The sequence below is a fragment of the Bradyrhizobium sp. 18BD genome (assembly GCF_054185225.1).
Window position 1 is genome coordinate 284,034 of the sequence record NZ_JAVAYL010000007.1, and the last position, 56,443, is coordinate 340,476.

At 64.2% G+C, this 56,443-nt stretch carries 53 protein-coding genes (2 of these 53 only partly in view); 30 read left to right on the top strand and 23 right to left on the bottom strand.

Annotated features, from left to right (window positions below):
- Positions 1-313 carry the 3' portion of a MarR family winged helix-turn-helix transcriptional regulator gene (locus RAD16_RS15680; protein WP_057747431.1) on the top strand. Its footprint begins 122 nt before the window's first position, so only the last 313 of its 435 coding nucleotides appear in the window; its start codon lies off the left edge, out of view; it ends in the stop codon at positions 311-313.
- Positions 314-653: 340 nt separating this feature from the next.
- Here RAD16_RS15680 and secA read toward each other — a convergent pair whose 3' ends face one another.
- The gene (gene secA / locus RAD16_RS15685; RefSeq protein ID WP_458158779.1) at positions 654-3,494 is read right to left on the bottom strand and encodes a preprotein translocase subunit SecA; all 2,841 of its coding nucleotides are present in this window, start codon (positions 3,492-3,494) and stop codon (positions 654-656) included.
- Between the two features lie 353 nt (positions 3,495-3,847).
- Between secA and RAD16_RS15690 the strand changes: the two genes are divergently transcribed.
- Positions 3,848-4,762: a peptidylprolyl isomerase gene (locus RAD16_RS15690; protein WP_458158780.1), complete on the top strand. Its 915-nt coding sequence runs from the start codon at positions 3,848-3,850 to the stop codon at positions 4,760-4,762.
- Positions 4,763-4,881: 119 nt separating this feature from the next.
- The gene (argJ, locus tag RAD16_RS15695) at positions 4,882-6,123 is read left to right on the top strand and encodes a bifunctional glutamate N-acetyltransferase/amino-acid acetyltransferase ArgJ (RefSeq protein ID WP_458158781.1); all 1,242 of its coding nucleotides are present in this window, start codon (positions 4,882-4,884) and stop codon (positions 6,121-6,123) included.
- Positions 6,124-6,304: 181 nt separating this feature from the next.
- On the opposite strand, the gene RAD16_RS15700 is transcribed toward argJ, so the two are convergent.
- Positions 6,305-7,636: a TadE/TadG family type IV pilus assembly protein gene (locus tag RAD16_RS15700; RefSeq protein WP_458158782.1), complete on the bottom strand. Its 1,332-nt coding sequence runs from the start codon at positions 7,634-7,636 to the stop codon at positions 6,305-6,307.
- Between the two features lie 139 nt (positions 7,637-7,775).
- Here RAD16_RS15700 and RAD16_RS15705 point away from each other — a divergent pair, with 139 nt between their 5' ends.
- Entirely contained in the window at positions 7,776-8,186 is a 411-nt protein-coding gene (locus RAD16_RS15705; protein ID WP_262049006.1) for a (deoxy)nucleoside triphosphate pyrophosphohydrolase, read from the top strand.
- A 25-nt stretch (positions 8,187-8,211) separates the two neighbouring features.
- On the opposite strand, the gene RAD16_RS15710 is transcribed toward RAD16_RS15705, so the two are convergent.
- Entirely contained in the window at positions 8,212-9,060 is an 849-nt protein-coding gene (locus RAD16_RS15710; RefSeq protein ID WP_458158783.1) for a methyltransferase domain-containing protein, read from the bottom strand.
- A gap of 64 nt (positions 9,061-9,124) precedes the next feature.
- On the opposite strand from RAD16_RS15710, the gene RAD16_RS15715 reads away from it, so the two are divergent.
- The 4 genes from RAD16_RS15715 to RAD16_RS15730 are packed head-to-tail and all read left to right on the top strand — an operon-like array spanning position 9,125 to position 11,605.
- A complete protein-coding gene (locus tag RAD16_RS15715) occupies positions 9,125-9,922 on the top strand; it encodes a ComF family protein (protein ID WP_458158784.1) in 798 nt (265 codons plus the stop codon).
- Between the two features lie 47 nt (positions 9,923-9,969).
- On the top strand, positions 9,970-10,245 hold the full coding sequence (gene grxC, locus RAD16_RS15720; protein ID WP_458158838.1) for a glutaredoxin 3: 276 nt from the start codon (positions 9,970-9,972) through the stop codon (positions 10,243-10,245).
- The gene (locus RAD16_RS15725) at positions 10,242-11,120 is read left to right on the top strand and encodes a carbon-nitrogen hydrolase family protein (RefSeq protein ID WP_458158785.1); all 879 of its coding nucleotides are present in this window, start codon (positions 10,242-10,244) and stop codon (positions 11,118-11,120) included. The genes grxC and RAD16_RS15725 overlap by 4 nt, the downstream gene beginning before the upstream one ends.
- Positions 11,117-11,605 (top strand): DUF1178 family protein, encoded by a 489-nt coding sequence (locus RAD16_RS15730; RefSeq protein WP_458158786.1) that lies wholly within the window; start codon positions 11,117-11,119, stop codon positions 11,603-11,605. Before RAD16_RS15725 ends, RAD16_RS15730 begins: the two co-directional genes overlap by 4 nt.
- On the opposite strand, the gene RAD16_RS15735 is transcribed toward RAD16_RS15730, so the two are convergent.
- The 3 genes from RAD16_RS15735 to RAD16_RS15745 form a co-directional block, all read right to left on the bottom strand.
- Positions 11,602-12,501 carry an EamA family transporter gene (locus tag RAD16_RS15735; RefSeq protein ID WP_458158787.1) on the bottom strand — a complete coding sequence of 300 codons (900 nt, stop codon included), beginning with the start codon at positions 12,499-12,501 and terminating at the stop codon, positions 11,602-11,604. The two genes, RAD16_RS15730 and RAD16_RS15735, sit on opposite strands and share 4 nt — an antisense overlap.
- Before the next feature lie 110 nt (positions 12,502-12,611).
- A complete protein-coding gene (gene ubiG / locus RAD16_RS15740; protein WP_458158788.1) occupies positions 12,612-13,385 on the bottom strand; it encodes a bifunctional 2-polyprenyl-6-hydroxyphenol methylase/3-demethylubiquinol 3-O-methyltransferase UbiG in 774 nt (257 codons plus the stop codon).
- A gap of 14 nt (positions 13,386-13,399) precedes the next feature.
- On the bottom strand, positions 13,400-13,867 hold the full coding sequence (locus tag RAD16_RS15745) for a PH domain-containing protein (RefSeq protein WP_458158789.1): 468 nt from the start codon (positions 13,865-13,867) through the stop codon (positions 13,400-13,402).
- A 150-nt stretch (positions 13,868-14,017) separates the two neighbouring features.
- On the opposite strand from RAD16_RS15745, the gene RAD16_RS15750 reads away from it, so the two are divergent.
- The 5 genes from RAD16_RS15750 to RAD16_RS15770 all read left to right on the top strand — a co-directional run bounded on the left by RAD16_RS15750 (position 14,018) and on the right by RAD16_RS15770 (position 21,153).
- On the top strand, positions 14,018-15,274 hold the full coding sequence (locus RAD16_RS15750; RefSeq protein WP_458158790.1) for an aspartate kinase: 1,257 nt from the start codon (positions 14,018-14,020) through the stop codon (positions 15,272-15,274).
- A gap of 339 nt (positions 15,275-15,613) precedes the next feature.
- A complete protein-coding gene (gene ptsP, locus RAD16_RS15755; RefSeq protein ID WP_458158791.1) occupies positions 15,614-17,881 on the top strand; it encodes a phosphoenolpyruvate--protein phosphotransferase in 2,268 nt (755 codons plus the stop codon).
- Positions 17,882-17,938: 57 nt separating this feature from the next.
- A complete protein-coding gene (prfA, locus tag RAD16_RS15760; RefSeq protein WP_458158792.1) occupies positions 17,939-19,024 on the top strand; it encodes a peptide chain release factor 1 in 1,086 nt (361 codons plus the stop codon).
- Positions 19,025-19,031: 7 nt separating this feature from the next.
- Positions 19,032-19,913, top strand: a complete 882-nt coding sequence (gene prmC / locus RAD16_RS15765; RefSeq protein ID WP_458158793.1) for a peptide chain release factor N(5)-glutamine methyltransferase — start codon at positions 19,032-19,034, stop codon at positions 19,911-19,913.
- 460 nt (positions 19,914-20,373) lie between these two features.
- A complete protein-coding gene (locus tag RAD16_RS15770; RefSeq protein WP_458158794.1) occupies positions 20,374-21,153 on the top strand; it encodes a DUF4167 domain-containing protein in 780 nt (259 codons plus the stop codon).
- Between the two features lie 72 nt (positions 21,154-21,225).
- Here the strand turns inward: RAD16_RS15770 and RAD16_RS15775 are convergent, their stop codons facing one another.
- Positions 21,226-21,972 (bottom strand): methyltransferase domain-containing protein, encoded by a 747-nt coding sequence (locus tag RAD16_RS15775; RefSeq protein ID WP_326896475.1) that lies wholly within the window; start codon positions 21,970-21,972, stop codon positions 21,226-21,228.
- Between the two features lie 108 nt (positions 21,973-22,080).
- Between RAD16_RS15775 and gloB the strand changes: the two genes are divergently transcribed.
- A complete protein-coding gene (gloB, locus tag RAD16_RS15780) occupies positions 22,081-22,848 on the top strand; it encodes a hydroxyacylglutathione hydrolase (protein WP_458158795.1) in 768 nt (255 codons plus the stop codon).
- Between the two features lie 23 nt (positions 22,849-22,871).
- Positions 22,872-23,294, top strand: a complete 423-nt coding sequence (locus RAD16_RS15785; protein WP_458158796.1) for a cupin domain-containing protein — start codon at positions 22,872-22,874, stop codon at positions 23,292-23,294.
- A 49-nt stretch (positions 23,295-23,343) separates the two neighbouring features.
- Here RAD16_RS15785 and yddG read toward each other — a convergent pair whose 3' ends face one another.
- The 3 genes from yddG to RAD16_RS15800 all read right to left on the bottom strand — a co-directional run bounded on the left by yddG (position 23,344) and on the right by RAD16_RS15800 (position 26,486).
- Entirely contained in the window at positions 23,344-24,213 is an 870-nt protein-coding gene (yddG, locus tag RAD16_RS15790) for an aromatic amino acid exporter YddG (RefSeq protein ID WP_458158797.1), read from the bottom strand.
- Between the two features lie 116 nt (positions 24,214-24,329).
- Positions 24,330-25,055, bottom strand: a complete 726-nt coding sequence (gene phbB / locus RAD16_RS15795) for an acetoacetyl-CoA reductase (protein WP_458158798.1) — start codon at positions 25,053-25,055, stop codon at positions 24,330-24,332.
- Between the two features lie 252 nt (positions 25,056-25,307).
- The gene (locus RAD16_RS15800; RefSeq protein ID WP_458158799.1) at positions 25,308-26,486 is read right to left on the bottom strand and encodes an acetyl-CoA C-acetyltransferase; all 1,179 of its coding nucleotides are present in this window, start codon (positions 26,484-26,486) and stop codon (positions 25,308-25,310) included.
- Positions 26,487-26,800: 314 nt separating this feature from the next.
- Between RAD16_RS15800 and phaR the strand changes: the two genes are divergently transcribed.
- A complete protein-coding gene (gene phaR / locus RAD16_RS15805; protein WP_458158800.1) occupies positions 26,801-27,391 on the top strand; it encodes a polyhydroxyalkanoate synthesis repressor PhaR in 591 nt (196 codons plus the stop codon).
- A 159-nt stretch (positions 27,392-27,550) separates the two neighbouring features.
- Positions 27,551-28,171 (top strand): class I SAM-dependent methyltransferase, encoded by a 621-nt coding sequence (locus tag RAD16_RS15810; protein ID WP_458158801.1) that lies wholly within the window; start codon positions 27,551-27,553, stop codon positions 28,169-28,171.
- A gap of 85 nt (positions 28,172-28,256) precedes the next feature.
- On the opposite strand, the gene RAD16_RS15815 is transcribed toward RAD16_RS15810, so the two are convergent.
- The gene (locus RAD16_RS15815; protein WP_458158802.1) at positions 28,257-29,144 is read right to left on the bottom strand and encodes a branched-chain amino acid aminotransferase; all 888 of its coding nucleotides are present in this window, start codon (positions 29,142-29,144) and stop codon (positions 28,257-28,259) included.
- A 141-nt stretch (positions 29,145-29,285) separates the two neighbouring features.
- Between RAD16_RS15815 and RAD16_RS15820 the strand changes: the two genes are divergently transcribed.
- Positions 29,286-30,221 (top strand): alpha/beta hydrolase, encoded by a 936-nt coding sequence (locus RAD16_RS15820; protein WP_458158803.1) that lies wholly within the window; start codon positions 29,286-29,288, stop codon positions 30,219-30,221.
- A 9-nt stretch (positions 30,222-30,230) separates the two neighbouring features.
- On the opposite strand, the gene RAD16_RS15825 is transcribed toward RAD16_RS15820, so the two are convergent.
- Entirely contained in the window at positions 30,231-30,479 is a 249-nt protein-coding gene (locus RAD16_RS15825; RefSeq protein WP_458158804.1) for a hypothetical protein, read from the bottom strand.
- Positions 30,480-30,694: 215 nt separating this feature from the next.
- On the opposite strand from RAD16_RS15825, the gene RAD16_RS15830 reads away from it, so the two are divergent.
- Positions 30,695-31,567 carry a hypothetical protein gene (locus RAD16_RS15830; protein ID WP_458158839.1) on the top strand — a complete coding sequence of 291 codons (873 nt, stop codon included), beginning with the start codon at positions 30,695-30,697 and terminating at the stop codon, positions 31,565-31,567.
- Between the two features lie 63 nt (positions 31,568-31,630).
- On the opposite strand, the gene RAD16_RS15835 is transcribed toward RAD16_RS15830, so the two are convergent.
- The 3 genes from RAD16_RS15835 to RAD16_RS15845 form a co-directional block, all read right to left on the bottom strand.
- Positions 31,631-32,191: a carboxymuconolactone decarboxylase family protein gene (locus RAD16_RS15835; protein ID WP_458158805.1), complete on the bottom strand. Its 561-nt coding sequence runs from the start codon at positions 32,189-32,191 to the stop codon at positions 31,631-31,633.
- A 109-nt stretch (positions 32,192-32,300) separates the two neighbouring features.
- A complete protein-coding gene (locus RAD16_RS15840) occupies positions 32,301-33,464 on the bottom strand; it encodes a PLP-dependent cysteine synthase family protein (RefSeq protein WP_458158806.1) in 1,164 nt (387 codons plus the stop codon).
- 107 nt (positions 33,465-33,571) lie between these two features.
- Positions 33,572-34,036: an Lrp/AsnC family transcriptional regulator gene (locus RAD16_RS15845; protein WP_326896488.1), complete on the bottom strand. Its 465-nt coding sequence runs from the start codon at positions 34,034-34,036 to the stop codon at positions 33,572-33,574.
- Positions 34,037-34,198: 162 nt separating this feature from the next.
- On the opposite strand from RAD16_RS15845, the gene RAD16_RS15850 reads away from it, so the two are divergent.
- Positions 34,199-35,212, top strand: a complete 1,014-nt coding sequence (locus RAD16_RS15850; RefSeq protein ID WP_458158807.1) for a 1-aminocyclopropane-1-carboxylate deaminase — start codon at positions 34,199-34,201, stop codon at positions 35,210-35,212.
- Positions 35,213-35,325: 113 nt separating this feature from the next.
- Here RAD16_RS15850 and recQ read toward each other — a convergent pair whose 3' ends face one another.
- The 4 genes from recQ to RAD16_RS15870 all read right to left on the bottom strand — a co-directional run bounded on the left by recQ (position 35,326) and on the right by RAD16_RS15870 (position 40,453).
- The gene (recQ, locus tag RAD16_RS15855) at positions 35,326-37,191 is read right to left on the bottom strand and encodes a DNA helicase RecQ (protein WP_458158808.1); all 1,866 of its coding nucleotides are present in this window, start codon (positions 37,189-37,191) and stop codon (positions 35,326-35,328) included.
- 116 nt (positions 37,192-37,307) lie between these two features.
- Positions 37,308-38,051, bottom strand: a complete 744-nt coding sequence (locus tag RAD16_RS15860) for a polysaccharide deacetylase family protein (RefSeq protein WP_458158809.1) — start codon at positions 38,049-38,051, stop codon at positions 37,308-37,310.
- Positions 38,052-38,142: 91 nt separating this feature from the next.
- The gene (metA, locus tag RAD16_RS15865; RefSeq protein ID WP_458158810.1) at positions 38,143-39,138 is read right to left on the bottom strand and encodes a homoserine O-succinyltransferase MetA; all 996 of its coding nucleotides are present in this window, start codon (positions 39,136-39,138) and stop codon (positions 38,143-38,145) included.
- 13 nt (positions 39,139-39,151) lie between these two features.
- On the bottom strand, positions 39,152-40,453 hold the full coding sequence (locus tag RAD16_RS15870) for an O-acetylhomoserine aminocarboxypropyltransferase/cysteine synthase family protein (RefSeq protein ID WP_458158811.1): 1,302 nt from the start codon (positions 40,451-40,453) through the stop codon (positions 39,152-39,154).
- A gap of 769 nt (positions 40,454-41,222) precedes the next feature.
- Between RAD16_RS15870 and RAD16_RS15875 the strand changes: the two genes are divergently transcribed.
- Positions 41,223-42,527 carry a TadE/TadG family type IV pilus assembly protein gene (locus tag RAD16_RS15875; RefSeq protein WP_458158812.1) on the top strand — a complete coding sequence of 435 codons (1,305 nt, stop codon included), beginning with the start codon at positions 41,223-41,225 and terminating at the stop codon, positions 42,525-42,527.
- Between the two features lie 54 nt (positions 42,528-42,581).
- Here RAD16_RS15875 and RAD16_RS15880 read toward each other — a convergent pair whose 3' ends face one another.
- Positions 42,582-44,144 carry an amidase family protein gene (locus tag RAD16_RS15880; RefSeq protein ID WP_458158813.1) on the bottom strand — a complete coding sequence of 521 codons (1,563 nt, stop codon included), beginning with the start codon at positions 44,142-44,144 and terminating at the stop codon, positions 42,582-42,584.
- Positions 44,145-44,393: 249 nt separating this feature from the next.
- Between RAD16_RS15880 and RAD16_RS15885 the strand changes: the two genes are divergently transcribed.
- Together RAD16_RS15885 and RAD16_RS15890 are read left to right on the top strand one after the other, a co-directional pair.
- Positions 44,394-45,212, top strand: a complete 819-nt coding sequence (locus RAD16_RS15885; RefSeq protein ID WP_458158814.1) for a uracil-DNA glycosylase family protein — start codon at positions 44,394-44,396, stop codon at positions 45,210-45,212.
- Complete coding sequence (locus RAD16_RS15890) at positions 45,209-46,822, top strand: amidohydrolase family protein (RefSeq protein ID WP_458158815.1); 1,614 nt, start codon at positions 45,209-45,211, stop codon at positions 46,820-46,822. Before RAD16_RS15885 ends, RAD16_RS15890 begins: the two co-directional genes overlap by 4 nt.
- A 6-nt stretch (positions 46,823-46,828) precedes the next feature.
- Here the strand turns inward: RAD16_RS15890 and RAD16_RS15895 are convergent, their stop codons facing one another.
- Positions 46,829-47,863 carry an aldo/keto reductase gene (locus RAD16_RS15895; RefSeq protein ID WP_458158816.1) on the bottom strand — a complete coding sequence of 345 codons (1,035 nt, stop codon included), beginning with the start codon at positions 47,861-47,863 and terminating at the stop codon, positions 46,829-46,831.
- 12 nt (positions 47,864-47,875) lie between these two features.
- Complete coding sequence (locus tag RAD16_RS15900; protein WP_458158817.1) at positions 47,876-49,057, bottom strand: MFS transporter; 1,182 nt, start codon at positions 49,055-49,057, stop codon at positions 47,876-47,878.
- A gap of 98 nt (positions 49,058-49,155) precedes the next feature.
- Here RAD16_RS15900 and RAD16_RS15905 point away from each other — a divergent pair, with 98 nt between their 5' ends.
- Positions 49,156-50,112 carry a LysR family transcriptional regulator gene (locus RAD16_RS15905; RefSeq protein WP_458158818.1) on the top strand — a complete coding sequence of 319 codons (957 nt, stop codon included), beginning with the start codon at positions 49,156-49,158 and terminating at the stop codon, positions 50,110-50,112.
- Between the two features lie 43 nt (positions 50,113-50,155).
- Here RAD16_RS15905 and RAD16_RS15910 read toward each other — a convergent pair whose 3' ends face one another.
- Positions 50,156-51,079 (bottom strand): LysR family transcriptional regulator, encoded by a 924-nt coding sequence (locus RAD16_RS15910; RefSeq protein WP_458158819.1) that lies wholly within the window; start codon positions 51,077-51,079, stop codon positions 50,156-50,158.
- A 74-nt stretch (positions 51,080-51,153) separates the two neighbouring features.
- Here RAD16_RS15910 and RAD16_RS15915 point away from each other — a divergent pair, with 74 nt between their 5' ends.
- From RAD16_RS15915 to RAD16_RS15940, 6 genes are all read left to right on the top strand, one after another.
- Positions 51,154-51,951, top strand: a complete 798-nt coding sequence (locus RAD16_RS15915) for an alpha/beta fold hydrolase (RefSeq protein WP_458158820.1) — start codon at positions 51,154-51,156, stop codon at positions 51,949-51,951.
- A gap of 238 nt (positions 51,952-52,189) precedes the next feature.
- Positions 52,190-53,149, top strand: a complete 960-nt coding sequence (locus RAD16_RS15920) for a fatty acid desaturase (RefSeq protein WP_458158821.1) — start codon at positions 52,190-52,192, stop codon at positions 53,147-53,149.
- Positions 53,150-53,165: 16 nt separating this feature from the next.
- Positions 53,166-54,383 (top strand): ABC transporter substrate-binding protein, encoded by a 1,218-nt coding sequence (locus RAD16_RS15925; RefSeq protein WP_458158822.1) that lies wholly within the window; start codon positions 53,166-53,168, stop codon positions 54,381-54,383.
- The gene (locus RAD16_RS15930) at positions 54,380-55,159 is read left to right on the top strand and encodes an ABC transporter permease (RefSeq protein WP_458158823.1); all 780 of its coding nucleotides are present in this window, start codon (positions 54,380-54,382) and stop codon (positions 55,157-55,159) included. Before RAD16_RS15925 ends, RAD16_RS15930 begins: the two co-directional genes overlap by 4 nt.
- Before the next feature lie 95 nt (positions 55,160-55,254).
- Positions 55,255-56,022, top strand: coding sequence for an ABC transporter ATP-binding protein (locus RAD16_RS15935; protein WP_458158824.1), 768 nt, complete (start codon positions 55,255-55,257; stop codon positions 56,020-56,022).
- 68 nt (positions 56,023-56,090) lie between these two features.
- Positions 56,091-56,443: the 5' portion of a Crp/Fnr family transcriptional regulator gene (locus RAD16_RS15940; RefSeq protein WP_458158825.1), read on the top strand. The gene runs 373 nt beyond the window's last position; 353 of the gene's 726 nt are visible here — the first part of the coding sequence; its start codon is at positions 56,091-56,093; its stop codon lies beyond the right edge, outside the window.

The following is a 56,443-nucleotide window of genomic DNA, read 5'->3' on the forward strand; positions in this document are numbered from 1 at the left end:
GCGCATCCTGAAAGTGCTGTCGGACGGCGACGGCCATTCGATGGGCGAGCTTGCAGACGCCGTGCTGCTCAACCATCCGACGCTGACCAAGATGATCGACCGCATGGTCTCCGACACGCTGGTCTATCGCGTGCAGGATCCGAACGACCGCCGCAAGGTGCTGATGTTCATCTCCGACCGCGGCAAGGTGCTGTGCAAGAAGCTCAACTCGCTCGCGGTGGATCAGGAAGAGCACATCCTGGAGAGCTACGGCGACAAGTCGACGAGCGAGCTCAAGCGGCTGCTGGAGAGCTTGATCGACAGTTCGAATTGAGTGGCATGGTCGCGCGTCTCGCTACACAGCCGTAGCCCGGATGGAGCGAAGCGCAATCCGGGTCTTTCACGCACGCGGAACAGAACTCCCGGATTACGCTTCGCTCCATCCGGGCTACGAATTCCCGCGAGTGACGGTTTTCTCAGAACTGTGCCGTGGCGGCTGTTGCGCACCACATACTCAACTGTCATCGCCCGACTTGAATCGAGCGATCCAGTATTCCAGAGACTGATGTGACTGAGCCGAGAAGCCGCGGCGTACTGGGTCGCCCGGTCGAGCCGGGCGACGACAGTGGAGAGTGAGGCGCCGTTGTCACGCCTCACGCCGACGTAGCCAGCTATTACGCGTACCGCCCGTGGCAGTGCTTGTACTTCTTGCCGCTACCGCACGGGCAGTCTTCGTTGCGGCCGACCTTGCCCCAGCTTGCGGGGTTCTTCGGGTCGCGCAGCGCTGCGTCGGTCGCCTGCGGTGCGAGGGTGACGCTGGCGAGGGCCATCTCGTCTTCGCCGGTGTTCGGGTCGAACTTGTGCGCTTCCATCGCCGGCAGGACGGGCGCTTCCTGCTCCGGCGGGACGATCTCGACGCGCATCAGCTGCGCCGTGACGGCCTCTCGCAGGTGTGCACTCATCTCCTGGAAGAGATTGAAGGCTTCGGTCTTGTACTCCTGCAGCGGATCGCGCTGGCCGTAACCACGCAGGCCGATGACCTGGCGCAGATGGTCGAGCATGATCAGGTGCTCGCGCCAGAGATGGTCGAGCGTCTGGAGCAGAATGGTCTTCTCGACGTAACGCATCACGTCGGGGCCCCATTGCGCGACCTTGGCCGCCATGTGCTCGTCGGCCTTGGTCTCGATGCGGTTGAGCAGCTCCTCGTCGGCGATGCCCTCTTCCTTGGCCCAGTCGTCGACCGGCAGGTCGAGATCGAGCACGCGCTTGAGCTCGTCCTTCAGGCCGGCGACGTCCCACTGCTCGGCATAGGCATGCTCGGGCACGTGCTTGGCAACGAGGTCGTCGATGAAGGCGTGGCGCATGTCGGTGACGGTCTCGGCGACGCTGTCGTCCTTCATCAGGTCGACGCGCTGGTCGAAGATCACCTTGCGCTGGTCATTCTGGACGTTGTCGAACTTGAGCAGGTTCTTGCGGATGTCGAAGTTGCGCGCCTCGACCTTCTGCTGCGCCTTCTCGAGTGCCTTGTTGATCCAGGGATGGATGATCGCCTCGCCCTCCTGCAGGCCGAGACGCTGCAGCATGCTGTCCAGACGGTCCGAGCCGAAGATGCGCATCAGATCGTCTTCCAGCGACAGGAAGAACTTCGAGCGGCCGGGGTCGCCCTGACGGCCGGAACGGCCGCGCAGCTGGTTGTCGATGCGGCGGGATTCGTGACGCTCGGAGCCGATGATGTAGAGGCCGCCGGGCTTCTTCACGGTCTTGGCGGGCTTGGAGCCCTTCGCCGGCTCGATCTCGACGGTCTCCTCGGCCTTCAGCACGATGTCGCGGAAGTGCTCGATGTCGGCCTTGATCTGCTCGATCTTCCTGGCCTTCTCAGCCTCGTCCTCGATGCCCGCGGTCTCCTGCTGGATGCGCATTTCGAGCGAGCCGCCGAGCTTGATGTCGGTACCACGGCCGGCCATGTTGGTCGCGATCGTGATCGCGCCGGGAACGCCCGCTTCGGCGACGATGTAGGCTTCCTGCTCGTGGAAGCGCGCGTTCAGCACCGCAAACAGCTTTGCCGGCTTGCCGGCGCGCGCCGCGGCGTACAACTTCTGCATCGAATTCTCATTGCCGAAATCGATCTGCCGGTAGCCGTGCTTCTTGAGATATTCGGCAATCACTTCCGACTTTTCGATCGAGGCGGTGCCGACCAGCACCGGCTGCAGCCGCGCATTGGCGCGCTCGATCTCGGCCAGGATCGCGGCGTACTTCTCGTTCTGGGTGCGATAGACCTCGTCGTCCTCGTCCAGACGGGCTACCGACAGATTGGTCGGGATCTCCACGACCTCGAGCTTGTAGATGTCGAACAACTCGTCGGCTTCCGTCAGCGCCGTGCCGGTCATGCCGGCGAGCTTTTCGTACATCCGGAAATAGTTCTGGAAGGTGATCGAGGCGAGCGTCTGGTTCTCGGGCTGGACCTGAACGTGTTCTTTGGCTTCCAGCGCCTGGTGCAGACCTTCGGAATAGCGGCGGCCCTGCATCATGCGGCCGGTGAACTCGTCGATGATCACGACCTCGTCGTCGCGAACGATGTAATCCTTGTCGCGGGTGAACAGAGTGTGCGCGCGCAGCGCCTGGTTGATGTGGTGCACGACGGAGACGTTCTCGACGTCGTAGAGCGAGTCACCCTTGAGCTGGCCGGCATCGCGCAGCAGCGTCTCGATCTTCTCCATGCCGCCTTCGGTGAGCGTCACCGTGCGCTGCTTCTCGTCGACGTCGTAGTCGCTCTTGTCGAGCTTGGGCAGGAATGAGTCGATGGTGTTGTAGAAGTCGGAACGGTCGTCGAGCGGGCCGGAGATGATCAGCGGCGTCCGCGCCTCGTCGATCAGGATCGAGTCGACCTCGTCGACGATGGCGTAGAAGTGCGGCCGCTGGACCATGTCCTCGAGCCGGTACTTCATGTTGTCGCGCAGATAGTCGAAGCCGTATTCGTTGTTGGTGCCATAGGTGATGTCGCAGGCATAGGCCGCCTTGCGCTCGGCATCGTCGAGGCCGTGGACGATAACGCCGGTGGTCAGACCGAGGAAGCCGTAGATCTGGCCCATCCAGCCGGAGTCGCGGCGGGCTAGGTAATCGTTGACGGTGACGACGTGGACGCCCTTGCCGGCGAGCGCATTGAGATAGACCGCGAGCGTTGCCACCAGCGTCTTGCCTTCGCCGGTCTTCATCTCGGCGATGTCGCCCTCGTGCAGCACCATGCCGCCGATCAGCTGGACGTCGAAATGGCGCTGGCCGAGCGTACGCTTGGCCGCCTCGCGCACCGTGGCGAAGGCGGGGACCAGGAGGTCGTCCAGCGTCTTGCCCTCAGCAAGCAGTTTCTTGAAGTCGGCGGTGCGGGCCTTGAGTTCGTCGTCGGAGAGCTTGACGAGCTCCGGCTCCAGCGCGTTGATCGCGTTGACGCGGGACTGATATCCCTTCACCCGCCGGTCGTTGGCGGAGCCGAAAAACTTGCGGGCGAGCGCGCCGATCATGCCTAGTTCCTGTGTTCGCGATTCAACCGCGTTGCAGCCAAGAAGTTGTCACCCGCCTGCCTATCAACTCACCGTGACGCCTGATGGCGCCAGAGCCCGGACTGCGGGGGTCATCCGCCATATGGGTGGGAATTGGGCAAGCCTGGGTTCAACGGCCAAAAACGCAGCAAAATAAACGCCATCGCCATGGACGCGACCGGGCAGAGATATGGCCCGGTCAGGGCCTTGTCAACGGCGGCCGCATTGCGGCTAATTCATCAAATTGACAAGCTTTTCGCGTTGCCAAGCCCCCCTGAATTGGGCGAGTGTCCGCCCCGCTCGAGCAGCCCCCTGCTTCAACAAAAGGATTTTCCATGACCACCTCGTTCCCGGTAACCACCGGCCAGCGTTTCCGCCATGCGTCGGCCCTGGCTGGCAGCCTCGCTCTGGCGCTGACCCTGGCGTTCGCGGGCCCGCTCCGGGCCGCCGACGATCCGGTGCTGGCGAAGGTCAATGGCGCGGAAATCAAGAAGAGCGACGTCGCCATGGCCGAGGAGGAACTCGGACCCAGCCTCGCCCAGATGGACCCGGCGACCAAGGACGAGAACGTCCTGTCCTTCCTGATCGACATGAAGATCGTCAGCAAGGCTGCCGAAGACAAGAAGGTCGCCGACAGCGAGGAGTTCAAGAAGCGCCTGGCGTTCGCCCGCAATCGCCTGCTGATGGACAGCCTGCTCGCCCAGGAAGGCAAGGCCGCCACCACCCCCGACTCCATGAAGAAGGTCTACGAGGAGGCCTCCAAGCAGATCACCGGCGAGCAGGAAGTGCGCGCCCGCCACATCCTGGTCGAGACCGAGGATGAGGCCAAGGCGGTGAAGGCCGAGATCGACAAGGGCGCCGATTTCGCCGAGCTGGCCAAGAAGAAGTCCAAGGACCCCGGCTCGGCCGATGGCGGCGATCTCGGCTTCTTCACCAAGGAGCAGATGGTTCCGGAATTCTCGGCCGTGGCATTCGCGCTCGAGCCGGGCAAGATCTCCGACCCCGTGAAGTCGCAGTTCGGCTGGCACATCATCAAGGTCGAGGAAAAGCGTAACCGCAAGGCGCCGGACTTCGAGCAGGTGAAGGCCCAGATCGAGAACTACGTCACCCGCAAGGCCCAGGCCGACTACGTCGCCAAGCTGCGCACGGAGGCCAAGGTCGAGCGGCTGGACCAGCCGGCGGCGGACGCCAAGCCGGCCGATGCGGCGAAGCCCTCCGACAGCAAGATGGCTCCGCCCGCAAAGAAGTAAGACCGCGAAGAAGTCAGAATTCGCTGTCACTTCACGGACGCCAATAGTATCTAACGTCGCAATGGCCGGGCATCGCCCGGCCATCTGCATGTCCAGACCTCATCAAGGCGCGCCCAACGATGTCCTCAGCCGTCTCTCCCCTCGCCCCGAAAAACGTTCCCGCCATGCCCACCATCGCGGGCGTCCGTCTCGCGACGGCCGAGGCCGGCATCCGCTACAAGAACCGCACCGACGTGCTGCTGGCGGTGATGGACAAGGGCACTGCGGTGGCCGGCGTCTTCACCAAGTCAAAATGCCCCTCCGCGCCCGTGGAATGGTGCCGCGCCAAGCTGAAGGGCGGCAAGGCGCGCGCGCTGGTCGTCAATTCCGGTAACGCCAATGCCTTCACCGGCAAGACCGGCCGTGCCTCCACCGCGCTGACCGTAAAGATCGCGGCCAAGGCCGTCGGGTGCAGCGAGGGCGAAATCTTCCTGGCCTCGACCGGGGTGATCGGTGAGCCGCTGGACGCGACCAAGTTCGACGGCGTGCTCGGCCGTCTCGCCGAGACCGCGGAAGCAGGCGATTATCTCGCCGCGGCCAAGGCGATCATGACCACCGACACCTTCCCGAAGGTCGCAACCGCGACCGTGAAGCTCGGCAAGGCCAAGGTCACCATCAACGGCATGGCCAAGGGTGCCGGCATGATCGCGCCCGATATGGCGACGATGCTGTCCTTCATCTTCACCGACGCCCCGATCGCGTCTGCCGCGCTGCAGGCCCTGCTCAAGGCCGGCGTTGAGGACACCTTTAACGCGGTGACGATCGACGGCGACACCTCGACCTCGGACACGCTGCTGGCGTTCGCAACCGGCGCCGCCGCCGAGCACGGTGCACCGAAGATCAGCCGCGCCAGCGATCCGCGCCTGAAGGCCTTCGTCAGGGCTTTCAATCAGATCCTCGCCAACCTGTCCGAGCAGGTCGCCCGCGACGGCGAAGGCGCGCGCAAGCTGGTCGATATCACCGTCGAGGGCGCCAAGACCAAGGCCTCGGCGCGCAAGATCGCGATGTCGATCGCCAACTCGCCGCTGGTCAAGACCGCGATCGCCGGCGAGGACGCCAATTGGGGCCGCGTGGTGATGGCCGTCGGCAAGGCCGGCGAGCCGGCCGATCGCGACAAGCTGTCGATCTCCTTCAACGGCATCCGCGTCGCCAAGAGCGGCGCGCGCGATCCGTCCTATGACGAGGCTCAGGTGTCGGAAGCGATGAAGGCGCCGGAGATCGCGATCAAGGTCTCGCTCCGCCTCGGCAAGGGCCGCGACCGCGTGCTGACCTGCGACCTCACGAAGGAATATGTGGCGATCAACGGGGATTACAGGTCGTAGTCTTTACGACTCCCACCCCGTCATCCTGAGGTGCGAGACGCGCGGCGCAACGCGCCGCGTGGGGAGCCTCGAAGGATGCATGGCCACGCTACAACCGCTCGGAAAGAGCCGGGCCGTCGCCCTTCGAGGGCCGCTAAGAAGCGGCCACCTCAGGGTGACGGTCGGAGAATTTTGCTTCAATTCACCCCGAGATCCGCGCGTCGGCGACGGCCTTCCTGAACAGCGCGGCCATCGCATCCGAGATGCCCTGCGTCGGGCTCACCTCGAAATACAGGCCCGGCGAAGCGCAGCTCTGCATGTTCTGGGCGATCTCGCTGTTCGGCGACGGACCGAACGGTCCCTTGTTGAAGGGATCGATGTACGTCATGTACCAGGTGTTGGTCGGCAGCTGCAGATAGGTGGTGTAGAGCACCGCGATCTTGATGCCGCGGTTCTTGATGGTGGTGCAGAGCGAGACGTCGATCGGCGATTGGCAGCGTCCGCCGCTCACCGTCGGCTTGGAGCAGCCGGTATTGTATTCGTCGGCGACGCCGTCCGAGACAAAGAACAGATATTTCATCGGCGACGCTGACGTACCGGGGCCTGGCGCGGCGATCGCATTGTTGATGGCGGGAATGACCGTGCTGAACTGCGTGTCTTTGTCGGCCGTGTAGGAATCGTTGTTGCCGTAAACGCCCATCAGATCGATGCCGCCGGCGGCGGTCTTGGCGCTCGACAGGCTGGCCGACAGTGAGTACAGCGCACGCAGGCCGATCGTCTTCGACGAAGCGCCGAAATCGTAGATCGCCATGCGGAACTGGTTCGAATAGGTTTCGGTGGCGCCGGCCGTGTCCATCAGCGACTGGGTCGCGCTGCGTAGCACGTCGATCCGCGTCGTCACGCCGAGCGTCTTGGCCAGATTGTAGTAGTTGTTGGCGTCATTGTAGTCGTGGCAGGCGAAGGCGCATTTGTCCGGCGTATTGTTCACCATCTTGGTGACGTCCGCCGGCGTTGCCGCAACGCCCATCGACGGCGAATTGTCCAGCAGCAGGTAGAAGTCGACATAGAGCGGCATGGTGGCCGTCGCCGTCGACGTCCCGCTCATGCCCAGCGCGGTCTTGCCGATCACGCCGAGGAACATGGTGTTGATGGTGGCGCTGAACGTCACGGTCGAGGTGACAGTCGAGCCGCTCTTGACCACGGTCGGCGTGATGCTGCTCAGCGTGTAGCCGGTCAGGTTGGAGACGTTGGCATTGAAGATATTCGTGGCGTCGGTAACGCCGGCCGGGATCGCACCGTCCGAGGTCATCGAGCCGGCGGCGGCAAAGGCGGGCGAGGCCTTGGCGACCGAGCCGACGCTGGCCGCATCGGCCGCAGCCTGCAGCTTGGACCGGATCTGGGTCGCGCGGGCGTAATCGACCGCGCAGCCCACCATCGTGATCAGGGGGACGCAGCAGAGCGCGAAGATCACTGCAATATTGCCGCGCTGGTCACGGGCAAATCGGCGCGAGAAGGTGCGAAGCGCGGAACGCATGGGGGTTCGGCCTGGAGTGGTTGTTGTGGTTCCACCCTAGGAACCGTCGATTAAATATGACTTATGGAGACCGTAGAAACGCGGGCCGCGACAGGGTTAACGAACCGTTGCGGTTCATCTTCAGCGAGCGACATCATTTATGGCCGATCTCAAACTGACACTGGTGGTGGCCTGCGCGCTGGTCGACGCCGACAAGCGCGTCCTGATAGCGCAGCGCCCCCCAGGCAAGACGCTGGCCGGCCTCTGGGAATTTCCCGGCGGCAAGCTCGAGCCCGGCGAGCGGCCGGAACAGAGCCTGATCCGCGAACTCCACGAAGAGCTCGGCATCACCGTCGCCGAGCCGTGCCTGGCGCCGCTGACCTTCGCGAGCTACGGCTACGAGACGTTTCATCTCCTGATGCCGCTCTACATCTGCCGGCGCTGGGAAGGGCAGGTCACGCCACGCGAAGGCCAGACCCTGGCATGGGTCCGCGCCAACAAGCTGCGCGACTATCCGATGCCGCCCGCGGACATTCCGCTGATCCCGCATTTGATTGACTTGCTGATGTGAGGCCGGACCTGATCTCTGATGAGGATCACTCCTTCCCCGCCTTCTTCACCGCCTCCGCAAGGCTCGCCTTCGCCGAGCCCGGCTTCAGCGGCTGTTGCTGGCTCGCATGCGGGGCCCAGCCGGACAGCCAGATGATGTCGAACGTCGCGCGGATGCGGCCGTCGGCGTCGGCAAAGCGCTCCGCATAGATCTCGGCCATACGCAGCAGCGTCGCACGCCGGCTCGGTATACGCCGCCGCTCGATCAGCACATTGGTCCCGCCCATGCGGCGGAGATCCTGCATCAGGGCGAACGCATTGGCGTAGCGCACCACGACACGGTCAACATCGGTGACCGGAAGCGCAAAGCCCGCGCGCTGCAACAGTGCACCGATGTCCCGCAAATCAGCGAACGGTGCGACGCGCGGCGACACGCCGCCCTCGCATTCAGCTTCCGCCGCGGCAAACGCCTGCCGCAACTCGGTCAGGCTGTCGCCGCCGATCATCGCGGCGAGCAATAGTCCATCCGGCTTCAGCGCACGGCGGATCTGCGCGAACACACCCGGCAGGTCGTTGACGAATTGCAGCGCCAGCGCCGAGACGACGAGATCGAGGCTTTCCGGCGCGAACGGCAATTTCTCCGCGCCCGCCGCGTCGAGTGCGATCCGTTCGATCGAAGGCAGCCGCGCGCGCAGCGCCGCCAGCCCCTCGCCGGGCGTCCAGAGATCGGCCGGCGCATGAAATTCGCGCATCACCGCGGCCAGCCGGTCGGACATATCCTCGGCGACCCTGTCGAGCAGGAAGGTCACCGGCGCTTGCGCCTGCGCACGCCGCTGCCGCGCATGCAGCAAGGCGCGGTCGAACAGAGCGGGCGGGATCTGCGGGGTCTGAGCCATGCCGCTGGTTACGCCGATCGCGATGGTTCTGGCAATCCGGCGAATGCGGCGCTAGCCTCCCTCGATGGACGCCGACGCCGCCCCCTCCCGCTTCATCGCCGCGCCCTTTCGTGCCGCATGGACGGCCGGCCGCCACGTGCTGACGCGGGCGGCGCGGCTTGCACTCGACATTGCGCTGCCGACGCTATGCGTGTCCTGCCGCGAGCCGGTCGATGGTGAGGGCGTTTGCGCGTCCTGCTGGGCGCGGCTGTCGTTCATCGAACGGCCCTATTGCCCGCGGCTCGGTATTCCCTTCGTTTATGACCCCGGCCCCGACATGCTGTCGATGGAGGCGATCGCGAGCCCGCCGGCTTACCAGCGGGCACGCGCCGCGGTGCGCTATGACGACGTCGCCCGCAGCCTGGTACATGCGCTGAAATACCAGGACCGCACGGATCTCGCGCCCGCCATGGGCCTCTGGATGGCCCGCGCAGGCGGAGAGCTGCTGGCGAGCGCCGACATGCTAGTTCCCGTTCCCCTGCATTGGCGGCGGGCCTGGCGCCGCCGCTACAACCAGTCTGGGGCGCTGGCGCGCATCATCGAACGGCACAGCGGGGTGAAGGTCCGCGGCGAGGTGCTGCGCCGGGTCCGCGCCACCGAGCAGCAGATCGGCCTGTCGCGGGCACAGCGCGCCACCAATGTGCAGGGCGCATTCCAGGTATCCCCCGACCGTCAGCCGGAGGTTCAGGGCCGGCAGATCGTTCTGATCGACGACGTCCTCACCTCGGGTGCGACACTGGAGGCCTGCGCGCGAGCTCTGCTCCGCGCCAAGGCCGCCCAGGTGGACGTGCTGGTCTTCGCCCGGGTTGTCGAAAGCCGGTGATCTCCCATATAATTCAATGAATTCATGACATGAAAGCGCTGGACGACATGACCGCTGCTGTCGAGATCTACACGAGGCCGGGCTGCGGCTATTGTTCCGCGGCCAAATCGCTGCTGACCCGCAAGAAGGCGACCTTCACGGAGTTCGATGTCGCCAGGGACCCGTCCTGGCGCCAGGCGATGTACGACCGCGCCGGCGAGGGCTCGACTTTCCCGCAGATCTGGATCGGCGGAACCCATATCGGCGGCTGCGACGACCTCTACGCGCTCGACCGCGAGGGCAGGCTCGACGGCATGCTGGACAGCGTGAAGGCGGCATCATGAGCGACAACAGGACCTTCACCGCCGCCATGGTGCAGATGCGCACCGGCCTGATGCCCGAGCCGAGCCTCGAGCAGGCCACCAGGCTGATCCGCCAAGCAGCGGCCAACGGCGCCGATTACGTGCAGACGCCCGAAGTCAGCAACATGATGCAGCTGAACCGCAAGGCGCTGTTCGAGCATCTGCAGAGCGAAGAGGACGACAAGTCGCTGAAGGCCTACCGGGCGCTCGCGGCGGAGCTCGGGATCCACATCCATGTCGGCTCGCTGGCGCTGCGTTTCTCGCCGGAGAAGGCGGTCAACCGCTCCTTCCTGATCGGGCCCGAGGGCAATGTGCTCGCGAGCTACGACAAGATCCACATGTTCGACATCGAGCTGCCGGACGGCGAGAGCTATCGCGAATCCGCCAATTACCAGCCGGGCGAGACCGCCGTGATCTCCGACCTGCCCTGGGGCCGCGTCGGACTGACGATCTGCTACGACGTACGCTTCCCCGCGCTGTACCGCGCGCTGGCCGAGAGCGGCGCGCACTTTCTCACGGTGCCCTCGGCCTTCACCCGCAAGACCGGTGAGGCACACTGGCATATCCTGCTCCGGGCGCGCGCGATCGAGACCGGCTGTTTCGTGTTCGCGGCGGCGCAGGCCGGCCTGCACGAGAACAAGCGCGAGACCTATGGCCACTCGCTGATCATCGACCCCTGGGGCGAGATCCTCGCCGAGGGCGATGTCGAGCCCGGCATCATCATGGCCGAGATCGATCCGGCCAAGGTCGAGACTGCCCGCCGCGCGATCCCCTCGCTCCAGCACGGCCGCCGCTTCGGCGTTGCCGACCCCAAGGCCGGGCCGGACCATCTGCATCTCGTGCGGGGATCGGCATGATCCGCTATGCGCTCCACTGCGACCGGAACCACGCGTTCGAAAGCTGGTTCCAGAGTTCCTCCGCCTACGATTCGCAGGTGAAGCGCAAGCTGGTGACCTGTCCGATCTGCGGCTCGGCCAAGGTCGACAAGGCAATCATGGCCCCGCGCATCGTCGGCAAGAAGGGCCGCGGCCGCGCGACCCCGCCGCCGGAGCCGGCGACAACCACGACTGCCGCGGCCGAGGCTGCTGCGCCCGGATCGACCTCGCTGATGATGGCGCAGGAGCGCGAGCTGCGCGCCAAGCTCAAGGAGCTGCGCGACCACATCGTCAAGAACGCCGACAATGTCGGCGAGCGCTTCGCCAACGAGGCCCGCGCGATGCATTACGGCGACAAGGAGCATCGCCCGATCTATGGCGAGGCCTCGCCCGAAGAGGCCAAGTCGCTGATCGACGAAGGCATCGAGGTGTCGCCGCTGCCGACGCTGCCGGAAGACCGGAACTAGGCTCCCACCAGCACCGCCACGCCGACCACGATCAGCGCGATGCCAAGGATCTCGCGCGGCGCGATCGGCTGCTTGAAAGAGTAGTAGGCGACGGCTTGCGCGAACAGCACCTCGATCAGCGCGAGCGTGCGGACATTCGCGGCGGCCGTCAGCGCGAAGGCCAGGAACCAGAACTGCGAGGCGAAGGCTCCCGTGAAGCCGGCGAGCAGCGACGGCTTCCATAATCCCAGGATCGACTGCAGCACCTTTGGCGCGCGCCAGAGCAGGTAGACCGTCAGGATCAGCGTCTGCACGAACAGCCCGAGCACCAGCGTGAACGACGACGCCGTCACGAACGAGACGTTCGGCACCGTGATGATGGCGCCGCGGAAGCCGACCGCAGAGAGTGCGAACGCCGCAGCGGCGACGAGGCCGGTAATGGTCGGCTTCAGCTCGGCAAAACTCTTCTCTCCGCCGGGGCGCAACGCAGTGATGACGACGCCGACGGTCGCGATCACGATCGCCAGCACCTTCAGCCAGGTCAGGTGATCGCCGAGGAAGACGAAGCCGAAGATCGCGGTCTGGATCGCCTCGGTCTTGAGGTACGCCGTCGTCACCACGAAGGAGCGATCGTTCATCGCAAGCAGCATCAAGCCGGTCGCGACGATCTGGCTGAGCGCGCCGAGCAGCAGCCACGGCCAGAACACGGTCGGCGGCATGCCGATACGATCGCCGGTTGCGACCAGCACCACGCCCAGAAACAGCAGCGAGAACGGGAAGCCGAACAGGAAACGGATATTGGTCGCGCCCCATGTCCCCAGCGGCTTCGTCAACGACCGCTGCATCGCATTGCGCGCGACCTGGCCGAGCGCAGCAATGACGGTGAAGGGAATCCAGAGGCTGGCGACGGTGAACATGGGGTGAAATGGGCGGAGGGCTTGGGACTTTGGTCAACCTGCCGCTAGCGGCGAAGCAGGTCAATCACGCCCACGTCATAGGAGCGATGCTCTCGCCCGCTCGCGTCTCCTCACACCATGCCTTCCGCCACGACCATGTAGTTCACGTCCATGTCGGACGAGAGGGCCCACTTGTCGGCGAAGGGGCTGTAGACGACGCCGGTCTGCTCGGTGATGACCAGGCGGTTGTCGAGGAGGTATTTGGTCAGCTCGTCGGGGGTGACGAACTTATTCCACTCATGGGTGCCGCGCGGCAACCAGCGCAGGATATATTCGGCGCCGACGATGGCGAGCGCAAAGCTCTTCCAGTTGCGGTTCAGCGTCGAGACCACCATCAGCCCGTTCGGCTTCAGCATCGAGGCGCAGCGCTTGAGGAAAACGCCGACGTCGACGACGTGCTCGACCACCTCCATCGCCAGCACGATGTCGAAGCGCTCGCGCGGGTCGATCTCCTCGACCGTGGTGCAGCGATAATCGATCGCAAGGTGGCTCTTGTCGGCATGCAGCTTCGCGGCTGCGATGTTGCTGACGGACGGATCCACGCCGATGACCTGCGCTCCCAACCGCGACAACGGCTCGCACAGCAGGCCGGCGCCGCAGCCGATATCGAGCACGCGCAGGCCGCCGAGGCAGTTGAGGCTGCGGACATTGCGCTCGAACTTGCGGCAGGCGGCGTCGCGGATATAGCCAAGCCGCAGCGGGTTGATCCGGTGCAGCGGCGCCATCTTGCCCTTGGGGTCCCACCACTCGGCCGAGAGCTTCGAGAATTTGGCGATCTCGGCGGCATCGACGGTCGAGCCCGGCTGGGCGGTAGCGGTTGCGGAAGTATTTTGCTGCATGCTCATGATTACGCGCGGTCCTACCGCGTGGTGATCGAACTACGGAAGGCCAGCGGCGAGGCGATGGTCCTGATGGTTTCGCGACCCTCGCCGACGCCGTTGATGGTCACGTCACCGTAGTTGAGAATACGTCCAAGAATCGTCTGATTGACGTCGACACTTTCGACCTTGTCCAGCGCCATTTCAAAGGAGCGGCGCTTGATGAACCCGGTCTTGTGCACAACCCTGAGGTTGGTGACGTCGGTCTCAGTGGTGAAGCGATGGAACCAGCCCTTCAGGGTCCAGAACAGGGCAGCCAGCGCCACCAGACCGGAGCCGAAAAGGGACAGGATCATGATGCTGTAGATGTCGCTCTGGCGGGACAGGACGAACAGGGCCAGAGCCACGATCCATGCCAGAATTGCCGGAAAATAGAAGATCCAGTGCGCATTGGTCGAATACAGCACCCGCTCGCCGGGCTGCAGGATTTCGTCAATATAGCGCGCCATAACCTCTGATAACCCATTGCCCGGATTGGCCCCCGCAGGAACCCGCTTGCCCCCGGCCCCGCCCCTCTGTATACGCGCGGTCGGTATCCCCTGGCATCCGTCCAGCGCGGGTCACCATACTGATCCTTATGAAGGAATGCACGCGTCGTCATGAGCCGCCTCGTGATGAAATTCGGCGGCACGTCCGTCGCCAACATCGAACGTATCCGCAACGTCGCACGCCATGTGAAGCGTGAGGTCGACGCCGGCCATGAGGTGGCCGTGGTCGTCTCGGCGATGTCCGGTAAAACCAACGAGCTGGTGGCCTGGTGCACCGAGGCCTCGCCGATGCACGACGCGCGCGAATACGACGCCGTCGTCGCCTCCGGCGAGCAGGTGACGTCCGGCCTACTGGCCATCGTGCTGCAGAGCATGGGTATCCAGGCCCGCTCCTGGCAGGGCTGGCAGATCCCGATCAAGACCAGCGACGCCCATGCCTCGGCCCGGATCGAGGACATCGACGGCAGCGAGATCATCACCCGTTTCAAGGATCGCAAGGAGGTCGCGGTCATCGCGGGCTTCCAGGGTATCGATCCCAAGACCAACCGCATCACCACCCTCGGCCGTGGCGGCTCCGACACCTCGGCCGTGGCGATCGCGGCCGCCGTCAAGGCGGATCGCTGCGACATCTACACCGACGTCGACGGCGTCTACACCACCGACCCGCGAATCGTGCCGAAGGCTAAAAGGCTCGACAAGATCGCGTTCGAGGACATGCTGGAACTGGCTTCCCAGGGCGCCAAAGTGCTCCAGGTCCGCTCGGTGGAACTCGGCATGGTCCACAACATGCCGATCTTCGTTCGCTCGAGCTTCGACAAGCCCGAGGATATCGACCCGCATGCCAACCAGCCGCCCGGCACGCTGATCTGCGGCGAGGAGGAGATCATGGAAAACCACGTCGTCACCGGCATCGCCTTTTCGAAGGACGAGGCCCAGATCTCGGTGCGCCAGATCGAGGACAAGCCCGGCGTCGCGGCATCGATCTTCGGCCCGCTGGCCGATGCCAACATCAACGTCGACATGATCGTTCAGAACGTTTCTGAAGACGGCAAGACCACCGACCTCACCTTCACGGTGCCGGCCGCCGACTACACCCGCGCCAAGGACACGATCACCGCCGCCAAGGCCAAGATCGGTTATGCACGGCTGGATACCGCCACCGACGTCGCCAAGATCTCGGTGATCGGCAGCGGCATGCGCAGCCATGCCGGCGTCGCCGCCCAGGCCTTCTCGGCCCTCGCCGGACGGAATATCAACATCCGGGCCATTACAACCTCCGAGATCAAATTCTCGGTTTTGATCGACGCTGCCTATACCGAGCTTGCGGTGCGCACCCTGCACACGCTCTACGGCCTCGATCAGGCCTGAAGCGCGACGTCGTCGCGCTTCAGCATGGTCTTTCCGGAAAACCGGTTCGCACTTTTCCGGACCATGCTTGGACTAATTTTCTCTTAGCGGTCGCAGCAAACGCGAAGGTGTACACACCTTCGCGTTTGGCAGGCGTTTTGCTTGGCAAAACAAGCCTCAATTCGCTATACGGCGAACAGGGTGGGCTGCCGCAGACTGTGTCTCAGTTCAGGCCGCTGATTCGGTGCAAGCGAGAGTTTGCGCCTGCGCCGGACAAACAATTTGGTTGTTTTTCTGGAATTTTGGGCCAGCCGCCGGCCGATACCGCCGGGCCCGGCAGACGGAGGAGATTGACGGTTCATGCGGAGCGCGTCGGGAGGTCCCCGCGTCTTGTTGAGACGGCTCCGCGAAACCATGGCGGAGCAGGTCTCGGCCCAGGAGCGGCTGGACAAGATCGTGGTGCTGATCGCCGCCAACATGGTGGCCGAGGTGTGCTCGGTCTATGTGCTGCGCATCGACAACACGCTCGAGCTCTATGCCACCGAAGGTCTCAACCGCGAGGCAGTGCACCATACCGTGCTCAGCGCCCATGAGGGCCTGGTCGGCCTCGTCGCCAGCGAGGCCACCCCGCTCAATCTGAGCGATGCGCAGAGCCACCCGGCCTTCTCGTTCCGTCCCGAGACCGGCGAAGAAATCTATCACTCCTTCCTCGGCGTGCCGATCCTGCGCGCCGGCAACACGCTCGGCGTGCTGGTGGTGCAGAACCGCGCCAAGCGCAACTATGTCGAGGAAGAGCTCGAGGCCCTGCAAACCACCGCGATGGTGCTGGCCGAGCTGATCGCCTCGGGTGAGCTGTCCGCGCTGGCCCAGCCGGGCCTGGAGCCGGCCGCGCGCCATTCCGCCCAGAAGGTCGGCGCCATCCTGTCGGAAGGCATCGCGCTCGGCCATGTCGTGCTGCATGAGCCGCGCGTCGTCATCAAGGACTACATCGCCGAGGACCTGCCGAAGGAAATCAAGCGGCTCGACACCGCGCTCGCCAAGCTGCGCGCCGATCTCGACCGCATGCTGGAGCGCGGCGACGTCGCCGAAGGCGGCGAGCATCGCGAGGTGCTGGAAGCCTATCGCATGTTCGCCAACGACCAGGGCTGGTCGCACAAGCTGCACGAGGCGGTCGCCACCGGCCTTACCGCGGAGGCCGCCGTCGAGCGCGTGCAATCCGACACCCGCGCGCGCATGCTGCGTTCGACCGACCCCTATTTGCGCGACCGGCTGCACGACCTGGAGGATCTCGGCTACCGCCTGATGCGGCAGCTGGTCGGCCAGGACCACGCACCGTCGCGCGAGCAGTTGCCCGACAACGCCATCGTCATCGCCCGCGCGATGGGCCCGGCGGCGCTGCTCGACTACGACCGCAAGCGCCTCCGCGGCATCGTGCTGGAGGAGGGCACCGCCAATTCCCACGTCTCGATCGTGGCGCGCGCGCTCGGCATTCCCGCGGTCGGCGAAGTGCCGAACGCACCCGGCATTGCCGATCCCGGCGACGCCATCATCGTCGACGGCACCTCGGGCTCGATCTATGTCCGCCCGTCGCAGGAGATCGAGGCGGCCTTCGCCGAGCGCGTGCGCTTCCGCGCCCGCCGCCAGGCGCAATATCTGGCGCTGCGAGACCGGCCCTGCGTCACCAAGGACGGCCAGAAGGTCGAGCTGATGATCAATGCGGGTCTTGCGATCGACCTGCCGCATATCGAGGACACCGGCAGCGCCGGCATCGGCCTGTTCCGCACCGAGCTGCAATTCATGGTCGGCCAGAGCCTGCCGCGCACCAGCGACCAGCTCGCGCTGTATCGTACCGTGCTGGATGCAGCGGGCACCAAGCCCGTCACCTTCCGCACGCTCGACATCGGTGGCGACAAGGCACTGCCCTATATGGAAGCGGTGATCGAGGAGAATCCCGCACTCGGCTGGCGCGCGATCCGGCTCGGGCTCGATCGTCCCGGCCTGTTGCGCGGCCAGATCCGCGCGCTGCTGCGCGCCGGCGGCGGCCGTGCGCTGCGCATCATGTTCCCGATGATCTCGGAGGTCGCCGAGTTCGACTCAGCGAAGGCGCTGGTCGAGCGTGAGCTCACTTACCTGCGCCAGCACGGCCACACGTTGCCCGAGCGGATCGACATCGGCACCATGGTCGAGGTGCCTGCGCTGCTCTATCAGCTCGATGAGCTCTTGAAGAAGGTCGACTTCATCTCGGTCGGCTCCAACGATCTGTTCCAGTTCCTGTTCGCGGTCGACCGCGGCAATGCCAAGGTATCCGAGCGGTTCGACACGATGTCGGCGCCGATCCTGCGCGCCCTGCGCGAGATCGCGCGGAAATCGAACGCGGCGAAGAAATCGCTGTCGCTCTGCGGTGAGATGGCTTCCAAGCCGATCGGCGCGCTGGCGCTGATCGCGATGGGCTATCGCTCGCTGTCGCTCTCGGCGACCGCGCTCGGCCCGGTCAAGGCGATGGTGATCGACCTCGACGCGAAGAAGGCCGAAGCGATGCTCGGCCCACTGCTTGACGCGCCCTCCGGCACCGTCTCGATCCGGCAGAAGCTGACGGAATTTGCCGAGGCCGAAGGCCTGGCGTTGTAGCGGGCCTGCCGCCCGTCTTCGCCGCCTCGCCTCCCTCCGTCTTTTGAGACCAAACCGATGTCGTCACTCCCCGAAGCCAAACTGGACGTTCTGCTCGCGCATCACGCCTCGCTCGAGGCCGAATCGCTGGGACAGCTCGCCTCCGAGCGCTATGTGCAGATCACGCGCGAGCTCGCCGAGATCGCCCCGCTGATCGACGCGGTCAAAACCTATCGCGCCGCCGTCAAGGAGCTCGCCGACACCGAAGCGCTGATCGCTGATCCCGCGACAGATGCGGAGATGCGCAGCATGGCGGAGGCCGAGCGCGACGAGCTGACGCCCAAGATCGAGGAGTTGGTCCAGAAGATCCGCGTCGCGCTGCTGCCGAAGGACGCCATGGACGACCGCAACGTCGTGCTGGAAATCCGCGCCGGCACCGGCGGCGACGAGGCCTCGCTGTTCGCCGGCGATCTGTTCCGGATGTACGAGCGCTTCGCCGCCTTGCAGGGCTGGAAGGTCGAGGTGATCTCGGCCAGCGAAGGCACGGTCGGCGGCTACAAGGAAATCATCGCGGAGGTGCAGGGCCGCGGCGCATTCTCGAAGCTGAAGTTCGAATCCGGCGTGCACCGCGTGCAGCGCGTGCCCGACACCGAGACGCAAGGGCGCATCCACACCTCGGCCGCGACGGTCGCCGTGCTGCCCGAGGTCGAGGACGTCGACGTCGAGATCAAGAACGACGACCTCCGCATCGAGACCATGCGCGCGCAGGGCGCCGGCGGCCAGCACGTCAACAAGACGGAATCGGCGATCCGCATCACCCACATTCCGACCGGCATCGTCGTGATGATGCAGGACAGCCGTTCGCAGCACAAAAACCGCGCCTCCGCGATGAACATCCTTCGCTCGCGCATCTACGATGCCGAGCGGCAGCGCGTCGACGCCGCGCGCTCGGCCGAGCGCAAGGAGAAGGTCGGCTCGGGCGACCGCAGCGAGCGCATCCGCACCTATAATTTCCCGCAAGGGCGTGTCACCGACCACCGTATCAACCTGACGCTCTACAAGCTGCCGCAGGTGATCGCCGGCGAGGCACTCGGCGAATTGACTGATGCGCTGACCACCGAGCACCAGGCGGCGCAGCTCGCCGCCCAGGGCGCTGCGGCGTGACGGGCGCGTGAAGACTTCCTTCACCGGGCAATCGATCGAGAGCGCGCGGCGCGCACTGGCCGCGCAATTGAAAGCCGCACAATTCGACGAAGCCGAGCTCGACGCCCGCATCCTGATCGGTGCGGCGCTCGGCCTCGATCTCACCGGCCTGATCTCACAAGCGGCCCGTCCCCTCACCGAAGCCGAGGCATCGCGTCTGGCGCAACATGCCCGGCGCCGCATCGCCGGCGAGCCGGTGGCACGCATTCTCGGCACGCGGGAATTCTGGGGCCTGCCGTTCCGTCTGTCGGACGCGACGCTGGTCCCGCGTCCGGACACCGAGACCGTGGTCGAACGCGCGCTCGAAATGTTGCGCGAACGAGAGCTGTCTCATCCGCCGCGCATCGCCGACATCGGCACCGGATCCGGCGCGATCCTGCTCGCGCTGCTGCACGAAATTCCCGATGCATTTGGCGTCGGCACCGATCTCAGCCTCACGGCACTCAATACCGCAAGAGCCAATGCAACCGCCCTCAGCCTCGCCGACCGTGCCGGCTTCGTCGCCTGCTCTTATGCTGCGGCGCTTCGCGGCCCGTTCGACCTCATCGTCTCGAATCCACCCTACATTCCCTCAGGGGAAATTCCGAAGTTAAGCATCGAGGTGCGCGAGCATGATCCGCATCTGGCGCTCGACGGCGGCAATGACGGCTATGACGCCTACCGCGCCTTGATCCCGCAGGCGGCCGAACGGCTGGCGCCGGGCGGGGCCCTGATCGTCGAGGCCGGGCAGGGTCAGGCCGGAGATATTGAAACCTTGATGGCGGCTGCGGCGTTGACTGTAGACAGACCACCCAAGGCCGATCTGGCGGGTATCCCAAGGGCGGTTTCGGCCAGAAAAATGCCCCCATAAAAGCCGGATTGGCCCGTAAAAACCTCTTGGAATATCCCTTGGGAACGACTACGTTCCGATCAACACATCGGTGCCGGCCCCGTAGACCTACGGGTGAAAGCCGGGCTCTCGGGCGAGAGCTTTACTGATTAAGGTTCCAAGCCGCAGGTCCTGTTGAGCGCGATGGCCAGTGAAGCTGCGCTGCTCTCGACCGCAAAGTGAACGAAAGCCTGATATTGCGCTTGAACACTTACGCAAGAAAGCTGGGCTTGTTTCGGCAAGCGAAATGAATGGGTTCGCTGGCAAATGAATGCTGGCGTGGGGAACGCGTCTTTGTTGAACGCGACGGTCGACGAACATTGGCAGGGTTCAATCTGCTCTCGTGCGCGGTGCGTGCGAGCACTGTGAACCGCTGTCATCAGGTCACTCTCTTGCAATCAGTAATGCGTGCAACCTTTAGGGCTGGAATTAAAGGCAGGACATGAGAAACGGTCAGAACAAGCAGCGGATGCGCAACCGCAACAATAATAACAACAACAATAACCGGCGCGGCCAGAACCCGATGACCCGGGTCTACGAATCGAACGGCCCCGACATCAAGATCCGTGGCACCGCCTCGCACATCGCCGAAAAATATCTTCAGCTTGCGCGCGACGCGCGCTCCTCCGGCGACCCGGTCGCCGCCGAGAACTACTACCAGCACGCCGAGCATTATTTCCGCATGATCGCTGCGGCCCAGGAACAGTTCCGCCAGAACCAGCAACCGCGCGGCGACGAGCCGGCCAGCACCAGCACCGACGACAGCGAGGACGACGGCGAGAATTTCTCGAATTTCGGCCAGGAGCCGGGCTTCGTTCCCCAGCCGCAGCAGCAGAATTTTGGGCGCGACGGCAATCGCGATCACCAGCAACGAGACTATCAGCAGCGCGACAACCAACAGCCCTATCAGCGCGACAACCAGCAACCGCGCGAGCATCGCGAACGCGACCATCGTCCGCAGCCGCAATATCAGCCGCAACCGCAACCGCAGAACCAGCCGCAACCCGTCATCGCCGATACCGGCAGCGTCGATCGCCTGCCCTCTTTCATCACCGGCGCGCAGCCGCAGGTGAACAGCGGTGCGAATGGCGGCCAGGGTGGCTTCGAGGGCAGTGGTGGCGGTGAGCGCTTCCCGCGGCGGCGGCGCCGGCCGCACGGCCCGCGCCCCGAGCGCGAGGCAGCTCCGGCCGGCTCCAGCGACGAAGTCGCACCGGGCGAGTAAGCTTCTTCCGATTTTTCTGATCTGCAATCGTGATCTGCAATCGTCCTGGCCTTGCGCCGGGACGATCTGCTTTCAGGTCCGCGTCACCGTCGTCGAGGACGGCACCAGCACGGGCTTGGCCAGCGAGGGAATCAGCCGCGCCCGTTCGCGCTTGGCGGGGATCGCGCGATAGACCTGCTTGGTCGCTTCGACGATGTGCACGCCGGCAAAGGGCAGCGACAGCGCCGCCCCGGCACGCTCCCACATCTGCGCCGATTTCAGCACCCAGCCGCCGGCATAGGGCGGCATGAACAGCGCCTCGCCCCAGGCGGTCGGCGTGAACCAGGTCTGGCGCAACAGATCGGTGATCTGCGAGCGCGAATAGGGTCGGCCATGGCCGAACGGCGTGCTGTCGGTGCGGGTCCACACGCCGCGGCGATTCGGGATCACCGCCATGACGCGGCCCGATGGTGACAGCACCCGCCAGACCTCGCGCAGCAGCGCGGCCGGATCGTCCGACATCTCCAGCGCATGGACCAGCAGGATGCGGTCGACCGCGGCATCGGGAAGCGGCAGCGAGAATTCATCCACCAGCGAGGCCAGCGCGGGCCGTCCCGTGGGCCATTTCAGGACGCCCTGGGCCGCCGGCATGAAGGCGATGCAGCGCTCGGCGTCCTCGCGGAACAGTCCGAGATAGGGCGTGGGATAGCCGATGCCCAGCACCCGCTGGCCCTCGGCGGTCGGCCAGCGCTCCCTGATGCCGCGATTGATCATCTGCCGCGCCACGATCCCGAGGCGGCGGGAATAGAATTCGCGAAGGTCGACGACGTCGATGCTCATGACGGCAATGTAACATGCACAAGGCGGCGGCTGCGCGCTGAATATTGCATTGCCTGCGCAACGTTAACGCCATATCTGTCTGGCGGGGCTGAGCCCGATGGAGATGTCATGGCCGCCGAAATTCGTACTTTCAGCTGTTTAAACGACAATTTCGGTTACCTGATCCACGATGTGGAAACCAAGGCGACGGCGTCGATCGACGCGCCGGAAGCCGGCCCGATCCTGAGGGCGCTGGAGCGCGAGGGCTGGCAGCTCACCGACATCCTGATCACCCATCATCACGGCGATCATGTCGGCGGGGTCGCCGAACTCAAGCAGAAATACAATTGCCGCGTCGTCGCGCCGCATGACAAGACCACGAAGATCGCCGACGTCGACCTGCGCGTCGCCAATGCCGACGTGGTCAAGATCGGCAATTTGCTGGCCCGTGTCGTGGAGACGCCCGGCCACACGCTCGACCATATCTCCTACGTGTTCGACACCGAGAAGACCGTGTTCGCCGCCGACACGCTGTTCTCGATCGGCTGCGGCCGCGTGTTCGAAGGCACCTACCCGATGATGTGGGATTCGCTTCTGAAGCTGCGTGCCCTGCCCGACGACTTCAAGCTCTATTGCGGCCACGAATACACGGCATCCAACGTCAAGTTCGCGCTCACGGTCGATCCGGACAATGCGGCGCTGCAGGCACGCGCGGCCGAAGTGACGAAGCTGCGGGCCGAGAACAAGCCCACGATTCCCTCACTGCTTGGTGACGAGAAGCGAGCAAACGTGTTCCTGCGGGCTGATGCGCCCGAGGTCGCGGCCAGGCTACACATGAAGGGCGCGGATGCCGCCGCCGTATTCGGCGAGCTGCGCGAGCGCAAGAACAAGTCCTGAAGAACAAGTCCTGACGAGGACCAATGCCGACCGCAGCCGAGATCATCGCGCGCCTCGAGCTCAGGCCGCATCCCGAAGGCGGTCACTACCGCGAGACGTTTCGCGACCAGACCACGGACGCCAACGGGCGCTCTCGCTCGACCCTGATCTATTTCCTGCTCGCACGCGGTGAACGCTCGCACTGGCATCGCATCGATGCGGTAGAGATCTGGCACTATTATGCCGGCGGCCCGCTGACGCTGCGCATCGCACATGACGGCTGCTCGCAGCACGAGGTACGGCTCGGCACAGATCTGCTGAACGGGGAGCGTCCGCAGGCCATCGTGCCGGCGCATGCGTGGCAGACCGCGGAGACCACCGGCGAATGGACACTGGTCGGATGCACAGTCGCGCCTGCATTCGAGTTCGCCAAGTTCGAGCTCGCGCCGAAAGGCTGGGAGCCGTAGGCGAAGCTGTCATTCCGGGGCGATGCAGAGCATCGAACCCGGAATGACTTCATTTTTTCCTCCAGACCATGTCCTTCGCCGCGATCAGCCCGCCGCCGGCGATCAGGATCGCGGCGATGGCGATGTTGGCGCTGGCCTTGGCAAAGCCCGCAGCGACAAGGAAGCCGGTCGAGAGCAGCGGCGTCGCGTAGGAGGCGGCACCGAGCACGCGGATGTCGCCGCGCTTCATGCCGATGTCCCAGGCGTAGAAGGCAGCACCGACCGGGCCAATGCCGAGCGCGGCCACCGCGAGCCATTGCAGGCTGGTTTCCGGCCACACCGTGGTTTCGAGCAGGCCATGCATGAGCGTGGCCAGCACTGCCGTTGCAAGGCAGAAGCCCGCGACCGCATCGGTCGGCACCGCATTCAACCGGCGCGACAGCACCGAATAGGCCGCCCAGACGAACGCCGCGATGAAGGCCGCGATCAATCCCGGCACCTGACCGGGCGCAAAGCCGGTCGTGCTGCCGGCAAACAGCAGCACGGTGCCGACGAGGCCGAGCACGGCGCCGATGATGTGATGCACGGCAAGGCGCTCGCCCGGCAGGAAGGACGAGAACAGCACGATCAGCAGCGGCCACATGTAATTCAGAAGGCCAGCTTCGGCCGGCGGCGCAAAGCGCAGCGCGAGGAAGTACAGCGCGTGATAGCCGAACAGGCCGCCGACACCGACGATCCACACCACCAGTGGCTGACGCAGGCTTTTCGCCGCATCGCCGGGGCCGATCCAGGTCAGAAGTCCGACGAAACCGCCGATCGCAAAAGTCATCGCGGCGAGCTGAAACGCCGGAATCTTTCCGGTCGCCACCGTCATCACTGAAAGCAGCGACCACATCAAGATCGCGGTCAATCCGATCAGGGTGGCTGTGCGCGGGGTCATCGATCAAAAGGCTCTGAGGACGTTAATGCCCGGCGCGAGGCCGGGCATTTTCGTCTTCACTATCGCCTTGTCGTGCCCGAGGCTACAGGCATTTGGATCAAAGGCCTGGCACCGTATCAGGCCTGATACTGGCCGCCATTGATGGTCATGGTCGATCCCGTGATGAAGCCGGCCTCGTCCGCCGCGAGGAACACGACCGCGCGCGCAATTTCTTCCGGCTCGCCGAGCCGGCTGACCGGGATCTGCGGGATCACGTTCTTCTCCAGGACGTCCTTCGGCACCGCCTGCACCATCTCGGTGTTGATGTAGCCGGGGCAGATCGCGTTAACTGTGATGCCGCCTTTGGCGTTCTCGAGCGCGAGCGCCTTGGTGAAGCCGATATCGCCGGCCTTCGCCGCGGAATAATTGACCTGGCCGAACTGCCCCTTCTGGCCGTTGATCGACGAGATCGAGATGATGCGACCGAACTTGCGTGCACGCATGCCTTCGATCACCGGGCGCGTCATGTTGAACAGCGAGCCGAGATTGGTGTTGATGACGGCGTTCCACTGCTCCAGCGTCATCTTGTGGAAGGCGGTGTCGCGGGTGATGCCGGCATTGTTGACCAGCACTTCGACCGGTCCGAGATCGGCCTCGACCTTCTTCACGCCCTCGGCGCAGGCGTCGAAATTGCTGACGTCCCATTTGTAGACGGCGATGCCGGTCTCGGCCTTGAATTTCTCCGCCGCCGCATCGTTGCCGGCATAGCTCGCCGCGACCTTATAGCCCGCCGCCTTCAGCGCCTTGCTGATCGCAGCACCAATGCCCCGCGTACCACCCGTGACCAGTGCAACTCGTGCCATATCAAGCTTCCTTCCCTTGGACTCTTCGGACGTTCTCGGTGATCTTTTTTTAACGGTGGATTATGCGGTTGGTTTGACGGACATCAAGAACAAAACGCCCGGCGTTGAGCCGGGCGTTTGTATTTAGTCGAGGCTTGTATGGTTGCGAAGAATATTTGATTTGCAACCGCTGCCTTTTTAGTCGCGTGCAACGCACTCTGTCTGTGTGCAGCGCACGCGCAACTGACAACGTCAGTTACGCGTCAGCTACTTTCAGTCGCGCGCCAGACACATCGCAATGCCCATGCCGCCGCCGATGCACAGCGTGGCAAGGCCCTTCTTCGCATCGCGCTTCTGCATCTCGTGCAACAAGGTCACCAGCACGCGTGCGCCGGAAGCGCCGACCGGATGGCCGATCGCGATCGCGCCACCGTTGACGTTGACCTTCGAGGTGTCCCAGCCGAGGTCCTTGTTGACGGCACAAGCCTGCGCCGCGAAGGCCTCGTTGGCCTCGACCAGGTCGAGATCGCCGACGCTCCAGCCGGCCTTCTTCAGCGCGGCGCGCGAGGCCGGGATCGGGCCCGAGCCCATGATCTTCGGATCGACGCCGGCCTGCGCCCAGGACACGATGCGGGCCAGCGGCTTCTTGCCTTCCTTGGCGGCCTGCTTGGCCGTCATCAGCACCACGGCGGCAGCGCCGTCATTGATGCCCGAGGCCGAACCCGCGGTAACCGTGCCGTCCTTCTCGAAGGCGGGCTTGAGCTTCGCCATCGCGTCGAGCGTGGCACCATGACGCGGATATTCGTCGGCGCTGACGACGATGTCGCCCTTGCGGGTCTTGATGGTGACGGGGACGATCTCGTCGTTGAACTTGCCGGCCTTCTGGGCCGCTTCGGCCTTCTGCTGTGAGGCGACCGCGAACTCGTCCTGCTGGGCGCGGGTGATCTGCCACTGCCGCGCGACGTTCTCGGCGGTGTTGCCCATGTGGTAGCCGTTGAAGGCATCCCACAGGCCGTCCTTGATCATGGTGTCCACCAGTTCGAGGCCGCCCATCTTGACGCCGCCGCGCAGATGCTGGGCGTGCGGAGCCATGCTCATGGACTCCTGGCCGCCGGCGACCACGATCTCGGAATCGCCGTTGAGCAGCGCCTGGTAGCCGAGCGCGACCGTGCGCAGGCCCGAGCCGCAAAGCTGGTTGACGCCCCAGGCCGGGCTCTCCACCGGGATGCCGGCCAGGATCGAGGCCTGGCGGGCGGGGTTCTGGCCCTGAGCCGCGGTTAGGATCTGGCCCATGATGACTTCCGAGACCCGGCCGGGCTCGATGCCACCGCGCTCCAGCGCCGCCTTGATGGCGATGGCGCCGAGATCGTGGGCGGGAAGGGTCGCGAAGGCTCCGTTGAAGCTTCCGACCGGGGTGCGGGCGGCGCTGACGATGACGACATCGTCTGACATGGGCATCTCCTGGGGCTTGAGTTTCTGAAAAGGGGCAGGCGGGCGTTGGGAAATGGCCCGTCAGTCTCGTCCGGCATCCTGTTAACGTCGTTGCGGCATGTCAATCGGACGATGACCGAATCCATGCCGCAGCGCATTCAAAATAGCGTTCTTGGCGTTTTCGCAAGCAAGATTTTGCTCTGCAATTAACCGTGCCGCACAAAACGGTAGCGTGAGCCCTTTGAAAATGCTTATTTTGTTGCGTTGCGTACTCTTCCCGCCCTGCGGCATAGCCCGTCGGGTTCCCGTTCTCAGCGTTTTGCAAGTGAGAGCCCATGGCGAAATCAGACCAACCCACCACGATCAAGAAATACGCGAACCGCCGGCTCTATAACACCGGAACGAGCACCTACGTGACGCTTGAAGACCTCGCCGCCATGGTCAAGGACGGTGAAGATTTCCTGGTCTATGACGCCAAGACTGGCGACGACATCACCCGCTCCGTGCTCGCCCAGATCATCTTCGAGCAGGAGAACAAGGCCGGCCAGAACCTCCTGCCGACCACCTTCCTGCGCCAGCTGATCCGCTTCTACGGCGACAGCATGCAGATGGTGGTGCCGAAATATCTGGAGCAGTCGATCGCGACGCTGACCCAGGAGCAGGAGAAGTTCCGCAAGCAGATCGCCAACACGCTCTCCGGCACGCCCTTCGCGCCGCTGGAAGAACAGGTCCGGCGCAACATGGAGCTGTTCCAGCAGACCTTCTCGATGTTCAAGCCGTTTGCGCCGCAGGCACGCTCGGGCACTCCGGAGCCGGAGCCCGATGCAAACGCCGAGGCGCCGAAGGACAGCAACATCGACGATCTGCGCCAGCAGATGAAGGAAATGCAGGAACGCCTCGAGCGGATGTCGAAGAAGGACGAGTAGGTCTTTCACGCAGACCGGCGCGTCCGCATGTGGCGGACGCGCGATTGGCAATTTTGCGCGCCGCTACCATTTCTTCCCGATCAGCTTTGACCCCGTCATCCCCGCGCAACGGCGAAGCCGTTGCGCGGGGATGACGGTTCGACACGTACGGAGCGCGCGATGTCCGACCGCACCACCCATTGGGACAACGTCTACGCCACCAAGGGTGAGGCCGAAGTCAGCTGGTTTCAGGGCAGCCCGGCGATCTCGCTCGACATGATCCGTGCGGCCAACCCGGATCATCGCGCGGCCATCATCGATATCGGCGGCGGGGTTTCCCGGCTGGTCGATGCGCTGCTCCAGGACGGATATCGCGATATCGCGGTGCTGGATCTCTCCGCCAAGGCGCTTGACGCTGCGAAGAAGCGACTAGGCCAGGCCGCATCAGCGGTCGACTGGATCGTCGCCGATGCCACGGCATGGCAGCCGGCCAAGATCTACGATGTCTGGCACGATCGCGCGGCATTTCACTTCCTGACTGATCCGCGCGACCGAGCAGCGTATGTCGAGCGCCTGCGGTCGGCTGTTGCGCCGGGCGGCCACGTCATCATCGCAACGTTTGCGCTCGACGGTCCGGAGAAATGCAGCGGCCTGCCGGTGCAGCGGCACGACAGCGCGAGCCTTGCGGCCGAGCTTGGGCCGGAGTTCGAGCTGGTCGAGACGCGGAGGGAGATGCACCACACGCCGTGGCATTCGACGCAGGCGTTTCAGTTCAGCCGGTTTAGACGGCGGGGCTCATAAGAGCACCGCACGCTCCACAAACTCGTCATTGCGAGCGAGGCGAAGCGGAAAGACTCTGCGCTCGCAATGACGGAGGGGCTGACGGCTACGCCGCCAGCTTCACCGCATGCGCAAAGTCCCAATAGAGCTTTCGCGCTTTGGTGTAGAGCGGGCCCGCCTTGAGCTCGCGCTGATCGATGCGAATCACCGGCGCGACTTTCGCAAAATTGCCCGTTGAAAAGATCTCGTCGGCGGCGAGGAAGTCGGCATAGCGCAGCGTCTTCTCGACCACGGTGACGCCGTCGGCGCGGAGCAGGCTGATGACGCGCTGGCGCGTGATGCCGTTGAGGAAGGTGCCGTTCGGCACCGGCGTGAAAACCACACCGTCCTTGGCCATGAACACGTTGGAATTGCCGAACTCCGCGACGTTGCCGAGCATGTCGAGCATCAGCGCGTTCTGGAAGCCGCGGGAGGCGGCTTCCGCGAGCGCGCGCGAATTGTTCGGATAGAGGCAGGCGGCCTTGGCCTCCACCGGCGCGCATTCGGCAGTGGGCCTGCGGAACGGCGACAGCGTGATCGCGTTGCCGACCGGTTTCGGCATCGGCGCCTCGTAGATGCACAGGCACCAATTGGTGGTCTCGGGGTCGAACAGCACGCCACCGCCCGAGCCGTTCTGTGCCCAGTACATTGGACGGATGTAGAGCTCGGCATTCGCTCCGAAGCGCGCGATGCCTTCGGTTGCAAGCGTCAGCCATGTGTCCGCATCCACCACCGGCTTCAGACCAAAATTGATCGCGGATTGATTGGCGCGGGCAACGTGACGATCGAGATCGGGCGCGACGCCCTCGAACGCGCGCGCGCCGTCGAACACGACCGAGCCGAGCCAGGCCGCATGCGTGCGCGGGCCCATGATCGGCACATTGCCGTCGTGCCATTTGCCCTCGAAGAAGGTCCAGCTCGGCGAATATTCGATGGGCTTCTTGATCTCGGTCATGACCGGCCTCCCTGGAAAAATATCCGGATACTATTGTCCCAATTTCTAAACGATTTGCTGCGGGGACTCGACACCCTCCTGGGGAGGGCAGGACCACATCGCGTCCAAACCAGTTATACTGGGCACGTCACGGAGTTTCCCATGCCGCTCGATCCGCTCGCAAAGCGTTTGTTGACCATGATGGCTGCGGCGGCGCCGCAGACGCGGAGCCGGCCGAGCGTGGAGGCACGGCGGCAATCGCTGGCCAAGCTGATGCAGTTCGCGCGCGCAGAGGCGCCCGACGTGACCGCCTCCGACGGCACCCTTCCCGGCCCCGGCGGCGAGCTGCCCTACCGCCTCTATTCGCACTCGAGTGCGGGCGAACGCGCGCCGGGCTTCGTGTTCTTCCATGGTGGCGGGCTGGTCGCCGGCAGCATTGCAACGCACGACCGCATCGCGGCGGCCCTGGCGCATGTGACGGGATGCCGCCTTGTCTCGGTCGATTACCGGCTCGCGCCCGAGCACAAATATCCCGCCGCCGTCGACGACGCGAGCGCCGCCACCGAATGGGTGGCGCGGCAAGGTCCGTCGCTCGGCATCGACGCGGAACGTCTCGTGGTCGGCGGCGATTCTGCCGGCGCTACGCTGGCTGCGATCGTGTGCCAGGAGGCCACGCGGAGCGCCGGTCTTTCGATCGTCGCGCAATGCCTGATCTGCCCCGTGCTGGACTTCGAGGAGACCTCCCCTTCGCGCCAGGAGTTCGCCGAAGGCCATCTGATTGACCGCGTCACGATCGAGGCCGACCTCGCCGATTATCTGCCCGAAGGACTGGACGCCGCCGATCCCCGCATCTCGCCCCTGCGCGCGACCCGGCTTGGCGACCTGCCGACCGCGATCATCCACACCGCCGAATACGATCCGATGCGCGACGAAGGCAACGCCTATGCACGCAAGCTGCTCGCCGCAGGTGTCGCGGTCGAGCATGTCTGCCACGACGGCATGGTCCACAATTTCCACGCCATGGGCGCAATCCTGCCGCAGGCGCAACTCGTGCTGTCGCAGATCGGCGAGCAGGTGCGGCGCGCGGTGGAAAAATGAAGGCGCGAATCAGACGCGCGCGTCAAGCACGGCCCTCGCTGCCACGACATATTCAGGCCAATGCGCATCCGCGTAACGCTCGGCCTGCCGCGCGCAGGTGACATCAGGCGCATGCGCCGCTGCAATCGTGCGCGCGAAGCGCTCTTCGGCGACCGTCACATCGCCAGGCTCGGCCGAAGGCACGGCGGCAGCCACGGCAGTCGGAGCAACAGCGAGCCCAGCCAGACCCGTGAGCAGGACGCGGCGCGAGGTGTTCATGACTGTTGTCCTTCCCATGTCCGGCCTGCACTCTCGCCGGCGAATGTGTCAGTGCAATCACGGCAAGGTAACCGCGCACACCCGTACAGTCCATCGTTTACGGATAGCGCTTGACCCCAAGTGCGATCACGTTCCATCTAACAGCGGTTTCGCCACCAAATCGCCACGCGTCGGATTGTCACGTGTCCCATCACAACCCATCGCATCGTCAGGCTTTGCGCGCTGCCGCGATGGGGCTGCTGTGCCTGGCGATGTCGGCAGGCACAGCTTTCGCTGCCGACGATGAGGAGAACGAACCCGCAAAGCCCGCCGTGCCGAACATCTATCTCGATCTTCGCACGATCTATGCGGCGATTCCCGCCGGCACACTCGGGCTCGGCTTCGGCAACACATCTTTATCGGCCGCGTTCGAAGCATTGGCAGCGCGCCGGGGCTCGACGCTGCCGAATGGCCTGCCGGCGGCAAAATCGATCGCCGTCGACCTGCCGCTGACCGTCGACGTCAGCGATCGCGTCTCGCTCTATGGCGGCGTGTCGGGCTCGACCACGGATATCGGCGGTGGCTGGTCGTCCTTCGATATCACGAGTTGGAACATCGGCGTGCAGGCCGATCTTTATCAGCAGAACGGCGGAAAAATCCCGACCATTACGCTGCAATCGACCCTGACGCAGTCGGTGCCGAACGAGCCGGGCATGACGAATTCGTTCAACAACATCCTGGAATTCGACTACGCGCTCGACGAGGACGAGACGCGCGGTTGGCTGGCCGGCATGCAGTATACCTACACCACCATCGCCAGCCCGTTCGCCAGTATCCGGCCGAACACGATCCTCTATGCCGGCGGCTACTACCAATGGCCGAGCAACTGGAAATTCACCGGGCGCCTCGGCATGCAGTCCTTCGGCGGCGCGCAAGTCGCCGGCCGGACACTGGCGGAGTCCTTCACCCAGCCGATCCTGCGCCTCGACCTCGACCGCATGGACGACAACGACAACCGCCTGTTCGGCATCACCGCGCAGATCGCGTGGATGCCGAAACCGTCCTACCAAGTGACGTTGCGGACGCCGCTCTACGCCGTGCGCAACTAGAGCATGATCCGGAAAAATGTGCAGCGGTTTTCCGAAAGATCATGCTCAAACAAGAACGCCAGCTTAATCAGGCACCGGCACGTCGAACGTGTTGAGCGTGACCGAGACCATGCAATAGACGCCGACGAGATAGGACAGCTCGGCTGCACCGTGCTCGCCGAACTGCTTCACTGCGGCCCGATACGTCAACTCGGGCAGCACGCCACCACTCACCAGGGCCGAGGCCATGTCGTAGGCGACCGCCTCCTCCTTGGTGAGATCCACCGGCCGCTGGCCGGCGACGATGGTCGCGAGTTTCTCGTCGGAGAGGCCGCGCTGCTCGGCCACCAGCACATGGGCATAGAGCTCGTAGCCCGAGCGGAAATGCGAGCCGGTGACGAGGATCGCGACCTCGCGCACCGGCGCGGGCAGCAGCGGGTTCGATGCAACCGCCTTGACCAGCTCCCACACCGGTCCGCCGAAGCGCGGCTCGCGGATCCAGGGGTTCCATGGCCCGAGCAGCGCGCCGTCATCGCGCATGTTCACGAAGCCCTTGAAGTGGTCCTTGATGCCGGCCTGCATGTCGTCATAGAGCGGCTTCTGCTCGGCACTCAAGTCTTTCGGATCGAGAATGGGAAGGCGCACGGCAGGATCTCCTCGTTGAGAATTCGCAACCGTCACCTGCATGCGTGTGCAAGGCAAGTGAAGTTGCCGTGACGACCGTGCCATTTCGCAAATGCCAGGCAGACGTCAGCTATGACGCCTCGGCGCTTCGCGCGCCCTGCGGATTGACGACGTCGGCGACAGCGAACGCCAATGGCTGCCCGGTCTCGAGGAACGACGACAGAGCCGCCTCGAACGGTGCCGGATCGAGGCCGCGCGCCTTCAACCATGCGGGCTCGTAATAGGTCTGCCGGTATCGCTCGCCGGAATCGCAGATCAGCGTCACCAGCGATCCCGCTACGTTCGCCTGTCGCATCTCCGATGCGAGGCGGCACAGCGCCAGGAAGTTGGTGCCGGTCGAGCCGCCGACGGCGCGGCGCAGCCGGCGCGACAGCACGTTCATCGCCGCAATCGTTGCCGCATCCGGTATCTTCATCATGCGATCGACCACGCCGGGCACGAAGGACGGCTCGCAGCGCGGCCGGCCAACGCCCTCGATCAGCGATGGACAGTCGCAAACATGGGAGCGATCCTGCGAGCAGAAGCAATCGAAGAAAGCGGAATGCTCGACATCGGCGACGCACAGCCGCGTCGGATACTGGCGATAGCGCAGATAGCGTCCGATGGTGGCCGACGTGCCGCCGGTGCCCGCGCCCATCACGATCCAGTCCGGAATCGATCGCGGCTCGCCCGCCAATTGCGTGAAGATCGATTCGGCGATGTTGTTGTTGCCGCGCCAGTCGGTGGCGCGCTCGGCGAAGGTGAACTGGTCCATGTAGTGGCCGTTCAGGCGACTGGCGAGCGCGGCCGCTTCCGCATAAAGCGCGCGGCCGTCGTCGATCAGATGGCAGTTGCCGCCATAATGCTCGATCGCGGCGATCTTCTCCGCCGAGGTCGTGCGCGGCATCACGGCGTAGAAGGGCACGCCGATCATCTGCGCAAAATAGGCCTCCGACACTGCGGTCGATCCCGAGGACGCCTCGACTACGGGAGTGCCTTCGCGGATGTGGCCGTTGCAGAGCGCGTAGAGGAACAGCGAGCGCGCCAGGCGATGCTTCAGGCTACCGGTCGGATGCGTGGATTCGTCCTTGAGATAGATGTCGATGCCTGACAGCGCGGGCACGATCAGCCGGATCAGATGCGTATCGGCGGTCCGGCACTGGTCGGCCTCGATCGCGGCCACGGCCTCATCCACCCAGCCGCGCCGATAGGCCGGCCCGGCCGGATTGGAGTGGCGGAAAGGGAATGTCTGCATCAGTCGAATCTCTCATGATGCGGATCGCGCATCAATAGCGCTGGACTATTGTTTGACGCGTTTTCATGACGCGAACCGGTTTCCACTTCGCTGGAAACCGCTATGACTCAAAACTCCAGCGGCGCGTTGTCCACAACCTCCTTCATCACGAAGAAGGTGCGTGTCTGGCGCACGCCAGGCAGCGCGATGAGCTGCTCGCCGTGGATGCGGTTGAAATCCTCCATGTCGCCGACGCGGATCTTCAGGAAATAGTCGAAGTCACCGGCGACGAGGTGGCAGTCGAGCACGAATTTCAGCTTGGCGATCGCCTGCTCGAAGATGGCGAAGCTCTCCGGCGTCGAGCGGTCGAGCACGACGCCAACCATGACCAGCGTGCCCTTCGCCACCTTTTTGGGGGCGACCATAGCGCGGACGGCGGCGATAAAGCCGTCCTCGAACAGGCGCTGGGTGCGGCGGTGGCAGGTGGCGGGGCTGATTGCGACCGTTTCGGCCAGCTCGGCATTGCTGAGCCGCCCATTATTTTGCAGCAGTCTCAATATCTTAAGGTCGGTGCGATCGAGCCGGGAGGCCATGGAAGAAGCTTCCGTTAAACCTGAAACATTTGGAAGAAATATTAGCCAACGGCACCATCTACGCAAGAACGAGCGCAATATGGACGCAATATTCGAGAGCACATTTTTCCGGGCCGGTGCTAGGCAAGCGCCAGCACCAACGCCAATCGGGATGATCTGACCATGCTGGAAAAATTCGCGCGCTATCCGCTGACCTTCGGGCCGACGCCCATCGAGAAGCTGGATCGGCTGTCAAAGCACCTCGGCGGCAATGTCGAGATCTACGCCAAGCGTGAGGACTGCAATTCCGGCCTCGCCTATGGCGGCAACAAGCTGCGCAAGCTCGAATACATCATTCCCGATGCGATCGCCTCGAACGCCGACACCCTGGTCTCGATCGGCGGCGTGCAGTCCAACCACACCCGCATGATCGCCGCCGTGGCCGCAAAGATCGGCATGAAGTGCCGCCTGGTGCAGGAAGCCTGGGTGCCGCACGAGGACGCCGTCTATGACCGCGTCGGCAACATCATGCTGTCGCGCATCATGGGCGCGGACGTGCGCCTCGTCGACGACGGCTTCGACATCGGCATCCGCAAGAGCTGGGAGCAGGCGATCGAGGAAGTGAAGGCGGAGGGCGGCAAGCCCTACGCGATCCCCGCCGGCGCGTCCGTGCACAAATACGGCGGGCTCGGCTATGTCGGCTTCGCCGAGGAAGTGCGCAAGCAGGAGAAGGAGCTCGGCTTCAAGTTCGACTACATCATCGTCTGCACCGTCACCGGCTCGACCCATGCCGGCATGCTGGTCGGCTTTGCCGCCGACGGCCGCGCACGCAAGGTGATCGGCATCGACGCCTCCTTCACGCCGGCGCAGACCAAGGCGCAGGTGCTCTCGATCGCGCAGAACACCGCAAAACTCGTCGAGCTCGGCAAGGACATCGTTGCAGACGACGTCGTGCTGATCGAGGACTACGCCTATCCCGCCTATGGCGTGCCGTCGGAAGAGACCAAGGAAGCGATCCGCCTCACCGCGCGGCTCGAAGCGATGATCACCGACCCTGTCTATGAAGGCAAATCGATGCAGGGCCTGATCGACCTGACCCAGAAGGGCCATTTCGAGAAGGGGGCGAAGATTCTCTACGCCCATCTCGGCGGCGCTCCGGCGCTCAACGGCTACGGTTACGCGTTCCGGAACGGCTGAGGAGATGAATTCGTAGCCCGGATGGAGCGAAGCGTAATCCGGGGCTCGCACAGTACGGAAAGACTGCCCCGGATTTCGCTTCGCTCCATCCGGGCTACGAAAGCTGCGGTCGCCTACCGCGTCCTGACGATCTGCAGCAGCTCCTCGCCGTAATGCTCGAGCTTCTTGTCGCCGATACCAGGCACATTGCGCAGTTCGTCGAGCGTCGTCGGCCATGCACGGACGATGCCGTCGATGGTGGCATCGTGCAGCACGACATAGGCCGGCACGCCGCGCTCGCGCGCGACATCCGAGCGCCAGGAACGCAGCCGCGCGCGCAATTCGGGATCGACGTCACCTTGCAGCGTGCTGTCCGCCGGCGCGAGATCGCCGCGGCGGGATTTGGCACGACTGGCGCGAACGCGCGTACCGGGTGCTTCCTCGCGCAGCCATACCTCGGTCTCCCCACGCAACACGCCGCGCGCGGTCTCCGTCAGCTTCAGCGCGCCATAGGCTTCGCTGTCGCTCTGTAGATGGCCCATCGCCACTAGCTGCCTCAGCACGGTGCGCCACTGCTTCTCATTGAGCTCACGCCCGATACCGAACACGGATAATTTGTCGTGGCCGAACTGCGTGACCTTCTCGGTCAGGCGCCCGATCAGCACGTCGATCAGGTGCATCGCGCCAAAGCGTTGCCCGGTGCGATAGGCGCAGGACAGCAGCTTCTGCGCCAGCACCTTGCCGTCGCGCATCTTCGGCGGCGTCAGGCAATTGTCGCAATTGCCGCAACTCTCCGCCTCCACCGTCTCGCCGAAATAGCCCAGCAGCCGCTTGCGCCTGCACTGCGCGGTCTCGGCAAGCCCGACCAGCGCGTCGAGCTTGCTGATCGACACGCGCTTGAAATCATCGGAGCCGCTGGATTCGTCGATCATGCGGCGCTGCTGCACGATGTCGGAGAGGCCGTAGGCCATCCAGGCCGCAGACGGCTTGCCGTCGCGGCCGGCGCGGCCGGTCTCCTGGTAATAAGCCTCGATGCTCTTGGGCAAATCGAGATGGGCGACGAAGCGCACGTCGGGCTTGTCGATGCCCATGCCGAAGGCGATGGTCGCGACGATGACGATGCCGTCCTCGTTGAGGAAGCGGTCCTGGTTGCGTGACCGCACGCTGCCGTCGAGACCGGCATGATAGGGCAACGCCGCAATACCGGCCTCGTCGAGCGCGGCGGCGACTTCCTCGACCCGGTTGCGCGACAGACAATAAACCACGCCGGCATCGCCCGCGTGGCGCTCCCGGATGAACTCCTTGAGCTGCGACACCGCATTGCGCTTGTCGACGATCTCGTAGCGGATGTTGGGGCGATCGAAGCTGGAGACGAATTGCGGAGAATCGGCAAGCTGCAGGCGCTCGACGATCTCCTTGCGCGTCAGCTCGTCGGCGGTCGCGGTCAGCGCGATGCGCGGCACGTCGGGAAAGCGCTCGGCGATGATGGAGAGGCCGACATATTCCGGGCGGAAGTCGTGGCCCCATTGCGAGACGCAATGCGCTTCGTCGATCGCGAACAGCGCCACCTTGGCCTGCGTCAGCAGCGACATACAGCGCGGCGTGACCAGCCGCTCCGGCGCGACATAGAGCAGGTCGAGATCGCCCGCGACCAGGCGCCGCTCGATGTCGGAGGCTTCCTGGAACGACAGCGACGAATTCAGCGCGGCGGCGTTGACGCCGGCTTCGATCAAGCCGGCGACCTGGTCGCGCATCAGCGCGATCAGCGGCGAGACCACGATGCCGCAACCTTCGCGCAGCAGCGACGGCAATTGGTAGCACAGCGACTTGCCGCCGCCGGTCGGCATCAGCACCAGGCAATTGCCCCCATCGGTGACGTGCCGGATGATCTCGCCCTGCGCCCCGCGGAAACCCGGCAGGCCGAACACCGAATGCAGCACCGACAGCGCGTCGCGGCCATCGGCCGGCGCTGGCAGCGGAGCTGTGGAAGGGGCGTTCATGGGCGTGCCGGGGGCCGTGGGATTCGTCACAAGGCCAGTCGCATGCTGGGGCGGGCGTGACAAGGCCGTTCGCGCGGCAAACCACCGCCGTCCGCTCCAGGGAGAAGAAAGAGGGATTACGCCCCGATTCGCCCCAGCGCCTCGGCAACCGTCACAATCGGCATATTGCGCTTGCCGGCGGCTTCCAGCGCGTGGCGCATCAGGCGTGGCGTGCAGCCATAGGGGCTCGGTGCCTTCACGACGTCGTGGCCGTAGAAGATGAGCCACCCGCCGCTCGCGACCGCCTCGTCGAAATAGCGATCGACGCCGGCAGCGTCGATCTCGCTGTCCACAAGCGGCGAGGCACGCAGGAACTGGAGATCGATGACGTCACGATTGACGCCCGGCAGGATGCCGCGCGCCGAACGGAACGCCTTGGTAAGCTGCGGCTTCCGCCAGAACGAGGCGATCCCATAGGGATAGGCGAAGTTCTCGAGCCTGATCGAGGAATCGATGCTGCGAAAATGGCTGCGGTTCCGCTCGATCTCGCGGGCCATGGCGGCCTCGTCGAGACTGACCGCGCTCTGGTGCGAAAAGGTGTGGCAGGCGATCTCGTGCCCCGCACGGTGAAGCCGCACGATCGCGTCGCTCGACAGGCCATGCCAGTGATCCGACGGCCGGTCGATCAGGCTGCCGGCGATGTAGTAGGTGCCGCGGCCGCCATGGGTTTCGAGCAGCGAAGCGCCCTCGCCGGCGGCGCTGTCGGGGGCGTCATCGAAGGTGAAGCTCACCATCGGCGCATGCGCAGGCAAGCGGTGCGGCGCGGCGCGGAAGTGCCGGGCCAGCCGATTGCTCACGCGTCCCTGGAGTGCCGACCACACGACCACGCTTCCTCTTTGCCCCGATTCGCTCAATCAAGCATTCGTGCGTTGCTTGAAGCAAGCTTCGCACTTCGTTAGCCCTAATTGGAACCTAGCGCGCCAGGACCGACGCATCGGCATCCGCGCCGAGAAATTGCAGCCAATTCCGGAATAGTGCCGCTGCGGCCGTGCCGGCGGCGATATCGGCGCGCAAATTCAGCGCAGGAAGGTCGTTGCTGAGCGCCGGATGGCGCTCGTGCCGCGCCCGCTTCTCGAAGCGAGCCAGCTTCTCCTCCGTAGCTGCGTCAAAATAGCTCACGGGCAGGAGCGGATAATTCCCGCGCTCGCGCGCGAGATAGCGGCCGACGTCGCGCAAATATTCGCGCTGAAGCGACAGCGCGTCATATTCCGGATGGCCCTGGAAGAATACGAAGCGGCTGGCATATTGCCGGGTGAAAACGTCGACGCCGGCCTGGGCCGAACGGGTCAGGACCTGGTAGCCGGCCTGGACGAGGTCGCTCTCGACAATCTCGTTCAGGCGCGAATGCGAGACCTTGAGCGGCGCGGGCGCGGTGTGCGTTAATGGATCGCCCGTCACGGCTTCGCAGTCGAAGATGCCGTGACATTTGGCCGGCAAGCGCCGCCGCTGGATGCCGTCGAGATGCAGCACCGCGGCATGCGCGGCGAGGCATGACCAGATCGTCGAGCGTGTGTTGACCTTCGCCCAATCGATCAGATCGGTAAGATCACGCCAGTACGGTTCCTGGTCGAGTTCGGGCGCGACCGGCTCGGCGCCGGTCACGATCAGCCCGTCGAATCGCTGACGCTTGAGATCCGTGAGATCCGAATATTCGCTCTCGACACGCCATTTCGCTTCCGGCGAGCGTTTCACCGACGGCAGTGAGAAGCAGTGGAAGCGGATGCGGCGCGGGCCCGCGGAAGCCTGGAGCAGCTTCATGAACTGCCGTTCGGTCGCTTTCAGCGCCGGGTCCGGCATGTTGTTGATGAGCCCGATGGTCAGCTCGCTGCGGTCGCGCGCGAGGTCACCCTCGCCCGGCACCAGTGCCGGGCTCGATATGCCATGATCCCTGTCGATCAGGATCGTCATCGGGGGACGTCGCCTACTCCGCCGCCTGGAGGCGCGACGACGGACAGGCTTTTTCCAAGGCCTGGTCGATGTCCTCGATAATGTCGGCGGAATGCTCGATGCCGATCGAGAGCCGGATCGTCTCCGGCAGCACGCCGGCGGCGCGCTGCTGCTCCACCGACATCTGGCGGTGCGTGGTCGAGGCCGGGTGGCAGGCCAGCGACTTGGCGTCGCCGATATTGACGAGGCGCGTGATCAGTTTCAGCGCATCGTAGAAGGTCTTGCCGGCTTCCATGCCGCCCTTGATGCCGAAGGTGAACAGCGAAGACGCATTGCCGTCGAGATACTTCTGGACCAGCTGAAAATAGGGGCTGTCCGAGAAGCCGGTGTAGTTGACCCAGGCGACGCGCGAGTCGTTGCGCAGGAATTCGGCGACCTTGCGGGCGTTCTCGACATGGCGCTCCATCCGCAGCGCCACGGTCTCGATGCCCTGGAGCAGCAGGAAGGCGTTGAACGGCGACAGCACTGAACCCATGGTGCGCTGATAGACGCTGCGGGCGCGCTCGATATAGGCGGTCCTGCCGAAGCGCTCGGCATAGACCAGGCCGTGATAGGAGGCATCTGGCTTGTTATATGCCGGGAAGCGCTCGGCGTGCTTGGCCCAGGGGAAGTTTCCGGAATCGACGATGGCGCCGCCGAGCGTGGTGCCGTGACCGCCCAGGAACTTGGTCAGCGAGTGCACAGCGATGTCGGCGCCGTAATCGAACGGCTTGAGCAGGATCGGCGTTGCCACCGTGTTGTCGACGATCAGCGGCGCGCCGTGCGCATGGGCGATTTTCGCCAACGCCTCGATATCGCAGACATTGCCGGCGGGGTTGCCGATGGTCTCGGCGAAGACGGCGCGGGTGTTCTCGTCGATCAGCTTCGCGATCGCGTCCGGCGCGTCGCTCTCGGCGAAACGGCCGGTGATGCCCTGGCGCGGCAGGATATGGGAAAGCAGCGTATGCGTGGTGCCGTAGAGCTGCGGCACGGACACGATGTTGCCGCCATGGTCGGCGACGTTGACGAAAGCGAAATGCAGCGCCGCCTGTCCGGTCGCGACCGCAAGCGCGCCGACGCCGCCTTCGAGCTGAGCGATGCGCTTCTCCAGCACCGCGCTGGTCGGATTGGCGATGCGGCTGTAGCGAAAACCCTCCGCCTCGAGATTGAAGAGGGCCGCGCCGTGGTCGGCGCTGTCGAAGGCGTAAGCAGCGGTCTGGTAGATCGGCACGGCAACCGCGTGCGTGGTAGCTTCGGGCTCGTAGCCAGCGTGAATAGCGATCGTCTCGTTGCGCATCGTGCCACCTCCGCGTGGAGCGGGCCGCACTTATTGGCCTGTATGAGGCATGTGCATTGTCCGCCGCCCCTCTGTTAGAGGCGGGTGGTAAAGCGGACAATAATTCGCCTAGACATCGAGGAAGTAACCCTAACGGTTGTTGGTGAATTGGCTAAAATTCGAGTTAAATCGGATTAATGAAGTCCTGCGCTTTGGCGGAGTCATTGCGTTCCCGAGCACGCTGCAGGGAGCCCTCTAAACATACAGCCCGCGTCCGCGGACAATGACCTCCACCCAGCTTCGCTTCGCGAAGTGTCCTCGCGCGCGGTGGAGAGGAATCGCCGTCGTCGCGGCCGCGATCTTCAACAACACGGACCATGTCATCGTCAGGATTGTGAGGCGACGGATTCCGATGTTCGGTCGATGCCCATGCGATCTGCATCAAGCCGGAGATATTCTCGAAGAGCTACGACCAGTCGACATGCGGGATGATCGAACGATCATTCTCTATATCGCCTTCCCTGACGTGAAGCTGACACGCTCTTGCATAGCGCGGCATCCGTGCATGTTGAGTGCACCGATATGAAAACGCGAGGGCCGCGCTCCGGAATACTACGGGGATCGCCGAATTACTCATACGTGGAATCGTCTATTTTTATAGGGGATTTCTTCTCGACGGCGACATGCTCCGCAACATTACGGACACGGATGTTCACATCGAGATCAACCCTTGCGTAAGTTCCGCGGTGCTAGCGTCCGCGCATTGTTTTCGTTCTAGGGATGCGTTTACTTGACCTCTGCAACCAGGAATGCTCATCGCCTGTTCTCGCACTTTGTCTCCGATCGACGCGGCAACATCGCCGTCATCTTCGCACTGGCGCTGGTGCCGCTGCTATCCTTCGTCGGCGCTGCCGTCGACTACTCCCTCGCCGCCCGAGCGAAAGTGAAGCTGGCGGCTGCGCTCGACACCGCCGTGCTCGTCGCCACCGCCAAGGCCGAGATCACGAAGAGCGCATCGACTGTGCAGACTGACGCCACGAGCGCCTTCACCGGCCAAATGTCCGCGCTCGGTCTGACAACGACCTCGGTCAACATCAACGTGACCGACAGCGTCACCACGCGGACCGCCACGGGAACGGCGACGACGACTGTGACGACCTATTTCATGGGAATCGTGGGCTACAAGACCCTCGGCGTCTCGGCCACCTCAAGCGCCGCGGCCTCGCTACCGTCCTACATCGACTTCTACGTGCTGCTTGACAATTCGCCGTCGCAAGGGCTTGGCGCAACCACCGCCGACATGACCGCGCTACAGAATGCCACGTCCGACAGCTGCGCTTTCGCCTGTCACGACACCTACACGTCGAGCTCGAAGAAGACGCTCCAGACCAATAGCTACTACTCGATCGCGAAGAAGCTCGGCATCAAGATGCGGATCGACCTCGTGCGTGACGCGACGCAGTCGCTGACGGACACGGCCACCGCGAGCCAGCTCGTCAGCAACCAGTACCGCATGGCGGTCTACACCATGGGCAGCGATTGCGCCTCGATGGGCCTGACCACGATCTCGGCGCTCACATCGAGCCTCTCCTCGGTGAAGACGGCGGTTTCCGCCGTCGACCTGATGACGATCCCCTACACCAATTACAACAACGACATGTGCACGGATTTCGACGGCACCCTGTCCTCAATGAACGGCACGATCCCGACGCCCGGCGACGGCTCCTCGTCCTCGCCGCAGAAATGGCTGTTCTTCGTCTCGGATGGCGTCGCCGACTATTACTACCCCTCGAGCTGCAGCAAGACCGTGATCTCCTCGTCGGGGCGGTGCCAAGAGCCGCTGACGACGACGACCTGCGACACGATCAAGGCGCGCGGCGTCAAGATCGCGGTGCTTTACACCACCTATCTCGCGATCACCAACAACAGCTGGTACAACACCTACATCGCGCCATGGCGTAGCTCGATCGCGACCAAGATGCAGTCCTGCGCGACGTCGGGCTATTACTACGAGGTCTCGAGCGATTCGAGCATCACAGACGCGCTGAATGCGCTGTTCCAGAAGGCGATCGCGGCTTCGCATCTGACCAACTGATCGGCTTCGCCGTGCGGGCTTCGCGCGAGAGGCGCGAAGCCCTGGAGCGCGGCTTCAGGCCATCGTCTCCCAGAGCCGATGAGCGAGCACGCCCGCGCGTTTCTCGATCGCCGCCGCGGCATCGAGCGCGAGGTCCTCGCGGTAGCGCCCAGTGATCAGCTGCACGCCGATCGGCTGGCCCTCGTGCACGGACACCGGCACCACCGCGCCGGGCAGCCCCAGCACGTTGATGGCGGAGATGAAGCGCATCCCGCCCCAGAACACCTCCTGCACGCGCTCGGCGCTGACCGTATCGTCGCGCGGGCCCGGCGTCGGCCCGACCGTGGTCGGTGCCAGCACGACCGGATATTCCTCGAAGAACAGCTGCCAGGCGCGGATATGGCCGTTGCGCGCCGCCGTCGCCTGCATCCAGGCCTTGAGATCGAGCACATTGGCTTTGGTCTTCATGCCGTTCCACGCCTTGTGGAAGTCCTCGGACGTGACCTTCAGCATCCCGGCCTCCTGCATCACCATCGTCTCGTTGGTGATGATGTCGCACCAGGTCTGCCAGACGCCGTTGATGTCGGGCACCTCGACCTCGCTGACGCGATAGCCGGAACGCTCGAGATGATCGGCGGCCTGGCGCAGCGCCGCGGCGACCTGAGGATCGACGTCCATGTCGTCAGGAATCTTGGCCAGCGCAACCTTGATCGGTCCCTTCGGCTTCGGCCCGCCCAGCGGCGCCGGCACCCACCAGGGATCACGCGGATCGCGCTGGCTCATCACCTCCAGCGCAAGGCGAACGTCGGCGACGTGGCGGGCGAGCGGCCCCTGCGCCGACATCAGATGCGCCAGCATCGGCCGCTCGGCCGTTGCACTGCCGTTGAAGGCCGGGATGCGGCCTTGCGTTGGCTTGATGGTCGCGACGCCATTGCAATGCGCCGGCCAGCGCAGCGAGCCGCCAATGTCATTGCCATGGGCGATGGTACCGATACCGGCGGCAACCGCCGAACCCGCGCCTCCGGAGGAGCCGCCGCAGGTGATATTCGGATCCCATGGGTTCAGCGTCAGTCCGTGCAGCGGATTGTCGGTGAAGCCGCGGAAGGAAAACTCCGGCGTGTTGGTAAGCCCGATCACGATCGCGCCGGACTTTTTCAGGTTGCGAACGACAGGCGAATCCGACGGTGCGATATAGTCCTTGTTGGCGGGCACGCCGTTGAAGTTCGGGCGCCCCTCGTAATCGACGTTCTCCTTGATAGTGATGGGCACGCCGTGCAGCAGGCCGAGCGCGCCGCCCTTGGCGCGCTGCTTGTCGGCCGCATGCGCAGCCTTCAGCGCTTCCTCGCTGAGATCGACGACGACGGCGTTCAGCCTGGGATTGACGGCCCGCATCCGCTCCAGATGCGCTTCGATGGTCTCGACCGCTGAAATTGCGCCGGAGCGGATCGCAGCCGCAGTGTCGACCGCGGACCATTGCCAGATCGGTCCCTTGGGACGGCGCGCCGTGACCGGCTTGCGCGGTGTTGCTTTCTTCGCCGCCTTTGCGACTGCGCCCTTGCGGACAGTGCTCTTCTTGCTCGAGGTCTTCGTTACTTTCTTTGCAACACTTTTCTTCTTGCTCGCCGTCTTCTTCGCCACGTCGCATCTCCAAAACAATTGCGACGCGGAGGTTATGGAGGTCACGCGACCGTGTACAGTGCGTTTCTGCATGGCGCGTGGTCGCGACGACCTGTCACGGTCCGAGACGAGAGAGACGCATGAACCTTTGGCCGCGCTCTCCTGACCCACACAATGGTTGAATACCGGAACCGACCATCGCTGAGATTGCAGCAGCGATCAGGCTTTTTGACGCAGCCAGTCTGACAGCCACACACTGGAGCATTTGCCATGCTCGTGGAATTCGACAGCGGATACGATCAGCCACCCTTTCGCGATCTGTGCGCCAACTATCCGGGACCTGAGGCCTACGATCCCGACGATTTCCGGATCGAATGGGGCCCGATCTTCCATCGCGGCCGGCTCGACGGATCAGCGCGCGTGCTCATCGTCGGTCAGGATCCCGCCCAGCACGAGACGATCGTGCGCAGAATCCTGGTCGGCACCGCGGGGCGCCGGACGCAAGGTTTCCTGGCAAAGCTCGGCATCACGCAGAGCTACGTGATGGTGAACACCTTCCTGTACAGCGTTTACGGACAGAGCGGCGGCTCGAATCACAAGAACGACCCGGGCATCGTCGCGTACCGCAACAAATGGCTCAAGGCCGTGCTCGCAACGGGCAATATCGAGGCTGTCGTCTCGCTCGGCGGCCTTGCGGACGAGGCCTGGAAGGCCTGGCTGAAGACGGACGACGGCGCGGCCTACAAGACCCTCGCCTATCAGCACATCACGCATCCGACCTGGCCGGAAAGCTCCGCTCACGATGCCGCGACGCAGGCAGCGAACACCAAGATCATGCTGACCAAATGGAATGCCGCGCTCGCCGCGCTTGCGCCTGCGGTGCAGCATCCCGACGTCCCGACAACGCTCGTGCCGTATGGCGATGCCTTCAAGCCGTCCGAACTCATCGACATCATCGCAAAGGATCTTCCGGCCGGCCTGCCGGCCTGGATGCGGGGAGATACGCCATGGGCCGTGCGCCAGGGCGCTGACGCGGCCACCAAGCGGCGCACGATCACGATCGCCATTCCCGACGGAGTGATCCCATGAGCCCCGCCGCAAGCCCGAAGCGATGGGCCCTGAGCGGGCGGATCGTGACGATGGCCGCCGAAGGCGACGTCATCAAGAGCGGAACGATCTTCATCGAGGACAATCGCATCGCCGCGATTCTACCCAAGGGGCAGCCGGCCCCGGCGGGCTTCGAGGCCGTCGCGCCGGTCGCAACGGGCGGCACCATCTATCCCGGCCTGATCGAGCTGCATAATCATCTCAGCTACAACATCCTGCCGCTCTGGCGCGTGCCGCAGCTCTACGGCAATCGCGACCAATGGCAAAATGCCAAATCGTACAAGACGTCGGTGACCGGTCCCATGAGCGCGATCGCGCTTGCCGACGACGGCTCGCTGCTGCCGGCCCTGGTCCGTTACGTCGAAGCCAAGTGCATGGTCGCAGGGACGACGACGAGCCAGGGAATCACGCTCTCCAACTGGAGCGGCACAATCCACAAATACTACCAGGGTGCGTTGCGCGCCGCCGAGATCGGCAGCCCGCCCGATCTTCCGCAGGCGCACTCGAAGATTCCTGACATCGAGGCCGAGGACTGGGCGAAGTTCGATCAAGAGCTCAAATCGTCGTCGTGCTTCCTGCTGCATTTGAGCGAAGGCATCGACACCAAGGCGCACAGCCACTTCCTGGCCTTGCGCAATTCCTCCGGCGATTGGGCCATCGAGCCGTCGCTGGCCGGCATTCACTGCACGGCCCTCGACGCGACCGACTTCGGAACGATGGCCGAAAATCATGCCAAGGTCATCTGGTCGCCCCTGAGCAATCTGCTGCTGTACGGCAAGACCACCGACGTCGTTGCCGCTCGCACAGCCGGCCTCACCATCGCGCTCGGCTCGGACTGGTCGCCGTCCGGCAGCAAGAACCTGCTGGGCGAGCTGAAGGCCGCGAAAGTGGTGTCCGCGCATTTCAACCTCGGCTTCAGCGACTACGAGATCGTCTCGATGGCGACGCGCAATCCGGCCGCAATCCTCAAATGGGATGCGAAATTGGGAACGATCGCCAAGGGCAAGCTCGCCGACCTCCTCGTCGTGAAGGGCATCACCGGCGATCCCTACAGCCATCTGATCAAATCGCGCGAGCAGGATATCGTCCTGGTCACGATCGCCGGGCGGCCACGCTATGGAACGAAGGGCGCCATGCAAAAGGCGGGCGGAAGCGGCGAGACCCTCAATATCCGCAGCAGCGCAAGAGTGATCGACTTCTCCTCGCCCGATCAGGACCCGGGAATCGAGAAGGTCACGCTGGCGGAAGCGAAGAGCCGACTGCGCACCGCGCTCGCCAATCTCGGCACGATGCAGCCGCATAGCATCGCCATGTTCGCGGCCATCGCCAGCGGAACGGTGTCGCGGCCCGGCTGGCGTCTCGCGCTGGATGAGCAATTCGGCAACAATGTCCAATTGCGCCCGCGGCTCGAATATAACGGTATCCGGACCGGCCCGGATTTGCAGCTCACCGCGGCAGCGGCGCCCGAGCCGCTGCATCCGATCAAGCTGGATGGTCTTACGGTGGCCGACGATCCCGTCTTCATCGATACGCTCACCAGCGAACCGAATCTTCCGCAAGGAATCGCCGCGGCGATCGCCGCCTTCTATTAGTTACCGTCACACCAGAGGCGGATTGAGCCGGGCAAAGCCTTCCTGGATCCGGTAGGGATAATAGGGATAAGGCGGCATCACAGCGCTGACCTCGTCGAGACGCTTGATCTGATCCGGGCTCAGCGACCAGCCGACTGCGCCGAGATTGTCGCGTAGCTGCGCCTCATCGCGGGCTCCCATGATCACGGAGGAGACCGTGGGGCGCGACAACAGCCAGGCGATCGCAACTTGCGGCACGGTGCGGCCGGTCTCCGCGGCAATCGCATCCAGCACGTCAACGATCGCATAAAGCCGCTGCTCGTCGACGGGCGGGCCGAACTGCGCGGTGGCGTGCAGGCGGCTCCCTTGCGGAAGCGGCTGGCCACGGCGGATTTTTCCGGTTAGCCGGCCCCAGCCGAGCGGGCTCCAGACCAGCGCGCCGACGCCCTGGTCGCGCGCGAGCGGCATCAGCTCCCACTCATAGTCGCGGCCGAGCAGCGAGTAATAGACCTGATGCGCGACATGGCGCGGCCAGCCGTGGCGGTCGGCGATGGCCAGCGACTTCATCAACTGCCAGCCTGCGAAATTAGAGACGCCGACATAGCGCAGCTTGCCGGCACGCACGAGCGTGTCGAGCGTCGACAGCACCTCGTCGATCGGCGTGAACGCGTCGAAGGCGTGGAGCTGAAGCAGGTCGATATGGTCGGTGCCGAGCCGTCGCAGGGCCGCATCGACCGAGCCGACCAACCGATGCCGCGACGAGCCGGCATCGAGCGGACCATCGCCCATCGGCAGGCTCATCTTGGTCGAGATCAGCACCTTGTCGCGCCGGCCCTTGATGGCGGCGCCGAGGATCTCTTCGGAGGCGCCGTTGGAATAGACGTCGGCGCTGTCGAACATATTGACGCCGGCATCGAGACAGATGTCGACGAGCCTGCGTGCCTCCTCTGCGCCGCTGCGGCCCCAGGCCGAGAACAGCGGACCCTGGCCACCAAATGTGCCGGTGCCGAAGCTGAGGACGGGGACCTTGAGGCCCGAGGCGCCGAGATTGCGATATTCCATGGTCATGCTCCCTTATTCCGCCGGGCACGCCGCGACGGCGGCCATCGTGCGATCGAGCCGGAGGCTCCACAGCGCCAGCACGAGACCGACTGCCGTGATGCCGGCCGCAACCAGCGGCAGCGCGGAGAGGCCGAACCCGCGATCGATGGTGACGCCGCCGGCCCAGGCGCCGAATGCATTGCCGAGATTGAACGCAGCGATGTTGAGGCTGGAGGCGAGCGTGCGGCCGCTGGGGCCGGCGGCTTCCAGCACGCGAAGCTGGAGCGGCGCGACGGTTGCGAAGGCAGCGATGCCAAGCAGCAGGATCAGCGCGATGGACAGACTCTTGATGGACAGCACCGCAGCAAGGCCGAGCAGCACGACGGCGAGCGCGGCGAGCGTGCCGATCAGGGCGCGCGCGAGGCCACGGTCGGCGAGCTTGCCGCCGGCGACGTTACCGATCGCAAGTCCTGCGCCGAACACCAGCAGGATCGGCGAGACCGCAGCTTCCGAGAAGCCGGTAAAACGGGTCAGGATCGGCTGGATATAGGTGAAGACGACGAACAGGCCGGCAAAGCCGAACACGGTCATGAAGAGGCCGAGCAGCACCTGCGGCCGGCCGAGCACGGCGACCTCTTCGGCGAGCGAGATCGGCTTGTCGCCGTTGCCGACATGGCCGGGCACGAACGCGGCCACCACGGCAAAGGCGACCACGCCGATCACCGTCACCGCCCAGAACGCCGCGCGCCAGCCGAGCATCAGGCCGAGCCAGGCGCCGAACGGCACACCCAGCAGCGTGGCGACAGTGAGACCGATGAACATGGTGGCAATGGCGGAGGCGCGCTTGTCCTCGGCGACCAGGCTGGTGGCGACGACAGAGCCGACGCCAAAGAACGTGCCGTGCGCAAGAGAAGTCAGCACCCGCGCGGCCATCAGGAGCTCGTAGTTCGGCGCCAGCGCACACGCCGCATTGCCGAGCGTGAAGATCGCCATCAGCGCGAGCAACACCGTTTTGCGCGGCATCCGCCGCGTCGCCAGCGTCAGGACCGGCGCGCCGACGAAGACGCCGAGCGCATAGCCGGAGATCAGCAGGCCCGCGACCGGCACTGAAACGTGCATGTCGGCGGCGACCTGCAGCAGCAGGCCCATGATGATGAATTCGGTGGTGCCGATGCCGAAGGCACCGGCGGTGAGGGCGAGGACGGCGGGAGGCATGCGTGGCTCCGATGGATGAGACGAGCCACGCAGATAGCTGCGCTGCGGCAAAACCATTAGAATGTCTGCAATCCAATCATTTGTGATGTGAATTCAACATGGCCCGCTTCGACACCAACCGCTCCGCAGAGATGGAGGTCTTCGTCCGCGTCGTCGACCTCGGCGGCTTCACCCAGGCCGCGCGAAAACTGCGGCTGACGCCGTCGGGTGTCAGCAAGCTGATCTCGCGGCTCGAAACACGGCTCGGCTCGCGGCTGATCAACCGCACCACGCGCAAGCTCACATTGACCGAGGAGGGCCAGGCCTTCTACCAGCGCTCGTTGCGCATCCTCGGCGAGATGGAGGAAGCCGAGCGCGAGGCGGCCTCGGGTGCGACGCCGCGCGGCCGCCTCACGGTCAATTGCAACATCCCGTTCGGCATGTTGCATATGATGCCCCTGATCCCGCGCTTCCTCGAACAGCATCCCGAGATCACGCTCGATCTCGTGCTCACCGACACGCTGATCGATCTGATGCAGGAGTGCGCCGACGTCGCCATTCGCGTCGGACCTTTGAAAGCCTCGCGCCTGGTCGCGCGCAAGCTGGGCACCAGCCGCATGGTGGTGGTCGGCGCGCCAGGCTATCTGGCGCGCCTTGGCACACCGAAAACGCCGGCGGATCTCACTGAGCACCGCGGCATCGGCTGGACCTTTCCGCGCATCCGCGGCGGCTGGCCGTTCAAACGCGGCGACCGCACCGAGGAAGCGGTGCCGCCGCGCGTCGCCCGCGCCAGCGACGGCGAGATCGCCCGCCGCCTCGCGCTCGGTGGCGTGGGCCTCGCCCGTCTCGCCCTCTTCCACATCGGCCCCGACATCGAAGCCGGCCGCCTCATCCCGGTGCTGCAAAGCTACAATCCCGGCGACCGCGAAGACATCCACGCCGTCTATGTCGGCCACACCGCGCCGCTTCCGGCGCGCGTACGCGCGTTCATCGATTTTTTGGCTGAGCACGTGCGGGTGAGCGATCCGGTGTTGAAACGCGCCGGGGACGGCAAGTGGAAAGTCGTCCAGGGGTGATAAGGGAAAAGCCGATCACAGAATGCGCCGCATCGCGGCGACATCAGGCCCGTAACGGTTCAAGCCCGCCCTTGAGCCACCCCCAAAGCTCCTGGGCAACCGGCCCGTGGGAGCGGTCGGCACGCCGCATTGCCGCCAGCGTTTCCGTCCGACCCGGAAGGTGGCGCCCTTGCATGTTGATCAATGCGCCTGCGCGCAATTCGTCCTCGATCATGAATTCGGGAAGGTGCCCCCAGGCCATCCGATGCAAGATCAATTCCTTCTTCATCGTGTGGTCAGGCACGGAGCAGCGCGGCGCGCCGTCGATCAGGAAGTGATCTTCCGGAGTTGTATCGTGGGCTGTGTCTCGGATCACGCACTGCGTGAAGGACTGCAATTGCAGCGGCGTCACATCGGTGCCGGGGTCAAAGGGTAAAAAGCCCGGCGCAGCGACCGGCAGTAGCCGGATCTCGCAAAGCCTGATCTGCTCCAGATCGTAGCGCGAGGCGTCGGCACGGTGAAAGATCAGATCGGCGGAGCCGTCGCCCAGACGCTCAAACGGGCCACCCACGGCCTCATAGTCAAGATGCAGGCGTGTGCGCTGCCGCCCAACGAAGAACGTCGAGAGCGCGCCAAGGATCAAGGAGCGGTCGCATAAATCGCCGAGCACGACGCGTAACACCGGCTCCTCGCCTGCCGCCAGTTGCCGTGCATATCCATCAAGATTATCGATCTCACGCAGGGATGTCGTGGCGCGGGCATGGAACATCCGTCCCGCCTCCGTCAGCTCGACGCGATAGCCGCTCCGGTCGAGCAGCGTCAGCCCAAGGCGTTCCTCCAGCCGCGTGACGGCCGCGAAGACAGAAGGGTGCGTGCGATGAAGCGCATTCGCCGCGGCCTGAAAGCTCCCCAAACGTGCCACGGCGTCGAAGCAACGCAGATCGTGCAGCTTGAAGGAAGCAGGTTTGTTCGTTTCTTCGACAGTCATTGCTTGAACATAGTAATTCTCCGCTGCCGGCGCGAGCGCTAGATCGACGCGACACCCGCGCACGGAGATACTGAATGAGCGGCATCAGCCATATCATCGCCGGAGACGGCTGCCGGATCGCCTACCGGTTTGACGGCGAAGGCGACCGCCCGGTGCTGATCCTTTCCAACTCGATCGCGACCGATCACCACATGTGGGACCGGCAGATCGCGCAACTGTCGGAATCGTTTCGCGTGCTCCGCTACGACACGCGCGGCCATGGCGGATCGGACGCTCCGCCAGGCCCTTATTCGCTCGACCACCTTGGTCGCGACGTGATCGAGTTGATGGATGCACTTCAGGTCGAGCGCGCGCATTTCTGCGGTCTTTCGCTCGGCGGCATCGTCGGCCAATGGCTGGGCTTTCGCGCGCCCGAGCGGATCGACCGGCTCATTCTTTCGAACACGTCACCCTATCTCGGTCCTGCCCCGCAGTGGGATGAGCTCATCAATCGGGTCCTGCGCGAACGGGACATGGCGGCGATGGCGAACATGTTCATCGGCAACTGGTTTCCGCCGCAGATGATCCGCGATGAACCGGTGACGGTCAAAACCTTCCGCAGCATGATCCTGGCGACGGCGCCCGAAGGGCTCGCGGGATGCTTCGCCGTCGTACGCGACGCCGATCTCCGGCGCACCAACACGCTGATCCGGGCGCCAACGCTGGTGATCGGAGGCATCGGTGATACCGTGACTCTTGCCAGCCACAGCGAGGAAATCGCGGCCTCAATTCCCGGATCGCACCTCGCCCTGCTGCCCGGCGTCCACATGCTCAATATCGAGCGGCAAGCCGCGTTTCTCGAGAGCGTGCTGGAATTCCTGCGGGAGGATTAGGGTGTGCCTGCTGGAATCTGCGGGTCGGGCGGCAAATGGCGGAGAGAGTGTCAGTCAATCCCCATTGAAAGATACCGCATTTTTGCCGAAATCTCGGGATGCACGGCGGCGGACACCTGTGAAATTAATTGCTTCTGCGTTTGCGGCGTCGCTCCCTAAGATCGGTCTGCGCTTGACGCGCTCCAACGTCCGCACAAGCACGTCAAGTGCGCGATCCCGCAAAGAGGCGACCACGATCATGAGCAATGCCATCACGGCCACTGGAGAGAAGCCGCTAACTCCGGCCATGCTGCGTGAGTTGTCGATGCGGTGCAATTGGCGAGGTCTGGTCCGCGCGGCCAGCCACTACGGCGTCATCGTCGTTGTCGGCGCACTGATCTGGCTGGTTTCGTCGCGATACGGAATCATGTGGGCGTTGCCGCTGGTCGTCGTCCAAGGTTACTTCGTCGCATTCCTGTTCATGGTGGTGCACGAGACCGCCCACAAGACGGCGTTTCGCAGCCGCGCCCTCAATCTCGCCTTCGGTCATCTCTCCTCGTTCGCGGTCGGCTTGCCTTACGAATATTACTGCCTGTTCCACTGGGATCATCATCGGTATACGCAGGATCCGAAGAGGGACCCAGAACTGCTGTCGGTCCCGATCCCGACCTCGGACGCGCAACTGGTGATCGTCTACAGCGGCTTGCGGCAGGTTGCCTTCCGGGCGCGGCTAATGCTTCGCCATGCGTTGACCGGCAACGCCACGTCACCCTGGATTCCGGAAAGCAAGCGCCACGTCGTCGTGAGGGAAGCGCGCCTCTATCTGGCAGGCTACGTTGCGCTGCTGTTGGCATCGGTCGCGCTGCACAGCTTGTTCCTGTTGTGGGTTTGGATCATCCCCGTGATCGTCGGTCAATTATTTCTACGTCCATATCTCCTCGCCGAACACACCGGTTGCGATCGTACGCGCAGCGCCTTCCAGAATACCCGCACCACCTACACGGCCATGTTCGTGCGCTGGTTTGCATGGAACATGCCCTATCATGTCGAGCACCATGCCTATCCTTCGATTCCGTTCCATGCGCTGCCGAAACTGAACGGGATCGTCGCCGATCAGATCGTCTACCGGGGCCCGGGCTATATCGCAGTGACGCGGCAGACATGGGCTTGGTTTCGCCGCGCACGCAACGGCATCGAAAGCCCGATCAGCTCCGATTGATCCGGGATCAGGCTTGATGAAAGCCAGCAGGGTGTCGTTGCCGCAAGCTCCGATGCGCCCAAGGCGTGGGCAACATGGCGAGTTTCTTGCCTTGCTCACAGTCGGAAGCTGGCGCTGCTTGCGCAAAAACTGGGCAGCAGGGCCGTGTCGATTAATTGCTTCATGGTCTTCCATCTTCAGACGATTCTATCTGCAAGGTCGATCACTCCGATCGCCGGCATTACAGGGGTTTGGCATGCGATCAACAGTTGCTCTTCGCTCCGCCGTGTTCGTACTATCTGCTTCCTTCCTGTTTTCGTCGCCCGCGCGCGCGACAGCCGAGGAATTGCTGAAGGCGCGGCTCGCCCAGAATCTTGGGCCGATCTCGGGACTGGCGATTGTCGCCAATGCGAAGGGCATTTTCGCCAAGCAGGGGCTTGACATATCGGTCTCCAATTTCACCAGCGGGAAGCAGTGTCTCGATACGGTGCTTGGGGGAGGAGCGGATATCGCGACAACCGCTGAGGCACCGGTCACGGCGGCCGCGATGGCGCAACAGCCAATCGCCTTCGTGGCGGGGATGGAATATTCCGATCTCAAGACCATGACCGCAGCCTCTGCCCGTATCAAGACGAAGGCCGATCTGCGTGGAAAGCGTATCGCCTTCACGGCCGGAACTGGCAGCGAAGTTTACACGTCGGTTCTATTGAAGGCGGCGGGCCTGACTGCGAAGGACGTGACGCTCGTCAATTTGAGGCCTCAGGAGATGCTCCCCGCCATGGCGGCCGGCAGCATCGATGCGTTCGATACCTGGGAGCCGCACGTCGCGAATGCGAGGAAGGTTCTTGGCGAAGGCGCGATCCCGCTTGAGACCAAAGGTCTCTATTCGGAGACCTTCAATATTGTCGTTACGCAGTCTTACCTCGCGGCCAACCCGGCGATCGTCAGCAAGTTCCTGGCGTCCCTCATCGAGGCCGAGGGTTGGCTCAAGGCGCATCCAGATGAAGCGATCGACGTCATCGCCGCAGCGACCGGGATGAAGCGCGATGAATTGGCCTCGATCTGGCCGGACTATGTTTATCACGTGCGCCTCGACGACAGGATTCTCACGACTCTGAAGACCCATGCCGCCTGGCGACTCGAGACCGGCAATCACCCCCCCGGAGCGAGCATGCCCGATTTCTCGAAAGTCTTGGTAACGGCGCCGCTGGAGGCACTCGATCCGGCTCGCGTCACACTGGCGGCGCATCCGTGAGTGTCCGCGGACGCAGCAGTGCGAGCACGACCGGACGGCTGAGCGTACTGGTCGCCGTCCTCTCCGTGCCCGCCTTCACAGGCGTGTGGGAACTGGTGGCGCGTTCCGGCATTGTGAACGCCGTGCTGTTTCCGCCGCCGTCGACGGTCGCCCTCGCCGTTCTCGAATGGATCCGCAGCGGACAATTTTTCGGTGACCTGATGGCGAGCCTCGCGCGCGTTGCCGGGGGATTTGCGATCGGAGCCGCAGGCGGGATCGTACTCGGCGTCCTGACTGGCCGGTTCCGGCTGGTGTCTAGCCTGCTTTCGCCTTTGTTTCACATTCTCCGTCCAATTCCTCCCATCGCCTTCGTGCCGATCGTCATCCTCTGGTTTGGCCTCTCGGAGGCAGGCAAGCTTTTCCTGGTGGTTTGGGGCGTGTTCTTCACGGTATGGCTCGCGACCCACATCGGGGTACAGAAAGTCGACCGCGGGCTTATCCGAGCTGCCCAGATGCTCGGTACGCCGCAGCCGCAGATGCTGTGGGAGATCGTCCTTCTTGGCGCGCTGCCCTATATCACAGTCGGTCTTCGGACAGCGGTGAGCATCTCTTTCTACGCGCTGGTCGCAGCCGAGTTGGCGGGAGCGTTCGCCGGTATCGTTTACCGTATCGAAATCGCGCAACAGAACATGCAAACGGGTCAGGTGATGGGAGGGTTGGCAGCTCTCGGGCTGCTTTCCTTCATCGCCGACCGTTCCTTCGCTATTCTTGCCGAACGTGCCGTGTGGTGGCGATGACCCCGAGCTTGCTTCGTCCAGACCAGTCGCTCAGGCTCGTGGATACGAACTCGCCGTCCGCCCCGGCGCGTCGGGCGATCATCCGGGTCGAGGATATGAGCATCGTCTTCGATGCGCCGGGCGGACCGGTCATTGCGGTCGATCGCGTATCCCTCGCGGTAGCCCAGGGAGAATTCGTCTCGATCGTCGGTCCATCCGGCTGCGGCAAGTCCACGCTCCTGAATGCAATGGCCGGCCTCGAGCGGCCGTTCGAAGGCCAGGTACTCATAGCCGGCGAAGCAATGCGCGCGCCACGGCCCGAGATCGGGATGGTCTTCCAGCAGCCACATCTGTTTCCATGGAAATCGGTGCGCCGGAACATCGCGCACGGGCCGCGCGCCCTCGGCAAGCCGAAAGCGGAGGCGCTGCGAATTGCGGACGACCTTATCGAGATGATCGGGCTGACCAAATTTGCGTCGGCATATCCGCACACGCTATCGGGAGGCATGCAGCAGCGCGTTGCGATTGCCCGTGCCCTCGCCAATCAGCCGCGTGTGCTGTTGATGGACGAGCCTTTCGGAGCGCTGGATGCGCAGACCCGGGCGGTCATGCAGGACAATCTGCTCGAGCTCCGCGAGCGGATCAACGCAACAATCGTTTTCGTCACACACGACATCGATGAAGCGATCCTCCTCTCTGACCGTGTGCTGATCATGAGCGCGGGACCAGGCCGCATCCTCAAAGACCTTCAGGTAAGCCTGCCGCGACCGCGCTCCAGCGCGATCGTTGCGGAGGCTGCCTATCTCGGCCTCAAGCGGGATTGCCTCGACCTGATCCGCTCGGAAGGCCGCAAGGCGTTCGAGCAACTGGAAATCAGGACATAGGCGCCTGATGCCAAGCACTGGCACGGCTCTTGAATGGCCCTCCCTTGCGGCGGCAAGGGAGCGAGCAGATGTCGGCGGCAAGCCTCGGGAATACGGCCGGCATCATGCTGGCAGGATCGGATGCTCTGGTCGGGTCGCTGCCCAGTCTGTTGGATCCGTTGTGTGAGGCTGACCGGCGTCGTGTTCTCGCCATCGGCCGCGAGGAGGTCCTGCAGGCAGGCAAGCATGTCTGGCGTCAGGGCGATCTGCAGAACGGCATCTATCTGATCGAGGAGGGGCGTATTCGCAGCTACTACGCAGCTCCTTCCGGACGTGAGGTGACGCTGGCCTACTGGTTCGCCGGCAATTTCGTCGGCGGCCCGGATCTGTTCGGTACTGGTGCCCACGTATGGTCGTCGGTTGCAGTGGAGCGGAGCCAGGT

What these genes read in the sequence shown, in the direction of transcription:
- secA (WP_458158779.1), bottom strand. Translation starts at nt 3,494, where the DNA reads ATGATCGGCGCGCTCGCCCGCAAGTTTTTCGGCTCCGCCAACGACCGG.
- RAD16_RS15690 (WP_458158780.1), top strand. Translation starts at nt 3,848, where the DNA reads ATGACCACCTCGTTCCCGGTAACCACCGGCCAGCGTTTCCGCCATGCG.
- argJ (WP_458158781.1), top strand. Translation starts at nt 4,882, where the DNA reads ATGTCCTCAGCCGTCTCTCCCCTCGCCCCGAAAAACGTTCCCGCCATG.
- RAD16_RS15700 (WP_458158782.1), bottom strand. Translation starts at nt 7,636, where the DNA reads ATGCGTTCCGCGCTTCGCACCTTCTCGCGCCGATTTGCCCGTGACCAG.
- RAD16_RS15705 (WP_262049006.1), top strand. Translation starts at nt 7,776, where the DNA reads ATGGCCGATCTCAAACTGACACTGGTGGTGGCCTGCGCGCTGGTCGAC.
- RAD16_RS15710 (WP_458158783.1), bottom strand. Translation starts at nt 9,060, where the DNA reads ATGGCTCAGACCCCGCAGATCCCGCCCGCTCTGTTCGACCGCGCCTTG.
- RAD16_RS15715 (WP_458158784.1), top strand. Translation starts at nt 9,125, where the DNA reads ATGGACGCCGACGCCGCCCCCTCCCGCTTCATCGCCGCGCCCTTTCGT.
- grxC (WP_458158838.1), top strand. Translation starts at nt 9,970, where the DNA reads ATGACCGCTGCTGTCGAGATCTACACGAGGCCGGGCTGCGGCTATTGT.
- RAD16_RS15725 (WP_458158785.1), top strand. Translation starts at nt 10,242, where the DNA reads ATGAGCGACAACAGGACCTTCACCGCCGCCATGGTGCAGATGCGCACC.
- RAD16_RS15730 (WP_458158786.1), top strand. Translation starts at nt 11,117, where the DNA reads ATGATCCGCTATGCGCTCCACTGCGACCGGAACCACGCGTTCGAAAGC.
- RAD16_RS15735 (WP_458158787.1), bottom strand. Translation starts at nt 12,501, where the DNA reads ATGTTCACCGTCGCCAGCCTCTGGATTCCCTTCACCGTCATTGCTGCG.
- ubiG (WP_458158788.1), bottom strand. Translation starts at nt 13,385, where the DNA reads ATGAGCATGCAGCAAAATACTTCCGCAACCGCTACCGCCCAGCCGGGC.
- RAD16_RS15745 (WP_458158789.1), bottom strand. Translation starts at nt 13,867, where the DNA reads ATGGCGCGCTATATTGACGAAATCCTGCAGCCCGGCGAGCGGGTGCTG.
- RAD16_RS15750 (WP_458158790.1), top strand. Translation starts at nt 14,018, where the DNA reads ATGAGCCGCCTCGTGATGAAATTCGGCGGCACGTCCGTCGCCAACATC.
- ptsP (WP_458158791.1), top strand. Translation starts at nt 15,614, where the DNA reads ATGCGGAGCGCGTCGGGAGGTCCCCGCGTCTTGTTGAGACGGCTCCGC.
- prfA (WP_458158792.1), top strand. Translation starts at nt 17,939, where the DNA reads ATGTCGTCACTCCCCGAAGCCAAACTGGACGTTCTGCTCGCGCATCAC.
- RAD16_RS15770 (WP_458158794.1), top strand. Translation starts at nt 20,374, where the DNA reads ATGAGAAACGGTCAGAACAAGCAGCGGATGCGCAACCGCAACAATAAT.
- RAD16_RS15775 (WP_326896475.1), bottom strand. Translation starts at nt 21,972, where the DNA reads ATGAGCATCGACGTCGTCGACCTTCGCGAATTCTATTCCCGCCGCCTC.
- gloB (WP_458158795.1), top strand. Translation starts at nt 22,081, where the DNA reads ATGGCCGCCGAAATTCGTACTTTCAGCTGTTTAAACGACAATTTCGGT.
- RAD16_RS15785 (WP_458158796.1), top strand. Translation starts at nt 22,872, where the DNA reads ATGCCGACCGCAGCCGAGATCATCGCGCGCCTCGAGCTCAGGCCGCAT.
- yddG (WP_458158797.1), bottom strand. Translation starts at nt 24,213, where the DNA reads ATGACCCCGCGCACAGCCACCCTGATCGGATTGACCGCGATCTTGATG.
- phbB (WP_458158798.1), bottom strand. Translation starts at nt 25,055, where the DNA reads ATGGCACGAGTTGCACTGGTCACGGGTGGTACGCGGGGCATTGGTGCT.
- RAD16_RS15800 (WP_458158799.1), bottom strand. Translation starts at nt 26,486, where the DNA reads ATGTCAGACGATGTCGTCATCGTCAGCGCCGCCCGCACCCCGGTCGGA.
- phaR (WP_458158800.1), top strand. Translation starts at nt 26,801, where the DNA reads ATGGCGAAATCAGACCAACCCACCACGATCAAGAAATACGCGAACCGC.
- RAD16_RS15810 (WP_458158801.1), top strand. Translation starts at nt 27,551, where the DNA reads ATGTCCGACCGCACCACCCATTGGGACAACGTCTACGCCACCAAGGGT.
- RAD16_RS15815 (WP_458158802.1), bottom strand. Translation starts at nt 29,144, where the DNA reads ATGACCGAGATCAAGAAGCCCATCGAATATTCGCCGAGCTGGACCTTC.
- RAD16_RS15820 (WP_458158803.1), top strand. Translation starts at nt 29,286, where the DNA reads ATGCCGCTCGATCCGCTCGCAAAGCGTTTGTTGACCATGATGGCTGCG.
- RAD16_RS15825 (WP_458158804.1), bottom strand. Translation starts at nt 30,479, where the DNA reads ATGAACACCTCGCGCCGCGTCCTGCTCACGGGTCTGGCTGGGCTCGCT.
- RAD16_RS15840 (WP_458158806.1), bottom strand. Translation starts at nt 33,464, where the DNA reads ATGCAGACATTCCCTTTCCGCCACTCCAATCCGGCCGGGCCGGCCTAT.
- RAD16_RS15845 (WP_326896488.1), bottom strand. Translation starts at nt 34,036, where the DNA reads ATGGCCTCCCGGCTCGATCGCACCGACCTTAAGATATTGAGACTGCTG.
- RAD16_RS15850 (WP_458158807.1), top strand. Translation starts at nt 34,199, where the DNA reads ATGCTGGAAAAATTCGCGCGCTATCCGCTGACCTTCGGGCCGACGCCC.
- recQ (WP_458158808.1), bottom strand. Translation starts at nt 37,191, where the DNA reads ATGAACGCCCCTTCCACAGCTCCGCTGCCAGCGCCGGCCGATGGCCGC.
- metA (WP_458158810.1), bottom strand. Translation starts at nt 39,138, where the DNA reads ATGACGATCCTGATCGACAGGGATCATGGCATATCGAGCCCGGCACTG.
- RAD16_RS15870 (WP_458158811.1), bottom strand. Translation starts at nt 40,453, where the DNA reads ATGCGCAACGAGACGATCGCTATTCACGCTGGCTACGAGCCCGAAGCT.
- RAD16_RS15885 (WP_458158814.1), top strand. Translation starts at nt 44,394, where the DNA reads ATGCTCGTGGAATTCGACAGCGGATACGATCAGCCACCCTTTCGCGAT.
- RAD16_RS15890 (WP_458158815.1), top strand. Translation starts at nt 45,209, where the DNA reads ATGAGCCCCGCCGCAAGCCCGAAGCGATGGGCCCTGAGCGGGCGGATC.
- RAD16_RS15895 (WP_458158816.1), bottom strand. Translation starts at nt 47,863, where the DNA reads ATGGAATATCGCAATCTCGGCGCCTCGGGCCTCAAGGTCCCCGTCCTC.
- RAD16_RS15900 (WP_458158817.1), bottom strand. Translation starts at nt 49,057, where the DNA reads ATGCCTCCCGCCGTCCTCGCCCTCACCGCCGGTGCCTTCGGCATCGGC.
- RAD16_RS15905 (WP_458158818.1), top strand. Translation starts at nt 49,156, where the DNA reads ATGGCCCGCTTCGACACCAACCGCTCCGCAGAGATGGAGGTCTTCGTC.
- RAD16_RS15910 (WP_458158819.1), bottom strand. Translation starts at nt 51,079, where the DNA reads ATGACTGTCGAAGAAACGAACAAACCTGCTTCCTTCAAGCTGCACGAT.
- RAD16_RS15915 (WP_458158820.1), top strand. Translation starts at nt 51,154, where the DNA reads ATGAGCGGCATCAGCCATATCATCGCCGGAGACGGCTGCCGGATCGCC.
- RAD16_RS15920 (WP_458158821.1), top strand. Translation starts at nt 52,190, where the DNA reads ATGAGCAATGCCATCACGGCCACTGGAGAGAAGCCGCTAACTCCGGCC.
- RAD16_RS15925 (WP_458158822.1), top strand. Translation starts at nt 53,166, where the DNA reads ATGAAAGCCAGCAGGGTGTCGTTGCCGCAAGCTCCGATGCGCCCAAGG.
- RAD16_RS15935 (WP_458158824.1), top strand. Translation starts at nt 55,255, where the DNA reads ATGAGCATCGTCTTCGATGCGCCGGGCGGACCGGTCATTGCGGTCGAT.